This window comes from Streptomyces sp. NPDC054842, assembly GCF_053611025.1.
The window spans coordinates 57,672-113,809 of sequence record NZ_JBSGZN010000007.1; the positions used below are offsets into that span (position 1 = coordinate 57,672).

Below are 56,138 nucleotides of genomic sequence, written 5' to 3' on the forward strand. Positions count from 1 at the left end.
CCGAACAGGTCGAGGTGGTCGTCGCGCATCTGCCCGCCGATTCCCACCAGCCGGGCGTAACGACGCAGCTCCTCCTCGAAGGTGCCGGTCTGCTCGCCTGCGGCGAGCAGACCCAGCTGCATCGGGGCCAGCACTGAATAGCGAGCGGTCTTGTAGTCGGCCACACAGTGCAGCGCTTCCTCGTCCGTGGTCGTTGAGAAGTCGCGCTCGAGGTCGATGATCTGTCCCACGAAGGTGTCTGACGCTGCCCTCGTCTGCACTTCGACCATGGCCTGCCGGATCGCGAGGGATGCCGTGGACTTCAGAAGGACGCGCAGGGACAGGGCCAGCGCGAGGTCGCCCGCAAGGATGGCAAGTCCGAGAGCGGCCTGCGGATGGTCGGGGAACTTGTGCCGGTAGGCGTAGTAGGTGGAGGGGCCGTTTCGGCGGGTGGGGCTGTCGTCGATGATGTCGTCGTGGATCAGCCCGTGCGTCTGGAGCAGCTCGACGCTCAGCGCGGCGTCATCCAATGCCGCGACCGGCTCGGCGGTCACCAGGCGGGCGGCTTCATGGACCAGCGCCACGCGTATCCGCTTCCCTCCGCGCAACGACAGGTCCCGGAGCAGGTGCAGGCACTCGGGCGTGAACCTGCTGAACCCCGGCACCTCAAGATCAGTCCCGAGAGTGTGAAAGTACTCCTCGAACAGCGTGCTGAAGCGGCTCTCGTATGCGGCCAGACGTGCGTGGAGCCGGCTGGTCAGGACAGCGGCGTCGGTCACGGGGAAGACCTCCTGATCGAAGGGACTGGGTACAGGCGCGGACCGGTCGCCAACGGCACGGAGCGAAGCGCCGGTGCGCTGCGCTGCCTGACCAGTGGACCGGCTGTCGAGACGGGGAAGGCCCAGGGAGCTCAGGAGCTGTAGGAGACGGCGGCAACGGCCAGCCCGTGCAACGCACGGTGGGCAGCGGGCGGGAACGCAGCCGTCTCAAGCACCCGCACGACGTGATCGTAGCGGTCAGTGATCATGGCCTCTGTTCGTTCTCGCGCTCCCGTCGACTCCAGGATGGTCCTCACTTCGCCCGCCCCACGCTCGTCCAGGTCGGACCGGCCCACCAGGTCACCAAGACGCCGCCGCTGCACAGGGCTGGCCATTTGCATGCCCACAGCCAGCAACACTGTGCGCTTCCCCTCCCGCAGATCACCCAGCCCCGGAGCACACGCGCCGTCCGTGCTGCCGAACACGTCCAGCAGATCGTCCCGAAGCTGGAAAGCCTCACCCAGTGCCAGCCCGAGGTCCGTGAACCGGTCAAGGACCTCCACCCCGGCCCCGGCGACGGCAGCGCCCAACTGCAAGGGCCGCTCGACTGTCGCCGTAGCGGTCTTGTAACGGACGATCCGCAACGCCGCCTCGACATCATCCGCGCCCCGGCCGGTGCCCATCACGTCCAGGTACTGGCCGTACATCACCTCTTCCAGCATCGCGTCGTACAACGCGTGCACCGCTTGCCGCGTTTCACAGGACAGGTGAGCGGTGTGCAGTAACTCCTGTGCCCAGATCAGAGCAAGGTTGCCCACCAGCAGGGCGCCGCCCGCACCGAGCCGCTCCGCGCGCTGCGACGGAACCAGGCGGGTGCGCAGGGCCCGGTGCACGGCAGGGCGGCCACGGCGGCTGGCCGAGTCGTCCATGATGTCGTCGTGGATGAGAGCGAAGGCCACGAACAGCTCCAGTGACGCGGCCACCCGCACGGCGGACTCCGTGTCGACATGGCCGCCGGCGGCATGCCAGCCCACCACACACAGCAGGGCACGGATGCGTTTGCCGCCGGCAGTCAGGAAGGACCGCAAGGTGTCCACCACCTCCGGTGGAAGGTCCCGTCGGCCCGCCGAGCGGATCTTGTCGTCCAAGAAGTCCTGCAGCACCGCATCGACTTGCTCGCGTACCGCCGGCAGGTCGATCTCTTCCTGGATCACGGTGGCGGCCGATGTCACAGACCCGCCCCCACAGCCCGGGCCACAAAACCGGCCTGGCTCGCCAACAACGGAATGCGGCAGCTCGTCGCGGCCGCTACGCCCGGCTTTCGCAACAGCCAGCGGCTCCGGCAGCCCCACCTCACGCATTTGATCTGCATGCATCGTCAACGACGGGAGCGGCCCTGGATCACGCCCGCTCCCCAGCGGACCGGCGCTCCTGAACCAGCAGACGCAGACACGCCACCGGCTGCTCCCGCAAGGGACCGCGCGCCACACCGGCACCCCGCGAAGCGATGGTCCGAAGCCGCTGATGGTGCAGACGCAATACACAGCGCACCAGCGGACGGTGAGGCTCTGAGACTTCGTCGACGATCCGGCCGGCCTCTTCGAGCGTGGCGTGCGCGGTGTCGGCGGTCGCTGAGATCAATGCGCGGACACCAGGGGTGTCCCGGCCTTGCTCGAGATCGCCGCGCGTCACACCGTGCCGCTGAAGGTCATCCGTAGGCAGGTAGAGGTTCCCGCCCCGCAGATCCTCCGCCAGGTCGGCCAGGAAATCAGTGCGCTGGCACCCGTCGGCGAGCAACCGGCAGGAACGTGCGAACTGCTCGTCCCCACCACCTGGCTGCACCAGGCCGGTGGTGAGCATGGCGAACGGCCAGGTGACCTGATCGACGTATGCCTGGTAGTCGGATTCGTTGACGAAACCGGGGAAGCCCAGATCGATCCGCGTACCCTCCAGGTAGGACTCAACCCAGCGCCGTGGCAGGCCACACGCTGCGGAAGTGTGCAGGAAGGCCCGGAGCAGCGGGTGCTCCACCCGGCCGGTGTCCAACCCGGTCCGCACCAGACCCACCCACCGGTCGAAGCGTCGCCGGCGCTCATCAAGGGCGCCCGCATCACACACATCGTCGGTGAAGGAAGCGAACGCGAAACCGGCGAGCAGATGCGGCTGGGACGCCGTCGGCGCCAGAACCCGAGCAGCCGCGTACGCCGCCGGATCACTACGCATGAGGAACCGCGCTACGTGACCGTAGTCGGCTCGCAGTCGCCGCCCATCCACTCCTGCTGCAACCAGACAGCGCCGCCAAGAACGCATGGGCTTCCCTCACTCACATGTAGGGGTGTGCGGGCAGGGATTCGTACGCACCGACGTCGACCCCTCAGACCAACGAACGGAGGACGTCTTCCGTCACGCCGTTCTTGCCCCACTCTTCGCCCTACGGCGAACCACGTGCCGGTCTTGCGATGGCGGGCGCTCTCCTGGAATGACGGGCCCAGCGGTGACCGGATGGCAATCTTCAGCTGAGGCAGGCCAGGTCGCGTGCGCGTCGTTCAGCGGTGCGTGCGCAATCCGTCGAGGATGAGCGTGTGCATGGGGGGTGCCCGGTCCTCGGGGCTGGACGCGGCACGCGCCACAGGGCGCCGGTGAGTTGGAGGAAGTCGCCTGATCTTGATCAGCTGAGGGCGGCCTTCAGTTCCTCGGTGGTCAAGGGCGGCCCGCTCAGTTGTGGTTTGAGGGGCCCGACGGCGGCGGCTATGAGCACGCTGGGGGAGAGGAGCGCGTGAGCGCCCTTCTCGAGTGAGGTGACGTCGGTGACCTTGCGGGCGATGCGTCCGTTGCCGGTTGCCGTGTAGAGCAGGCGGCGGACGTAGGCGGCCCCCAGCCGGTCCTTGAGGCCGGGCGGCGTGTCCACGGCCCCGGGACAGAAGACGTCCTGCCCGATGGCCAGGTCCCACGCGGCGTTCACGGGGCGCGCCACGGCTTTCTGGATGGCGCGCGCGAGTCCGTCGGCGGCCCGGCCACGGGCTCGGATGACGTCGCGCAGGGCGACGGCGCTCTGCGCGGCGACGGACAGGCCATGACCATAGGCCGGGTTGAAGGCGGCCAGGGCGTCGCCGATGACCGTGAAACCGTCGGGCCACCTCGGTGCCTTCTCGTAGTACCGCCGGCGGTTGGCCGTGGTGCGGGTGTGGACGATGTCGGTCAGGGCTTCGGCGTGCTCCAGGAGCTCACCGATGACCGGGTGGCGCAGCTCTTCGAGGGCGAAGCGCCGGAAGTCGTCGTTGTCCGTGGGCGGCTCGCCGCCGCGGGTGCTGTAGAGGGTGACGAGCCACCGGCCGCCTTCGATGGGGAGCAGCACGCCGGCCTTGCCAGGGCCGCCGTCCCTTGGGTCGGCCTGGACGTTGACCACGGGAAAGTGCTCGGCGGTGGTCCCTGGCGCGCGGAACGTCCGGCTGGCGTAGACCAGACCGGGGTCCACTTTGCGCTCGTCGGGTGCGGGCAGGCCGAGGGCGGCCAGCCATTCGCCTGCGCGGGAGCCGCGGCCCGTGGCGTCGACGACCAGGTCCGCGGCAAGGACGCGTTCGGTGCCGTCATGGGCACGGACACGTACGCCGGTGACGGCCGCCGCTGTCCCTTCCAGGCCGAGGGCCTCGGCCTGCGGGACGAGGCTGATCCGCTCGTCGGTGAGGACCTGCGCGCGGATCGTCGCGTCGAGGAGGTCGCGGCTGGAGAGCAGCAGGTGGTGCGACTCGCGCCAGCGCCGGAACCAGCCCTGCGGCGAGAGCGCGACCATGTGCGTCGGGACGGCGAGGCGACGGCCGCCGGCCTGCAGGAGCAGATCGGCGGTGTCGGGCAGCAGTTCGGTGATGGCCTGGGCGCCGCCGGACCAGAGGAGGTGCACGTGCTGGGCCTGCGGGAGGCCCTTGCGGGGGTGCGGGCCGTCGGGCAGCGCGTCCCGCTCGATGACGGTCACGGTGTCGGCGAACTCGGCGAGTGCGCGCGCTGCGAGCATTCCGGCGTGGGAGCCGCCGAGGACGACGGCGGATCGTATGGACGCCGCCGGGGCGGAGCTGTCGCTCATGTCACGCTTTCTTGCCGGGCCACACGGTGGCGGGTCTCGTCTACGGCTGCGGTGTTCTGGATGGCGAGGGAGACGGGAACCAGGTCGTCGAAGCTGTTGCGGCTGTCGTCGTCCTTGGCTCGGCCGGGTGCTGTGCTGCTGCCCGTGGCGTTTCTCATGAGGTCGATGGCGTTGAGGATGTCGACGGCTGCGCCGATGCCGGTCGCCTCGCGCTCCGTACGGCCGCAGGCGAGGGCGTCGCCGCGGGCACGGGCGCGGAGGTCGGAGTCCAGATAGGGGCTCAGCCTGAGGAGTTCGTCCCGGATGTCGGCCTCACGCTGCACGACGCGCAGCGCCGCGGAGGACAGGTAGCCGATGCGGACGCGGGCCGCGTCAGGGTTCAGGTCGCGCAGCATGCGCCACAGCGGGTGGAGCTGCCGGTAGGTGCGGCGCTCGTGCATGCGCTCCTGCGTGTACGGGCCGACGTGCGGAAGGATGAAGCCGATTGCGATCAGAAGTGCCGACGCCGCGGCGATGGGCGGGGCGGCGTCGGTGCTCAGCCAGTCCGCGTCGTGGCCGTTCCATCTGGCGACGACCGCGGCGCCCTTGGTCGCGTCATACACGAGGTTCAGCGGGTAGCCGATACCCAGCAGAAGCAGACCACCGCGGAGCCACCCGTGGACGGCGCTGATGTAGCGCCAGATCAGGACCGATGTCGCAAGCGATGCCACGAAGTGCGCTACGAGGTAGAGCATGATGTGTTCGCGCATGTACGGGGTGTTCGCGTAATACGTGTCGAGGTCGCGAACCCGCTCCACGGGAACGTCCGCCAGGGCGAAGGTGACCCACAAGGCCGCGATCACGGCGACGTAGAGGATGACGACGAGCCGGAGCGCGAGGGTACGCCGTCTCGACGGCGCGACGAGCCAGACGATGATCAGCGTCAGGCACGAGCCACAGAACGCCGATATCAGGGTGTAGCACACCGGGGCCGCGATGTTCGGCACGCCGATGATCTCGTTCGTCCGGTGGATGTTGACCGGGTCCGCGAAGACGAAGACCAGGCATGCCAGGAGGAGCAGGCCGCCCACGGCGCGCAGCAGGATGTCCCGCCACAGGCGCAGAACGCTGGGGGCCTTGAACAGGAAGGCCGCGGCCAGCAGCAGCGCCGGGAACCGGAACGGGATGTAGAGACCGTTCAGCCCGATGTCCATCAGAGCTGTCCTCGGTAGATGAGGGAGGCCGATATGCGGTCCTCGACGGTGCGGGTGCGCAGCGGGCCGCGGGCGTGGGGACCGTTCAGCCAGGGCCGGAACTTCGCGGCGAGAGCGAGCCCGAACCGCTCCGCCTCGCTTTCGGTGTGTTCGTCGAACGCGGTCCTGGCGGCAACGGCCGACAGCCGGGGCGCAAGGACCTCCCAGTCGGCCGTCGACGGGGACAGCAGGCGGGCGGCCATGGAGGAGCCGGCGGTTCCGTGCGTGCAGTGCCCCTTGCGCTGGTGCCACAGCTCGTGGCCGAGGATGACCAACTGGTGGTCGGGACTGGTGCGTTCCTCGATGACGACGACCAGGCCCCGCTCGCCGAGGTCCAGCAGGAGGCCGGAGCTGCTGTCATCGGGGAAGCGGGAGAGGCGCAGCGTGATCTTCCTGCCCTCCATCTCGCTCACGGCCGCGCACATGGCCTTGAACAGGTCGAGGGGGCTGGCGGGCGGCTCGACCCGGTCGGACAGGGCCGCCGTGATCTCCTTGAGGAACTTCCTCATCTCCCGGCCGGTCCCCATCACGCCTCGGCCTCCGCGTCACCCTCGCGCGGTGCGTCCGCCAGTAGACCGGCGAGGTCGCTCACGTCGAGCTCCTCGTCACGGCTGAGTCCCTGTGCTTGGAGGCGCTCATTCATACGGGCCGGCGTCTGCCTGAGCGGCGTTCGGGTCTGATTCACCAGAGTTCCTGCGGGAGTTGATGCGGGCGAGGCAGCGTCACGCGTGTGACAGTACGGGGCGAGCGGAAAGGAAACCAGGACTCACGAACGATCACTGGGCGTTCTCCAGCGGTCGTTGGCAGCCCGGCTTTGCACCTAGCAAGATCCGACCTCGTACCCCGAAGCGCTCTGGCAGCTCTCAGTGATCTACCCGTATCGCGCCCCGCGCGCACGTTCGCGCACGACCTCGTGGCGCCGGCCGACACAGGTCACACGTCGGCTATCGGCCTGAGAGTGTCCAGCCACACGTCGAAGACGAAGCGTGTGTCGTTGGGGCCGCCCGACAACCACCAGGTACTCACCGTGGCGACGTCGTCAGTGATCTCTTCGATCGTGCATTGGATGCTGGTCGCGCATGGGTAGGCCGAGGTCGACCGCAGATCTCCGTCGAAGTAGGCGGTTTTGCCGACCAGTTGGTGAGGGCGGTCGTACACGTCGGCGAATTCCACCAGGATGATGCCCGGTTGCGGATCGTCGGTGAGCCAGTAGACAGCGGTGGCGGGCAGTTCGCATCCATCGCCCTCGCGCAGATTCGGCTCCATGGCCGTACAGTACCCATCGGGTATCGCGCGGGAATACCGGTTGAGCGGCAACCACATCACCTGACGAAGTACTACTGGCTTGTCACTTCGGCAGAAGTACCGGCTTTTGTCGTGGTCTCCGACAGTCTTGGGCGGCCGGGCGTGGGTCGTCAGCGATGTAGCCAGATTTTGCCAGTGGTGTCTTCGTCGGAGGCGTCGCAGCAGACGCCCACGGCCAGAAGTTGGCGTGTGCTCGGGGCGACGGCAAGGCCGGTGATGGTGTGGTCGGAGGCGATGCGTTCGCTTGTCCAGCGCCGGCCGTCGTAGTGAAAGACTCGCGCGGTGGGTGTGGTGGTGAAGATTCCGCCGTGTCCGTCGGCGGTGGCATGGGTGAACGCTTCGTTGAGGGCGGAGTCGGTCACGTTCGCCCACGTGTGCCCGTTCCAGCGCACGGCGACAGGTCTGGTCACGCCTTGGGTTGGTTCTGTGCGGCCGACCGCCCAGAGTCGGGTCGGTGACTGTGCGGCCAGCGCGTCGAGTCTTCCGTTTGTTCCGGCGAGTGCGGGCGGCAGCGGCACGGTGCGCCAACTCCGGCCGTTCCAGTGCAGGGTTACCGGCTTGTCCCGGTTGTCGCCGACGGCCCACACTTCCCGGGGCGACAAGGCATGCAGGGCGCGTACGCACACCGTCGATGGCAGGGCAACGGTTGACCAGCCCGCGGCGGTGTAGTGCTGCAGAACCGAACGGCATGTGCCGTTACCGTCCCGCCGCCGGCCCGCCACCCACACGTCGTCCGGCCCTGCGGCGGTCGCCGCATCGACCATCAGGCTGGGCTCGTGCCAGGTGCGTGTCCACTCGCTGCCGTTCCATCGCGCCGCGCGGGCTCCCTGGGCCCAGCCGTCAGGGGTGGGCTGTGCGCGTCCGAAGACCCACACGTCGTCCGGCCCCGATGCTGTCACCACGCTCAGGCCTTCCAGGCCGAGCCGCTGGGGTACCTCGACCTTGGTCCACGCCTCGCCACCCCACCGCATGGCGACCGGTTCGGTCCCCTCGTCCCCCACGGCCCAGGCGTCGTTGTCCGCGGTGGCGACCACGCCCTTCAGGGTGCCGGGGTTGTCGGTGTGGCCGGCCTGTCGCCACGGTCTGGAGTCGGCCGTCGCGCGCGGAGGCGGGCTCTCGGGCGCCGCGTGCTTCTCGCCGCCGGGCGTCGCGCAACCGCCGAGGGCCAGCGCCAGGACCGTGCTGAGCACACCAGCCGCAAAACGGCGCACTGGCCACCCCCCTCTTCATCCCCATCAAAGGCTGGATCGTACGAGACAGGGGATGAGGCCCGCCAGGCCCGGCATCCCATCGACGGCGCCCCGGCGCCCATCGAGCTCAAGGTGGCGCTCACTGAGGGGCGGTGCCGGATGGTCGGAGCAGGCGCCGGCAAGTAACGTCGCCCCAGCCCCACAGCTGTTGATCCGGGAATTTCTGACCATCGTGGCATCCGCCCAGGGCGTAGGCGCGCCATGTGAGTTCATAGGCGAAGTCGGTCAGGGCGACTTCAGCTCTCATCGGCGGCGTTTCCGTCCCCTCGAGCAGTCGGCAGACTGCCATGCCCGCGCGACGCCGCTGAGTGTGACTCCGAATCCGCTGCCGTTGACCCGACCCGCAGTCGACGTCTGCGCCGGTCGTCGGGCTCAGACGGTGGTGCTCTGGTCGGGGAACCCCGTTTGTGTGCGGTGGGAGGCTGCGACCTCGCAGGCGGCGCGTACGAAGGCGGCGACGGCCAAGGAGCGGGCTTCGTGGGGCCACGCGACGGCCAGTGTGCAGTGCGGCAGGTCGCTGACCGGCCGGTAGGCGATGCCGGGGCGCGGGTTGCGCCGGGCGACCGAGACGGGCGCGAAGAACACGACGCTGCCCGTCTCGACCAGGCTGAAGATCTCCGACAAATTGGAGGCCGGCCTTGTCACCCCGGGCGAAGGTGGCGCCATTCGGCCGCTGTCGGCAGGCGCCCCGCCGGGGAGGCTCCGGCCGGCCAGGTCGGCCAGGCACAGCTCGGTACGGGCGGCCAGCGGGTCGGCGGCGGCCATGGCGACCAGGACCGGCTCGGTCAGCAGCGGCTCGCTGTCCAGCCCTCGGTCGTCCACCGGGCGGAGCACGAGTGCGACATCGGCGAGGCCGTCGCGCAGTGCCTGGGGCTGGTCGCCGAACCCTCCGAGGACCAATTCGGGTGGCAGGGCCGCGGGGTCGGTGCTGTAGGCGTCCAGGATCTGCGGCAGCAACCCGCCGTCGATGTCGGCCTTGAGGGCGATCCGCAACCGGGGCGAGGCGCTGCCCGCATGCCGAGCCCGATGGGCAGCGGCGGTGACCGCCTCCAGGGCGGTTCTGGCATCGCGCAGCAGGACCTCTCCGGCGCCAGTGAGCCTCACCTGCCGGGTGGTCCGCTCGAACAGCGTCACGCCGAGCTGTCGTTCAAGGTCCCGGATCGTGCGGGACAGAGGGGGCTGTGCCATACCCAGCCGGTCGGCGGCGCGCCCGAAATGCAGTTCCTCCGCGACCGCGACGAAGTACCGGAGCTGCCGCACCTCCAGATCATTCATACCCCCAGGGTATCAATGGCTGCCCAGATGGTCCTTCAGCTGCGCCCGTGCGCCGGGTTCACTCGAAGGCGACCGCCCGGCACGCCCCCTGTGGTGCGCCGTCGACCGCCACGCATGGAGGCACTCATGATCGTCATCACTACGCCGACCGGAGACATCGGCCGACAGGTCCTGCACCGAGTCCTGGACAGCGGTGAAGCCGTCCGGGTGATCGCCCGCGACTCCTCCCGCCTCCCGGAGCACGTGCACGCGCGGGCGGAGGTGGTGGAGGGCTCACACGCCGATGCGGACACGATCGCGAAGGCGCTCCAGGGCGCCGATCGCCTGTTCTGGCTCGTACCGCCGGCCGGCTTCCGGGACGCCGGCCCCGCCAAGAGCCACTACCTTGACTTCACCCGCGCCGCTGCCCATGAGGCCGCGAGCCAGGGTGTGCGGATGGTGCACGTCACCTCCCTGGGGCATGGTTACAACGGCGAGGCCGGACTTCTGTCGGCCGCCCTCCGCATGGACGAGCTGATCGAGAGCACCGGCGTGCCCCACCGGGCGCTGGCGCTGCCGTTCTTCATGGAGAACCTCCTGCACCAGGTCCGGCTGATCACCCAGCAGGGTGTGTTCTCCATGGCGAACAGCGCCGATCGGCCATTGCTGACCGTCGCCACCCAGGATGTGGCCGCCGCGGCGGCAGCCCTTCTGCTGGACACCACCTGGACCGGTCAGGCCCGCGTTCCCCTGGTCGGCCCCGACAGTCTGACCCCCGACGCCATGGCCGAGATCATCTCCGAGACCCTGGGCCGCACGGTCCACTACCGGCAGGTGCCGGTCGCGGACTTCCAGGCCCAGATGGTGCAGGGCGGCGCGAGCCCTTCGCTGGCCCAGGACATGGCCGACATGGTCGACGCGCAGAACAACGGCATCTACGACGCCGAACCGCGTGACCCGAACTCCGCCACCGCCACCGGGTTCCGCCAGTGGTGCCAGAACGTCCTGAAGCCGGCCGTCCAGCCCTGATCGGCACGCCTGCCAGGGCTCGGCGCGGCCGCCTCACCAAGGCGGCGGCCATACGGTGAACTGCTTGCCGTGCTGCCGCCTACCGGCTCGCCGCCCGCGTGAACACCCACTCCGCGCCTGAGGCTCGGCGTTCGGGTTCGGACCTGCGGGCACGCGGTCACTCGCCCGGCGGGTGGTCCGTCGAAGCGGCCAGGGCGTCCTGTGTGCGGAAGTCGGCCAGGCGCCGTTCCAGGGTGTCGATGGTGCTGCTCAGGGCCTGGGAGCCCAGGACGATGCGCAGGGGCGCGGGGCCCTGGCCGACGCTCTCGATGATCCGGGCCGCCATCCGGGCGGGGTCGCCGACGGCGAGACCGTTGGCCGGGTCGAGCATGGCGCAAAAGGCGTGCGCCGGGTTGCCCTCATAGGCCGGGAGCGAGTCGGCGACCTGCGCCGAGCCGTAACGGAACTCGGTGCGGGCGCCGCCGGGTTCGACGATCGTGACCCCGATCCCGAAGGGGGCGACCTCCTGGGCGACGGACTCGCAGAATCTCTCGATGCCCCACTTCGTGGCGTGCTACATGGAGTTGCCGGGAAAGGCGACCTGACCGCCGTAGCTGGACAACTGAATGATGCGGCCACGGCCGGCCTCGCGCATGTACGGCAGGGCGTTGCTCGACACCTCGGACGTCTACGGGGCGCACTGTGCGGACAGCTTTCAGTTGCCGCGAGACGCCGAACCGGTCGTTGACCCGGCCGAACTTGGCGTCGCCCAGCGGCATGAGCACGGCACCCTCTCGGCAAGGGCCGCGAAGAGGCGGTCCAACTCAGCTTCGGATGCGCACTGTACGGAGAGGGAGACCGCGGGGGGCGGAGCTGAAGTTGTGCTGCGCGAAACTGTCGATGCACATGAACCACTCGCCCGCGAGCGTGAAACGTCGCATGCTCCACGCTCCCGGTCTTGCCGGGACGTCGCCGGGATGCCGCCAGGCTGCGGCCGGTGTCGGTGAGAGCGGAGCGTCGCATACTGGCGGCTGGCCGTCTTACGTCCACTGCCACGTCGACAGCATGACGTCCAAGTTGTGTGTGGTGTCTGCGAAGTTGCTCTCATGGTCGGTGAGTTCGAGGCGCAGTTGCTCGCTTCCCCTCTCGATCAGGACGATGTGCAGATTCTTGTCCGGCACGTCCAACACCAGCGCCCGTGCTCCGGCGATCGTGGTGCGGTGTCCGCCCTCGGCCAGGACCGACGGGGCCACGTCGTCGATCGGCCAGCGCGTGGTGCGGCCGATCCATACCCTGGCTCGTTGACCGAAGCCCGGCTTGAGCAGCCCCATCTGCGCCTGCACCGTCTTCTGTCCGGTTGCCGGGTGTGCCGTGGTGCCGCTGAACTCGTACCAGCCGGGTGCCAGGTGCATACGGAAGTCCCCACCGTCGACCCACCCGTGGTCGCCGATGCTGACCCCGGTCAGATACGCGGGATCGACACGGCTGTGCTCGACGAGCGTGACTGCCCCCGCGGACAGGGCGGTGGCCGCCGTGACGACCAGCGCTGCGAGGCGCCGTCGAGGCGTCCGCGAACCGGCCTCGGGACGGTTACGGGCCGCACCGTCGCCGACCAAGGCGGCACGGGTGCGGAGGGCCCGCTCCCGCAGCGCCGCGCATGGCAGCAGCAGCACCGCGACGGCCACCGCGGTCCAGCCGAGGAGAACCTGGACGACAACCCACATGCCGGCCCCGACAGGCGGGGTGAGACATTCCCGGGCGGACACCGGCCCCTCGAGGACGTCCACGCAGTTGCCGAGGGTCAGCTGTGCGATGACGACCGCACTGGACGCCGCGACGGACACCGCCGCCGTCAGCAGCCCATGGGCGAGTGGCCGGTGCCGGGCCCGCGCAGTGGCCACCAGGGCGGTCGACACCACGGCGACGACAGCGGCCGCCATGTGCAGGAAGTAGAACCGCGCAAAGAATTCGGTGTGCCAGCGTTCCACCAGCGGTAGCCGGTGGCCCAGCGCCGAGGTCAGCGGCAGGAACACCATCAGCAGCGCCACACCGGTCAGCGCGGTGCGCAGTGATCTGCGGACCTCGCCGGCCCCGGTTGCCGTCGCTCCCGGCAGTGCCTCCGGCCGTGCCGGGAGCGACGGTGGGGTGCGCCACCTGCGCCACACCACGGCAGGGACCGACAGCACCGCCATCACCGCTGCCATGGCCAGCAGCAACGGCGCCAGCCCTGTCGTCACCACGATGGAGATCAGGGTGACCGGCGCGTTGTAGGACGCCGCGAGCCTGAGCATGTCGAGCGCCGGGTTGTCGTCGAGGCCGACCACGGACTGACCCACCAGGACGGCCTGCGTCAGGAAGGTGTAGCCCACGGCTGCGAGCACGACCGCGCACACGAGCGCGGCGGGCAGGTGCCGCCCCGAGTACGGCACCGCCCTGCTCGCTGTCATCCTGTGCCAGCAGGCCACGGCCTCGGCGGTCAGCCTGGGCGTGGGTACGGTCGCGAGGAGGACCAGGATGATCCATCCCGGGATCCAGACCAGGACATCATGCGGGTCCGTCCGGGCGATGAACGAGTCGGGGGAGGCAAGGGGACCCAGCACCGTGCCGGTGGCCAGCCCCAGACCGTAGGGCCACATGCGGCGGGGAGCGCCCTCGGGGTGGGCGGACTCGTACCGCCAGCGGCCCACCACGACGACCGCCGCCACCAAGACGCCGGGAACCGCGCTCATCCACAACGGTACGAAGACGACGTTGCCGAGGACGGACAGGCCTCGCAGTCCCAGGAGGGTCACGGTGGCCGTGAGCCCGGCGCCGACACCGCCCCAGTATCCGAGTCCGAACGGCAGGCTCCTGCCTGCGAATCGACGCGCCCGTTCGGCCGGTGTGGGGTGCAGTGTGCGCAGGCCTGCCACCACTCGGTGGCGCGGCGCGGGCATGTCCCGCAGCACGCGAGGCAAGGCGCTCGCGTCCCCTTCCCACTCGGCGACCCGCGCGTCCGCCTGGAACTCGCGCGAGCGCACCAGGGCGGCCAGGAGCAGCAGGGTGAGGACGCCCAGCAGCAGCGCCTGCGCCACGGGGCCGAGGACGAAGAGGCGCAGGGGACCGGAGCTGACGAGGCGGTTCACCGAGTCCGCCCCCAGCACCATGCCGAAGGACGCTGTCAGGGTGAGGGCGAGGTAGGTCGGCTCGATGTCCCGGTTGCGCAGGTGTGCCAGTTCGTGCAGGACGACCGCGCGGAAAGCGGGCGGGTCGGTCCGGTGGCGGACCACCAGACCTGTGCTGAGCGCCAGTGTGCGCCGCCGGGGCAGGCCGAAGACGAAGGCGCAGGGCACCGCGTTGAAGGGTTCGAGGCGGAAACGCAGACGGCCCAGGCCGGCCAGCCGTCGCAGCCGCTCCAGTTCCTCCAGCAGGTCGGCCGCGTCGTCGGCGGACAGGGGGCTCAGCCTTCGGCGGCGCTCGTGCCACGCGGGATGGATCAGATAGAGGAACAGACCTGTGCCGAAGACGGCGCCCAGACCGCCGAGTTGGTACGCGAGCAGACGATGTCGTACCGGGGCCATGCATTGCCCCCACTGCGCCACCCGTCGCGATTCACCCTGGTACGCATCGATGACCGTTTGCAGATCGAGTGGACCGGCCGGCGGCTTGGCCGCAACGCTTTCTCCCATCTGCTCCAGACACTGGGTGAGGACCCGTCCGTGCCGCAGTGCCTCCGGGGCGGGAGTGAGCAGCGTCGAGAGGAACACCGAACAGGAGAGCGTGATCATGATGAGGAGCAGGACGAAGAGGAACGTCGTCTCGACGGGCGGCCCGGACCCGCTTCGGCGGCGCACCGGTTTCTGTCCCGCGGCGGCGGTCGCGGGTGCACCGGGCGGAGCGCCGTCGCGGGCTGTCTCTGGTGCGGTCACGTGTGCTCGCCCCTCGGCTGCTCGGCAGCGGGTGACGCTGCCGGCCCTTCCGGGTCCGCGCCCGGCTGTTCAGCCGTGCCCGGAGCCGGCGGGGCGTCCTGCGCCGTAAGGGTGCCGGGCGTAACCGCATCGTCGTGAGGGCCCTGCAGGGCGCCGACGACGGCATCCGCCAAGAGCCGCCGCTGCTCCTCGGGCAGGCCCATGGCTCCCGTCTGCTGCAGGACCCGCCGGTGGACTTCCCGCAGATGTTCGGGGCTGAACGTCACCGTTGGCTCCTCACCGGCCTCCGCGCCGAATCGTGAGCGCAGACCGGAGAGGAGTTCCTCGGCCCTCGCGCGCCCTGCCCGCACGGTCGCCCCCGCGGCCTCCGCGCAGAGCGTGTCCCAAAGGCGTCGGCAGACCTCCAGTGCCAGTGGGCTCAGGAGCACCACCGCTGTTTCGACCCCGATGCCGAGAAGCGTGTCCCGGCCCCTGCGGTCCAACCGGATGCCCCGTCTGAAGTACTCATCGCGCATCACCCCGAAGGCCGGCACTTCGCCTGGCGCCCGGACCGCGACGACCTTCCGCGCGAGCGCCCCGACGACCCGCTGGCCGTTTTCCGGCAGCCGTGTCGACAACCTCCACCCCCCGAGCAGACAACTGATGTGGCAGACACGGTATGAAGTCGGGTGCGCTACTCAGGCGTTTTTACCTATAAGGGCCCATAGAAGGAGTGCTGGTGATATTGCCGGGATGTGACCCCACGGCCTGCTTGTCGACATGAGGGACACCTACCACCTCGTGGACAGTACGAGCGGGTGGACGCCAGCAGGTCTCCCGTACGGCTGATCACATGGGCGGGGTTGGGCCGCAGGGAGTCCAGGAGCAGCTTGGTGCCGAGTCGCACCCTGCGGCCGGGCGCGCGCGACGGCGTCGGCGCCGTGCCGGCGGCGCGGGCGGCCAGGCTGCGCGGATGCTCCAGCTCGGTGTCGCCCAGACGTGGCGCGGCGGCGAGGGCGTCGATCACGGACGGGCCGGGGCGGGTCTCCGCGCCGCGCTCCAGACGTGCGTAGTAGTCCACGCTGATACGGGCCAGGGTGGCCAGCTCCTCGAGGCGCAGCCCAGGGGTACGGCGCGGCCCGGCGCCGGTCGGCAGGCCCGCCTCCTCGGGGGACACCTGGCCCGCCTGGCACGCAGGTAACGCCCCAGCTCGGTGCCGCTCCCGCCGGTGTTGTGCTCACGATCCATGCTGTCGACTGTGGCCGGGCGCCAGCCCGCGACGGTAGGGGCGTGGGGTGCCCTGCCACGGCACTGAACACAGGTCCACGGCACGGCCCGGTCTGCCACATCGCGTGTGCACGCGGCAGTGTCGCTACCCGTAGCCGCCTGGCGGCCGCGCTTTCGACAGAGCCGAGCTACACCCCTTCGATAGTTCTCGGAGTCCGTCGCTCGACCGGTGGGTTCGCGTGGGCCTGTGCCGCCGTTCGCCACACCTCCGCCGCCAGGTCGATCATCTCCGCGTTCTGTGCCTGCTCCGCTAGCTCGGTGAGGTCCGTGATCGCCGAGGCGTCACCTTCCGCGATCCGGATCTTGGCCAGCAGCATGCGGTAGCGGATCTGATCGCGGTAGCCGAGCAGGAGCGGGTCCTGTTCGATGGTGTCGCACAGGCTCTGGGCTCCGGTGAAGTCGCCTCGCGCGTAGTGGAGTTGAGCAGCGAGAAACGTGTACTCCTGTTGGTTCGGCGGGGTGCCGACGAGATCGAGGGCGGGCCTGACCTTCGCCAGGTAGCGCTCGACGGCATCGAGGCGCGGGGGAGCGGCCTGGAGGGTGAGCGCGGCGGCCGCCAGGTGGAGGCGTACCCACAGGGAGAGGTCCTCGCGGCTGCTGACCGCGGAGAGTGCCTTGTCCAGGAGCAGGCCCGCGCGTTTGTGGTCGCCGATGCGGGTGGTGACGGTGGCCGCGGCCCACCAGGCCTCCGCGGCGAGTGAGCCGGTGCGGTCATCGAGGGAGGCGCAGATCTCGTCGCTCAGTCGCTTCGCCTCGGCGAGGTCGCCCAGTTCGGCCGCGGTGGAGACGAGCAGGATCCTGAGGCGGGTCCCGTCGTCGGTGCCGAGACCGACCTCCTGCGCGAGAGACAGGCCCTCGCGGGCGGTGGCGCGTGCGTCGTCGATGCGGCCCAGCGACCGCTGGCATCGAGCGAGGCGCAGGCGGGCGTGAACGAGGAGCACGGGATGGCCGAGCTCCTCGCTCACCCGCACGAGGCGCCGGAGAGTGTCGTACTCCTCCCGGCGGTGGCCCTCCTCGCTCAGGAGCTTGGCGAGTTGGGCGTATGCCTGCCACCGCAGGGAGGGGTCGGCGTCGGTGTCGGTCTCCAGCGCCTGTTCGAGCTGGCGCCGGAGTTCGTCCTTGGCGGCCGACTCCCACAGTGCCGCCGTGGTGACGAGGATGTCCGAGAGCCCGCTGGCTTCGACCTCGTCGAACGCGCTCACAGGAACGTTGAGTTTGGCGGCGAGGAGTACCACGCTCTGCGGTGTGGGCGGGCGGGAGCCCGCCTCCAGACGCGACACGTAGGCGGCCGACATGCGCGGACCGGTGAGGCTGGCCTGCGTGAGCCCCTGCTGCTGTCGGAGCTGGCGGAGGCGACGGCCGAATGCCGGCTGTTCAAGCATTGTTTTTCCTTACGAACAGCCCCGTCCTCGAATTGTCAACACATTAGCGATCCTTTACTCGAGCTGTCAAGGAACGGGTGTGGTGGGGTGCCCGGTCCTCGGCGGGGCGGGGCGCTCCGGTCATGGAGTCGGGGTGGGCCACTCGATCTCCAGCGGGACCGCGGGGCCGGGCGTGGGCCACTCGATCTCCAGTGGGGCCGCCGAGTCGCGCACGGGCCATTCGATCTCCCGGACCGCGTCGGTCGCGGCTAAGCGGTCGGGTGCCCCTTCCGCGTGGGCCGAAGTAAGGGTGAGCAGCGTGGTCGCCGCGAGCGTGGCCAGAACGGTGAGGCTGGGGGCGAGGCGCATGGCAGTTCTTTTCTCCTGAGTCGGGTGCGTTCGGGGGACCGGTCCCTGCGGGTCGGTCCGTACCGTCGTCGTCCTCTTCGGCGGCGCGTGGCCGCGCATCGAAGCTAGAGGTCCGTGGTGAAGGAAGTCAATCCTTGACAATACTTGACTAGCTTGCCTACTTTTCATGTTGAACTAGTTGGAGACTTTGGGGGCGGGGGTTCTGGAGTGGTCCGTGAGGGGGCGGACAAGGTATCCACGAGGCGTCCGGAACCCTCTCGGTGTGCCCGGACACCGGATCGCCGGCCGTGCACGGCCCGACCGGCCGACGCGCGAGCGAGCGGGACGGCCCCTTCCTCACCGCTACGGGCGCCGTGCGGCGCCGGAGGTTGCATCCCGTGGACATTCGAGCATTCACGTACTTCATCGCCGTGGCCGACGAACTGCACTTCGGCAGAGCTGCGAAGAGACTCCACATCTCGCAACCCGGCCTCTCCCAGGCGATCAAGGTGATGGAACGTGAGATCGGCGCCCCTCTCTTCCACCGCTCGCGCCAACTGGTGTCGCTGACCGCGATCGGCGAGGAGCTCCTGCCCAAGGCGAAGCGCCTGGTCGAACATGCCGAGGAGGTCACGGGCTTCGCCAGTGACATGGTCGACCGGCATCACACGACCCTGAGCCTCGCCCACACCGCCTCCGCGAGCCTGGGCCAAGCCCACGAGCTGACCTCGGCGTTCCGTGCGGTTCGTCCGCACATCAACGTGCGGACCTCGGCCGGGTACAGCTCGCTCAACGTGGAACGGGTGCGCGCCCGCCGCCTGGACGTGGGCTTCGTACGGCCGCCGGTGGACCTGGGACAGGATCTGGGGCTCCTCGGCGTGGGGCACGAGGAGGTTCTCCTCGCCCTCCCCGCGGCCCATCCGCTGGCCGGCCGGCCGACGGTCCGCTTCGCGGACGTGGCCGACGATCCGCTGGTCTACTTTCCCCGCGAGACCGGCGGCTTGTGGGAGTCGATCATCCGAGCCGTCTATCCCGCGGGCCGGACCCCGCGCATCGTCCGCGAGGAGCCCGACGAGGTCCATATGCTCATGGCCGTCGCCCAGGGACACGGCGTCACACTGGTCACCCGGGACGCCGTAGCCCTGCTCGACGTGCCCGGCGTCGTACTGCGCCCGTTGGAGGGCGCTCCCACCGTCCCGCTGGCCCTGGTGTGGCGCAAGGACAACACCAAGTCCGCTCTGCGGACCTTCCTGTCCTTCATGGCCTCGGCCACGGACCAGCGGCCGCGCCCCGCCCGGCGGGAGCAGCAGGCTCCCGCCGAGGCGGCCAAGCGCCGACGTCACACCACGCAGGCCGTAAGGGCGGGCGCCGCCGCCCGCTCCGAGGCCCCCGAGACGGCCGTGCGGATCTCCAGAGTGCAGCACTTGGCGCTGCCGCCGGCCTTGAGGAGTTCCGAGAGGTCGATGCCGATCGGGTTGTAACCGCGCCCGGCGAGCTGCTCCGCCAGTCGCGTGGCCGCCTGCGGCAGGACGACGTTGTACCCGTCGGAGACGGCGTTGAGGCCGAAGACCCCGGCGTCCTCGGGCGAGACCAGGAGGGCGTCGGGGAACAGCCGGCGCAGCACCGCCCTGCTGCCGGGGGAGAACGACTGCGGGCAGTACATGATCTCGTCGTCGCCCAGCACCGCCAGCGCGGTGTCCAGGTGGTAGAAGCGCGGGTCCACCAGGCGCAGACCGATGACGGGGCGGCCGAAGAAGTCCTGGGCTTCCTGGTGCGAGGCCGGGTCGGTACGGAAGCCGCAACCGGCCAGCAGCCAGCTCCTGGTGACGAGATAGTCGCCCTCGCCCTCGTTGACGAACTCGGGATCCCGTACCTCGGAGAATCCGTTCTCGCGGAACCACCGGGAATAGGCGGGCCCCTCGGCGGCGCGCTGCTCGTTCCGGAATTTGGCGCCGAGGACGCGCCCGTCCACCACGGTGGCGCCGTTCGCGGCGAACACCATGTCCGGCAGACCGGGTATCGGGTCGATCATTTCGACGGTGTGCCCGATTTCCAGGTAGACATCGCGGAGGCGCTCCCACTGAAGGACGGCCAATTCGCGGTCGACCGGCTTCTCGGGATGCATCCACGGATTGATGGAATACGTCACGTCGAAGTGTGTGGGCCGGCACATGAGATAGCGGCGCGGAACTGCGGTTCGGTTACTGCGCTCAGCCATGGCAACTCTTCTCTCGGGTCGGGCCGGTCGGGCCCCGGGGCGGATGTCCTCGGCGCGCGGGAGGGGAGGAGACGGGTGGTCGTTGTGGGCGGTCAGGTCAGGGGGCTGTCCTTGACTACCAGCGGCGTCTTGTTCGACCGCTCGTTGACGGTGAAACGCTCGACCGCCCGCACCGCGAACGCGTGAGGCGCCTCGGTCTCCACCTCGTAGCCGAGCCGGTAGACCTGGGTGAGGACCGTGCGGTGCACCTCCGCCTCGACCTCGGCCGGGTCGGCGTCCTGGGCGGTCTTGATCCGCAACTCCATCCGCTCCGCGGGGGAGCCGTGGTCGAACAGCGCGATCTGCACGTCCCGCACCGCCGGGTGCAGCCGGGTCGCCTCGACGATCTCCTGAGGGGTGACCAGGATGCTCAGGAACTTCATCTGCGGGTCGTCGCGGCCCACGACCCGCAGTGCGGTGTCCTCCCGGCCACATGGGCAGCGCACGAACTCGCCCAGGTCGCCGAGCCGGTAGCGCACCACCGGGTTGACGCACTCGGGGTGCAGATTGGTGACGAGGATCGCCCCGTCCACCAGCTCGACGTGCTGGTAGGGCATCACATGGAAGGTGTCCAGGGCGCAGGCGGGGCCGTTGTGCCCGATCACCCAGGTTTCCGTCGACCCGTACACACCGTGCAGCTCCGCGTCCGGAAGGACCCGGCGGACGATCTCCAGCGCCCGGTCGCCGAACGGCTCGCCCGTCCACAGCAGCTTCCTGAAGGCCGGGGGAGTGCGGTCCGTGCGCTCGTAGAACTCCAGCAGGTTCCCTATCTGGCTCTGCGTGGCGTTCAGGGCGGTCGCGTCGAGCAGCCCCACGAAGTCCAGCCACTCGCCGAGCTGGGCCTCGTCCACCGCGCCCAGCGGGATCGTCACCGCGCCGGCCTGGTGGGCCACCGCGTTGAAGAAGTTGTGCGACGAGGACAGTCGGCCCGGGGTGTCGTAGTTCACCAGGACGTCCCGGTGGTCCAGCGGGCTCCACTCGGCGGCGATCGCCTCGATCAGCTGGCCGCTGGCGATGAAGCTCAGCTTCGGGGTCGAGGTGGTGCCGCCGCTGCCCAGGACGATGGAACCGTGCCGCCGCGAGCGTGCGACGCGCAGGACATCGGCGAGAGCGCCACGGAAATCGTCTTTCGTGAGGATCGGCAGATCGTGCAGTTCCGGCTGCGCGAGGGTCCGCGCGTCGTCGTACCGCTCACTGAGGGACGGAATCTCCGCCATGCGTTCCAGCAGCGCGGGAACCGAAAGCGCCGTTTCGTTTCTCGTCATGCCAACAAGTAGGCCCGGCTGCGTGATCGGCTGTCCAAGCGGATTTCCCACTCACGTGATCAGTGCCGCTTATCGCGGGTTGATTCGAGATGGTTATTGGACGTGCCGCAGCGGCTGTGGCTGAATTCTGGAAGCACGCTTCGATGAGTTGCCCACATGCCACAGCGAGTTGGGAAGAAAGCATGTTGATCCGTGATGAGGCGGGACTGAGACTGCTGCGACAGGCGCAGGAGGAAGCCCTGCGGGCGCGCCGGCACCCACCCACGAGAGACTTCCACACTCGCAAGCTGTCCGCGGTATGGGCGCGAGCCGCCAAGTCGCAGGCGTTCCGGGACGTCGGGGCGTTCTCCTGGGACCGCTTCGAGCGGCTCCCGGTCACCCCTAAGGACCGCCTGAAGCGGGACCCGTGGAGCTTCGCGGTGGGGGAGCTGGCCGAGGCGGCCAAGTACTACGAGACCACGGGCACCTCCGGCCGGGTCACCCCCACCCCGCGCCATCTGGAGGACATCGTCTGGAACACGGTCTCCGTAGCCGAGGCATGGCGCCCCGTCCTGAGCGCCGACGACCGGGTCGCGATCCTGCTGCCCTCCGACATCGTGCCCGTCGCCGACCTCATCGTCGGCGTCTGCGAGTACCTCGGACTCCCGCACACCCGGATGTACCCGTTCGCCACCGGCATCTCCGACTGGGACCGCCTGACCGGCCTCTGGTCCACCCTTCGGCCCACCGCGGTCTTCGCGGCCCCCGGTGTACTGATGCAGCTCACCCGCCTGCTCAGCCAGCGCGGCACACTTGCCGAACTCCGAGTGGTCGGTAAGTTGATGCTCCTCGGCGAGGTCAGCACCCCGGCCCTGCGCAGCCGGCTGGGTGCCTGGTGGGACGCCGTCGCCTACGACGTGAGCTACGGCAGCACCGAGACCGGCACCCTCGCCGCGACCTGCCCGGCCGGGAAGCTCCATCTGCTCACCCACGCCCACTACTTCGAGCTCACGGACGGGGAGCGCACGACGCCCCTGCCCGCCGAGGGCACCGGACGCCTCGTCGTCACCCCCCTCAACCTGCACGCCCGGCCGCTGCTGCGCCTGGACACCGGAGACGAGGTGGAGGTCAGCAGCGACCGGTGCGACTGCGGCACCCCCGCCCGCACCATCGTCGTCCGCGGCCGGTCCAGCGACGGGCTGCACGTGCGGGGCGTCGACCTGGCGATCCACGACGTGGAGGAGATCGTCTACGGGCTGACGACGGCCACCGGCTACCTCGTCGAGCTCGACGAGGCCGGCACACAGGCCCGGCTGCTTCTGGAACGGGCGCCAGGAGCCGATCGCGCCGCCGAGGCCGCGGATGCCGACGCCGTACAGCGGGCCTGCCAGGACCGGCTGGGTCTCGCGTGGGACCGCGTCGCCTTCCTCAACGCGCTGCCCTCCACCACCAAGAGCGGCGGGTCGCAGAAGAGCTGGAAGCGCACCAACGTACGCGTCGTGGAGAGCACCCGATGACCGCCCCCGCCCAAGCTCCCGTGCCCCTCCGGCCCGCCCCGGACCTGTCCCGCCCGGCCGGCGGCGCCGTCCTGGGCGAGCCCGACCTGTGGTGCACCTACGCCGCGACCCGCACCCTCGCCTGGCTCGGCCGGACATCCGACGCCACCGACCCCGAGGCCACCGCCCGCTATCTGGCCGGCCGCCGCAACGCCGACGGCGGTTACGCCTGGTCCGTCGGGATGCCCTCCGACGCCTGGGCCACCTTCTACTGCACCCAGGCGCTCACCGACCTCGGCCGTCCCGTCCCCGAGTCGGAGGCGACCGCCGCGTGGCTGGCCACCACCTGGACCGGCGACGCGTACGCCATGACACCCGGCCAGGACGCCGAGGTGTGGGCCACCCACTTCTCCACCCGCACCACCCTGGGCCCGGCCCGCTCCGCCGTACCCGACCGGGAACGCCTGCTGGCGTGGCTCCGCGGTCTGCAGACCGCGGACGGCGGCCTCTCCTGGAGCCCTGGCCACACCACCCCCGACGTGCGGGCCTGCCACTACGGCGCCGCCGCCTGGGCCGCGCTGAACGCGCAGGAACCCGTACGCCCCCCGTGGGACCTGCCGCGCCTGATCGGCTGGATCCAGGAACAGCAGGCCCCCGCCGGCGGCTTCCGCTTCTCACCGGACGCGGACACGCCGTGCATGTGGGCCACCTACCGGTCCGTCGCCGCCCTGCGCATCCTGGGCGCACTGCCCGCCCACGACATCGAACCGTGGATCCGCTCGCTGCGCGGCCCCGGGCGGGCGTTCGTGCGGTGGGAGGGCTATCCGGTGGAGGACGTGTGGGCCTCCTTCTGCGCCGTGGGCGCGCTCGTCGGTGTCGGCGCGGACCTCACCTACATCGCCGACGACGTGGTGCGCAGGATCGCGGAACTCGCCTGCCCCGACGGCGGCTACACCTACCGCGAACCATCCCTCGCCGCCGACGCGCTGACCACCGCCGCCGCCGTCCTCGCGCACCCGGACGATCCCGCCGCACCGGCCCACCGGGACTGGCTGGAAGGGTGCCGACTGCCCAACGAGGCGGGCCTGATGTACATGCCCGGCCGTGGCAGCGAGATCCGCTGCACCCTCTGGGGCCTTTCCGCCGGGGCCTTCGCCGACCCCGCCCGCCATGCCCGGCAGCGTGCCGACCTCCTCGACTGGCTCCGCTCCCTGCAGAACCCCGACGGCGGCTTCGGGTTCTGGGAGGGCAGAGGCTCCGACCACCTGTCGACAGCCGCCGCTGTCGCCGTGATCCGCCTGCTGGACGCCGAGGCGGGTGACGTCCTCGACACCGACGCCCTGGAAGGCTTCGTCACCCGCGGTCCCGGCGAGGGGGCACGCGCACGCCTGCGCGCCCTGCGGGTCCGCCACGCCCTCGGCCACCAGGACGACGCTCCCGTGCGCGCCGTCCTCGATGCCCACCGGGTGCGCGGCGGAGGCTGGGCCGACACCGGCTCGCGCATGCCCGACCTGCTGTCGACGTACGAAGCGGTGGCGACGGCGGACCTCTTCGGCATCGCCATCGACCCCGAACACCTGCGCCGATTCGTCGACCGCGTCCACACCGCCGACGGCACCGCCTGGACCCCGCTGGCACCCGCCACCGGCGGTCCGCTGGCCGACTGCCTGGGCACGCTGCTGCGGCGCCGGGTCGAGCAGGGCCCCACGGGCTCCCTGCCGGACCTGGTCTTGTCCTAGCAACTGCCCCTCACAGCACCCCGGCCGACCTCACGGCGTCCCCGAGGCCCCCACAGAAGGCACTCATGCCCACCATCGACATCCTCGCCCCCGATCTGACCGTGCCCGCGCGACGAGCCGTGGCCATCCGGCTCACCCGGTACCTCACCGCACGTGGTGTCCCCGCCGGCCATGTCGTCGTGCACTTCGCCACCGCCCGGCCCAACTCCCTCTTCACCGGGGGGATGCCCGCAGAAGCGCTGCCGGCCGTCGACACCGGACTGCACCACGCACGTGTGAGCGTGTGCGTGGGCCCCGACCGCGACGCCGCCTTCCGCGCCGACCTGGCGCGGGAGATCGCGGCGGCGCTCGGCATGACGGAGCGAACCCCCTTCCTCTACATCGAGTTCCGCCCCACCGACCCCGCGCTCGTGCATCTCGCCGACGGCGGACGCCTCCGGCTCGCCGCGCCCTCGCCCGTTCCCTGAGCCGTCGAGAGGCCTCCCGCATGCCCCCCGTCCCCCGAGCCCTCGGCCGTGCGAGCGCACCAGCGACCGGAGCAACCGCCCCTGAAAGGCAGGACCCCTCATGACCACGACCGTCCCCGCCCTCGACGAACTCACCATTCAGGTAAGGGCCGCGCTCACCCCCGTCCTGGGAGACGCCCTCGCGGCGGTCGCGGACGACGCCGAACTCGCCCGGGCCCTCGGCGACCGCTACGACAGCCTCACCGCACTGGAGTGCGTCTCGCGCGTGGAGGCCGCCTTCGACGTGGAGGTCGACTTCGTCGCCCACGACGTCCGGCACGTCTTCGCCACGGTGGGTCGCATCGCCGCCTTCGTACGCGACCTGATCGAGGACCGCACAGCCCTGGAAGCCTCGTGACGCCCCTGCTCAGCCCCGTCGCCGACCACGCGGTGGACGAGGTCCCCTTCGAGACCTCCGGCCACAGCGGCGATCCGGCGCGCTGGTGGCGCACCCCAGGCCAACTGCGCGACGAGGCACTGCTGGTGGCGCGGACGGCGCTGGGCGCCGTCGAGCAGGTCGTCTGCTTCGCACCACCCCGCCACCTCTTCGGACGCCTCTTCGGCGTCGTCCTGCCCGAGCTCCTGGACATCCCCGTCGTGCCGGCCTGGGACGACCCCGTGAGCGTGCCCGCCCCGCGCCCCGGACGGCGCACCCTCTACGTCTGCCTGCCGTCCAGCTGGCTCGTGCTGCGCTCCCTGGTGCCTTCCACGGCCGACCACGCGGGAGCGGTCGCCCTCCACGGCACGGGGCCCGCCACGGCCACGGCGCGCAACCTCGTGCGGGACCGGCAGGGCACCCCCTTCACGGCCGTCGAGGTCTTCGGCTCCACCGAGACCGGCGCCGTCGCCCTGCGCCACCTGGCCGCCGATGCCGCGGCCGAGCTGCCCTGGCAGCTCCTGGACGACGTCGTCGCCCACGTGGAGGACGACGGGCGGCTCACCGTGCGCGGCCCCCGCCTGGCCCGGCCCGACTCCCGCGACCGGCCCCTCACCGCGTGGACCATGGACGACACGGTGACCCTGGCCGGACCCCGCTCCTTCCACTGGCGTGGACGGACCTCCCGGATGATCAAAGTCAACGGCGTCCGCTGCGACCTCGCCGTCGTCGAGGCCGCGATCACCTCCGCCTTCCCTGGCACCGAAGTGGTCTGTACGGCCACCGGCGACTCCGTACGCGGCGAGCGCTACGACCTGTTCCACACCCGGGGACCCGACCGCATCGACCACCGGGCCGTCCGCACCGCCCTGGCGTCGGCCCTCCCGGGCTGCCCGCCTCCCCGCGCCGTCCACCGCGTCGACCGGATCGCCCGCTCCGCCACCGGCAAGCCCCTGCTCAACCGGCTCACCGCCACCTCCACCTCCACGACTGTCTCCCCGACGACGACGACGAGTCCGGCATGACGACAACCCCCGCCCTCGCGCCCCCCGTCCAGCCCCCCACCGCCACCACGGTCTCGGACTTCCTCCAGGCCTCGGGACCGGACCGGGTACTCGCCCTGCGCCCCGGGGACCGCGCCCGCCTCCGGGCGAGCCGCGCCTCGCTGGCCCGGATCGCCGCCCGCCGCCCGGTCTACGGCCTGACGAAGGGCTTCGGCCCCCTGGTCACCTACGACGCCGACCACGACCCACACGTCCAGGGAACCGGGCTCCTGGACCACCTCACCACCGGTCAGGGCCCTGCCCTGTCACCCGAGGTCACCCGGACCATGGTCTGGCTCAGACTGCGCAGCATGTCCCTGGGCCGGTCCGCCGTCGCCGTCGACGTCTGGGACGCGCTCGCCGCCCAGTGGAACCGGGGCTTCACCCCGGTCGTGCCCCAGGACGGCAGCCTCAGCGCCAGCGGTGACCTCGTCCCCCTCGCGCACGCCGCACAGGCGGCGGCCGGCAACGGCCACGCCTGGCGGCGCGACCCGGACGGCGACTGGCACCAGGAACCCGCCGACCAGGTGCTGCGGGCCCTGGGCGCCGACCCGGTCCACTGGGACGCCCGGAGCGCTCTCGCGTTCGCCAACGGGACCAGCGCCTCCCTCGCCCAAGCCCTGCACAACCACGTACGACTCCACGCCCTGGCCCTCGCCGTGGCCGCCGGCACCGGACACCTGGCGGGGCTCCTCGGCAGCAGTCCCGAACCCTACGACGACCGGCTCTCCGCCGCCCGCGGCCACCACGGGCAGCGCCGGGCCGCCGCCCTGATCCGGGCGGCACGCGCCGCCGTCGTCCGCACCGAGGACGCCGCGCGCCGGCTCCAGGAACCGTACTCACTGCGCTGCGCCCCGCAGGCCGTCGGCGCGGTACTGGACCAACTCGACTTCCAAGGACAGGTGTTGATCACCGAGGGGGAGGGCACCACCGACAACCCCGTCTTCGTCGACGACGACGTCCTGCACGGCGGCAACTTCCACGCCGCGCCCGTGGCCCTGGCCAGCGAGCAGCACTTGCTGTGCCTGCACCAACTCGCCTACCTGGCCGAACGCCAGCTCCACCTCGCCCTCGACCCGCAGCACAACGGCGGCCTCCCGCCCATGCTGACCCCCACCCCCGGACGCCAGAGCGGACTCGCCGGTGTGCAGATCGCCGCCGGTTCGCATCTGAGCGCGATCCGCCAGCACGGCTACCCTGCCTCGTTCACCCCGGTCCCCACCAATCTCGGCAATCAGGACCACGTGCCACTGGCCCTCAACAGCGCCAACGCGGTGTCCGGTGCCCTGGACCGCGCCTGGTGGATCGTCGCCTCACTCGCCCTCGCCCTCAACCAGCTCGCCCACCTGAGCGGGACCACCCCCGCGCCCGGCATCTGGCGCCAACTCGCCGCGGACTGGACCCCTCTGGACCGCGACCGCCCCCTGGCCGCCGAGGTCGCCGCAACCGCCCGACGGATCGAACGCCACTTCACACCTCCCCAGGGACCGCGCCGATGACGACAGCGACACACCGGATCCGCCTGCCCGCCGCCCAGCAACCCCCCTGGGACAGCGAAGAGCTCGTCGAAACCGTCCGCGCCGACCTCGCCACGCTGCCACCCCTGGTCGACGCCGGCGCCGTGCACCGGCTGCGCACCGAGCTCGCCCGCGCCGCCCGGGGCAGCGCCTTCGTCCTCCAGGGCGGCGACTGCGCCGAACCCTTCCTCGACTCCGCACCCCCGAGAATCACCGCCAAGGCCACACAACTGAGCCAGCTGGCCGATCTGTTGGCCGCCGGCACGGCCCTGCCGGTCACCCGGATCGGCCGGTTCGCCGGGCAGTACGCCAAGCCCCGCTCCCGGGCCGTCGAGACCCTCGCCGACGGCACCGTACTGCCCGTCTACCGCGGCGACGCCGTGAACCGGCCCGCCGCCGACCCCGCCGCGCGCCGCCCCGACCCGGCACGGCTGCGCGCCGCGTACGACCACGCCGCCTCCTGCCTGGACACCCTCCTGCTCCAAGGCCACCTGACTCACGACACCGCCGGCTCCGTGTACACCAGCCACGAAGCGCTGCTCGTCGACCTGGAGGCGCCCCTCGTACGCGAGGACACCGAAGCCGCAGGCCACTACAGCTCCTCCGCGCACATGCTCTGGATCGGCGAGCGCACCCGGCAACTCGACGGCTGGCACATCGGATTCGCCGAAACGGTGAACAATCCCGTCGGCGTCAAACTGGGCCCGCACGCCTCGCCCGACGACGTGCGCGAACTGTGCGAACGGCTCACCCGGGGCCACGGCGCCGGACGCCTGTCGCTCATCACCCGCCTCGGGGCCACCGAGACCGCCCGCCGGCTCCCCGCGCTCGTCGAAGCGGCGGCCGACTTCACCGGCCGCGTGGTCTGGCTGTGCGACCCCATGCACGGCAACACCGTCCGCCACCCCTCGGGACGCAAGACCCGCCTGCTGACGGACATGCTCCGCGAGATCACCGACTTCTTCGCCGTGCTGCGCGCCCACGACACACCCCCCGGCGGCCTGCACCTGGAGATGACGCCCGACGACGTGACCGAGTGCGTCGAGGACCCGGCCGGCCTCGCCACCGACACGCTGCCCCGCTTCCGGTCCACCTGCGACCCGCGCCTCGGCCCCGACCAGGCCCGCAGCCTGCTCAAGGCGACAGCCGACCTGCTCGCGCGAAAGGACACCCCGTGACCACCGCCACCCCCCGCCTCCACGTCGTCGTCATCACCCGATGGCAGGAGCGCTACGCCGAATACGGCCGCTACCTCGACCACGGCGACCACACGGTCACCTACGTCGCCACCGAGGTGGCCCTCCCGGCGATACCCTCCGCCGCCGCCGACATCGTCACGGTGAACAGGACCGACGACCTCGACGAGGTCCGCGCCGCCGTCGGCCTCCTGGCCGGGCGCCACGGCCGCCCCGACCGGATCGTCGCCCTCAAGGAGGACGACCTTCTGATCGGCGCTGCGCTGCGCGTGGAATGGGACTGCCCCGGCGACCGCCCGGCCGACCTGCTGCGGTTCCGCGACAAGCACCTGATGGTCCAGGCCGTGGCGGCCGCCGGAGTCCCCACGCCCGCGAGCGCCGCCGTGACCGGCACCGCCGACGTCACCGCCTTCGCCGCCGCACACGGCTGGCCCGTGGTGCTCAAGCCCCGCATCGGCAGCTCCAGCGCGGGCGTCGTCCTAGTCCGCGGCCCCGAGGACCTCGACGCGTCGCACTGGGCCGAGCCGATGCTCGTCCAGGAGTTCCTGCCCGACGCGATCTACCACGTGGACGGGATCTTCGACGGCACCGACCTGATGTGCTGGCGGGCCTCCCGCTACGTCAACACCTGCCTGGGCTTCCGCGAAGGCACCTTCCTGGGGTCCACCGAGGAGGACGATCCCGCGGTACTGGCCCCGATAGGCGAGCACACCCGTGCCGCCCTGGCCGCGCTGACGGACCGGCCCACCCCCTTCCACCTGGAGGTGTTCGTCGACCCCGCCGACAGCACCTGCCGCTTCCTGGAGGTCGGGGCCCGCGTCGGCGGCGCCGAAATCCCCTTCATCTGGCGGGAACTGCACGGCTACGACCTGATGGAGGCCGCCTTCCGGCTCCAACTCGGCCTGCCGGCGCACCCCGTGGGACCGCTGCCCGCGGCACGCGTCGGCGGCTGGCTGCTCATCCCGGCACCCGAGGCCAGGCCGTGCCGCGTCACCGAGGTCACTCCCATGACGGGCAGGGAACCGGGGCCGTACGCGGAAGTGCTCCTCAAACCCGGCGAGGTGCTCCCCGCGGCCGACGCCTACTACGAACACGTCGGCGGACGCTTCCGGTTCCAGGCGGCCGACTCCACCACCGTCGAGCACGCGCTGATCACGACGGCCGCCGCCTTCCGGGTGAGCGCCGAACCCCTCGCGCTCACCACCGAACACTGACCCCCGCACCCCCAGGGAGGGCACCTCCATGTCCGTCAAGGGCCACGTCGTCATCGTCGACGCCTACCACCCCACCCGCCGTCTCGCCCCGGAGTTCATCAAGGCCGGATACGCCTGCGTGCGCGTGCAGAGCACCCCCGAAGTGCCCATGGTGTACCGGTCCACCTTCAGCCTCGACAACTACGCCGCCAACATCGTGCACCAGGGCGACCTGGCCGAGACCGTGCGCGCCGTGTCCGCGTACGCACCCGTCGCGGTGGTACCCGGCGGCGAGTTCGGCGTGGAGTTCGCCGACGTCCTCAGCGAAGCCATGTCCCTGCCGACCAACGGCACGGCCCTGAGCCCCGCGCGCCGTGACAAGTACACGATGGTGGAGACCATCAAGAAGGCCGGCGTCCACGGCGCCGAGCAGATCCTCGTCACCGACGAGGAGGAACTGCGCGACTGGCACGCCAAACTGGGACGCCGCGTCGTGGTCAAGCCGATCCGGTCCACGGGCGGCGACGGCATCCACTTCTGCGACACCCCCGAGCAGTCGGTCGACGCCTTCCGGGCCCTGGCCCGCGCCCAGAACTTCTTCTCCGTCGACAACGAGGGCGTCGTCGCCCAGGAGTACCTCGTGGGCGGCGAGTACGTGGTCAACACCGTCAGCCGCGACGGCCACCACCACGTGACCGACATCTGGAAGACCACCCGGATCACCGCCAACGGTGTCCTCGACCTCTGCGACTCCGTCCACCTGCTCGCCCGCCGCTCGCCCGAGGGCACCGTGCTCGGCCGGTACGCCGAGGAGGTCCTGGACGCCCTCGGCATCCAGCACGGTCCCGGCCACCTGGAGGTCAAACTGACCCCGGACGGCCCCTGCCTGGTGGAGGCCGGCGCCAGGATCGCCGGCGGTGACATCCCCTACTACGCGAGCCTCGGCACCGGCTCCTCACAGATCGACTGGACGGTGGACGCCTACGTGGCACCGGAGCGCTTCCACGAGCGCCGCCGGAGCGACTACGTCGTCGAGCAGCACTTCGCCTCCGTCGCCATGATCTCGCCCAAGTCCGGCACCCTGAAGCGGATCCGGCACATGGACACCATCGAGAAGCTGGAGAGCCTGCACGAGATCCGCCCGCTGGTGGCGCCCGGCGGCGAGATCCGGCCGACGGTCGACGACCTGACCTACCCCATGATCGTCAATCTGCGGCACGAGGTCGCCGAGGTCGTCCTGCGCGACTACGGAACCCTGCGGTTCCTCGACGGCGAAGGGCTCTACGAACTGTCATGAGCATCCAAGCCGACACCCACCCGGCCCGCAGGGAGGCGGCCACACCGGCCACCGTCCACGCCGTCCACGACTTCCTGTCCACCACCACGACCGCCGTGGGCCCCCTGCCCGAGCTGCTCGCCCTGCCGCTGGCGGAGCGCCACCGCCTCCTGACCACGGGAGAGATCGACGCCGAGGAGTTCCGCAATCGGGCCGCACACTGGGCGGCCCATGCCGACAGCCACTACCGGGCCTGCGCCGAGCTGCGCGAACCGACCGGCGGACTGCGGCTCGGAGTCAAGGACACCGTGGACGTCCAGGGCTTCGCCACCCGGCTCGGGCTGCGCCGCTACCGCCACCACCCGCGCGCCACAGCCGCCGTACTGCACGGTCTCACCCACGCCGACGTCGTCGCCAAGGTGGTCACCACCGAGCTGAACATCGGTGTCGGCTCGGGCTGCGTGAACCCCTGGTTCCCGCACATCGACCCCGCCGGCTCCAGCACCGGTTCCGGCGTCGCCGTCGCCGCGAACATCTGCGACGTCTCGCTCGGCACGGACGTCCTGGGGTCCGTGCGCTGGCCCGCAGGGCGCTGCGGCGTCGTCGGGCTCCGCGTCACCCACCACCCGCGGAACCTGCCGGGCGTCTTCCCGCTCTCGCCCGCCATGGACGCGCCCGGCTGGGTCGCACGCACGGCCGCCGACCTGGCCTTCGCCTGGCAGCACCTGGGACTGGGCGAACCCGTGCCCGCCGGCAACCGGCTGCGCGTCGCCATCCCCCGCGAACTCGGCCGCACGGGCGTACTGGACGCGGAGATCTCCCACGCCCTCACCCGCACCGCCGGACTCCTGCGCACCGCAGGACACGACGTGGTCGAGGCGGACCTCGGCGAACTGTGGGACTGCCGCGCCGATGCCTGGCAACTGTGCGCCCGCGACGCCTGGGACGGCTTCCAGCACTGGCGCGCCCGCATCGACGACGACCTCCTCGACTCGACGCACGCCGCACTGCGCGCCGGCGCCGACGTGGGCGACGAGGAGTACGCCGCCATCCGGGACCGGATGACGCGGCTGCGCGGCTCGCTGCACGCTCACTTCGCCGACCGGGGCATCGACGCCTGGCTGCTGCCGCTCGACCCCGCGCTGCCCCGGCCGCGCGGGACGGCGCCCCCCGCCGCCTCCACGATCCCTGTACCGGGCGACCCCCGCTACGACCGGGAGATCGGCTTCACCCCGGTGGCCAGCTTCGCCGGGCTGCCCGCGATCACCTTCCCGACCGGTGTCGACGCCGCGTCCGACGCGCCCCTGGCCATGCAGCTCCTGGCGGGCCCGCACCAGGAGGGGGCGCTCATCGCGGCGGCCCGCGACGTGTCCGACGCGCTCGGCGACCTCGGCCTGCGTCCTCGCGACGCCTCCGGTCCGTGGGGCGGCGCCGGACCGCGTCCCGCAGGCATCGACGCTCCACCCGTACGCGGCACCGCGAAGGAATGACCATGGCGACAACCCGTCAGAAAGCCGGAGGCCTCGGCCTCCTCCACCTCGCCGTCTTCGGAGGCTACGCGGGCCAGCAGATCCTGACCCCGATCCTGCCTCCGCTGGCGCGGGAACTGTCCATCAGCGAGTTCCAGTACGGCATGGTGATGAGTGCCTCCGCCGCCGTGGTGGCGCTCGTCAGCCCCCTGTGGGGCCGTCGCGCCGACGCGTGGGGCCGCAAACCTCTCATGGTCGTGGCCCTGTTCGGCGCGGCCCTCGGTCTCGCGGCCTTCGCCGTCTTCGCCCACCTGGGGCTGCGCGGGGTACTGGGCGCCACGACCGTCTTCGCGCTGCTCCTCCTGGCACGCGGCATCCTCTTCGGTGGATCCCTCGCGGCCCTGCCGGTCGCGGCGCAGGCCTACGTCGCCGACACCACCGTGGAGGAGGGGGAACGCGTCAAGGGAATCGCTCGCGTCGGTGCCGCCATCGGCCTCGCGCTCGTCCTCGGACCGGGGCTCGGCGGACTCCTGGGCGACCTGGGCATGCTCCCGGCCCTCTACACCGCGCCCGCGCTGATCGCTCTCGTCGGCGTCGTGGTCTGGGTATGGCTGCCGGCAGAGGAACGGCGCACCGACCGCAAGGCGGCACCGGGGCGCCTGAGCCCCCTGGACTCGCGCATCCGCCGGTTCCTGCTGTCCGGTGCGGTCATCTACCTCTCCACCAGCCTGCTCCAGTCCAGCATCGGGTTCCTGCTGATGGACCGGCTCGACCTCACCGCCGCGCGGACGGTGGAGCTGTCCGGCTTCGTGCTCCTGGCCGGCGGCCTGCCGATGCTCCTCGTCCAGGGCGTGGTCATCCCCAAGCTCGCGTGGCGTCCGCAGCGCCTCCTGCGCGTGGGCGTGCCGCTGACCGCGGCCGCCTTCGTCGCCATCTGCCTCGCCGACTCGCTGGCCGTCTTCCTGGCCGCCGTCACCCTGTCCGGGCTCGGCCACAGCCTCGCCATCCCCGGCTACAACTCGGCGATGAGCCTCGGTGTCGGACCCGACGAACAGGGCAGCGCGGCCGGACTCAGCGCGTCCGTCAACGCCCTCACCCTGGTGCTCGGCCCGCTCGCGGCGACCAGCCTCTACCAAGTCGATCCCGCGCTGCCGTTCGCGGTCGGGGCGATCGTGCTGGCCGCCCTGCTCGTGCTCCTCGCCCGCCGGACGGCCGTGTCCGGCGCGGTTCCGCACGAAGAGGAACCGGCCCCCGCCTCCAGTACCCCGCACTGACGGCGCGGGGGCCGCCCGCCCGTCCCCGCCCTGCCTGCGCGTACGCACCCGGCATCCACCCGGCGCGTACGCCCGATTCGCCACGCCCGCAGCGTGCGCGGTCCGTACGTGGGCCCGCAGCCGCAACCGTCTTCGTACGAGGTCCGCGGCTGGAGCCGACGAGCGCATGAGCCGCGGCCGCGGTCCTCCGCGAGCAGGGGCCCCGCACCTGTCCGAGCACGCCCTTGCGGGGACCCTGACGGGCCCCGCCCGCCCCGAAACCCGCGACGCCCCAAGAGGCCACCCCACCGGAGACACACATGTCCGCACCGCCCGTACCCCCCGTCCTGCGTGAGCACGCACCGCACCCCACCCTGCCCGAGGAAGGACTCCGCCGTGAACTCGGCCGGTGGAGCCTGACCGCCATCGCCTTCGGCGGCATGATCGGGTCGGGCTGGCTCTTCAGCGCCTACTACGCGGCGCAGACGGCGGGCCCCGCCGCGCTCCTGTCCTGGCCCCTCGCGGGCGCCGCGATGATGCTCGTCGGCCTCGTCCTCGTGCAGCTCGGCGCGACCCGCCCCCGGGCCGGAGGCATGGTCCGCTGGCCCCTGGAGGCCAACGGCGCCCTGGTCGGGACGTCCATAGGCTGGGCCGTCCTCCTCTCCGTCGCCAGCGCCCTCGCCGCCGAGGCGTCGGCCATCGCTCAGTACGCCGGTCATTACGTCCCCGGCCTGTACCGGGACGGACGGCTCACGCCGCGCGGCATCGGCGCGGCCGTCGCGCTCCTGGCGGCGCTCGCCCTCCTCAACTGGTTCGGCGTCCGGCTGTTCGCCCGGGTCACCACGGCCCTCACCGTCTTCAAGTTCGGCGTCCCGCTGATCACCATCGCCGTCCTGGTCGCCGCGGGCTTCGACTCGGACACCATCGAGGCGGGCGGCGGCTTCGCCCCGTACGGCTGGTCGGCGCCGCTCGCCGCCGTCGCCGGCGCGGGCATCATCTACACGTTCAACGGCTTCGCGGCACCCATCGAGCTGTCCGCCGAGGCCCGCGACCCGCGCCGCGACCTGCCCCGTGCCGTCGTCACGGCCATCGTCCTGGCGATCGTGCTCTACACCGTCCTCCAACTGGTCTTCCTGGTCACGGTCCCGTCCGACTGGCTGGCGGGCGGCTGGCACGGACTGAACTTCGACTCGCCCTTCGGCCAGCTCGCGCTGGCCCTCAACATCGGCTGGCTCGCGACCCTGATCTACGCGGACGCCGTCCTCTCGCCGACCGGTGCCGCCGGAATCTTCGTCGCTTCCGGCAGCCGCGAGACGTACGCGGCCGCACGCAACGGCGTCCTGCCGTCCTTCTTCGCCTCCGTGCACCCCGCATCCGGCGTCCCCAGGCGGACCCTGCTCGCCAACTTCGTCCTCGCCACGGTCTTCCTCGTCCCCTTCCGCGGCTGGCAGGAGATCATCGGCGTCGTCGGGGTGCTCTCCCTGCTGACCTACGCAGCCTGCTCCGTGGCCGTCAGCACCTTCCGCGCGACGGACCACCAGGCGCGCACCTGGCGGATGCGGGGCATGGGCTGGATCGCGCCCGCCGGGTTCGTCGTGTCCACGGAGCTGGTCCACTGGGCGGGCTGGCACCACCTGCGTGCGGCGATCCCCCTGATGCTGGCCGCCCTGGTCCTCTTCGCCGTCCGGTACCGACAGGATCGTGACGAGCTGATCGCCGAACTCCGTTCCGGAGCCTGGTTCCTGGGCTACCTGCTGTTGCTCTTCGTCGCAGCGGCCGTGGGGTCCACCGGCGGCTCCGGGCAGGTGCCCGCTCCCTGGGACTCCGTCGCGGTGGGCGCCGCGGCACTGCTCGTCCACCGATGGGGCGTCCGCTCCGGCGCCCGCCGTGCCCTGGCCTGACCGGCCCGACCAACCCGACTCGGAGGCTTTCCATGACACGCACCGTGGTAGTGAGCGGCGGCGGCACCGGCATCGGCCGCGCGGTGTGTGCGGCGTTCGCCGCCGAGGGCGCCCGGATCATCGCCGTCGGACGACGGGAGGACGTGCTGACCCGTACGGCGAAGGAGCTCACCGAACGGCACACGGCCCAGGGCGGGCAGGTACGGGCGCTGCCCGCCGACCTCACGATCCCAGAGGAGGCCGACCGCGTACGGGATGAACTGCGCGCCACGTACGGGACGGTGGACGTCCTGGTGAACGCGGCCGGCGGCAACGTCCTGATCGGCGCCCCGGACGGAGCCGACGAGGGCACGGCGGGAGCGGCCTGGCACTGGTCGGAGAACTTCCGCGTCAACGTCCTGACCGCCGTCCTGCTCACCGAGGCACTCCGACCGGTGATCGCCTCTCCCGGCGGCAGGATCGTGATGATCAGCTCGATCGCCGCGTACCGCGGCTCGGGCGCCGGCTCGTACGCGGGTGCCAAGGCGGCGTTGCATCCCTACGTCTACGACCTGGCCGCCGCGCTCGGACCGCGGGGCGTGACCGTGAACGCGGTGGCGCCCGGCTACATCGCGGAGACGGAGTTCTTCGGCGCCCAGGGCCACGCCGGCGCCCGCCACGACCTGCTGGTGAGCCAGACACACACCGGCCGGGCGGGCGTCCCCGCGGACGTCGCGAGCACGGTGCAGTGGCTCTGCTCCCCGTCCGCGTCCCAGGTCACGGCACAGATCGTCCAGGTCAACGGCGGCGCCGAACGAGGCCGTTGACCCACCTCGCGCATCTCCCGGGCGCCATCCGGCCGGAAGCGCGGCGATCGGTTCGCTCGTGGGCTCCACTGTCGTGGTCTCTCGGCGGTGTCACGCCATGGCGGCCTGGAACGCCTTCATGCAGGGAAAACAGTGCTTGTCCGTCGGCTCATGTCCGCTGGGCTCCTCCGGCTTCTCCAGACCGCACAGTGTGGAGGTCTCGCCAGTCGCCAAGACGTGCCACACCGGTTTACCTGAGGGGTCGGGCCCCCACCACATTTCGTGCATCGTCAGCTCCCCGGTCGGCGTGCAGGACGCTTCCATACGAGCACGGCCGAGGCAGGCAAGCCCCCTGTGACGACCAAGCGGGTGACACCGGCGGCCGGCATCACGCGACCGCACGAAGCGGACCCGGCGGCCTGAACCAGGCGGTGACGCCCCGGCGGCCGGTGTGGGCCGTCGGGGCGTCGGGGGCCCTGAAGGAAGCGTTCTCGCGGCCTGGTCGCCGCTGAGGGTGCGGCTCAGCCGCCGAAGGTGACGACCAGGCGACCGTCCGAGGCGTACGACCAGTGCAGGGCTCCGGCGTACGAGGAGCAGCGGGAGCCGTTCGTGCCGGACCAGAACTGGTTGGTGCCGTCGGCGGTGCCGATGATCCGGTCGTTGGTGCCACTGCCGCTGCGGCAGGAGGTGTTGTTGGTGAACACCGAGGTGCCGGCGTCGAAGTTGAAGTTGCGCTGGGCGTTGTCGATGCTGATGTTGTCCGACACCTTCATGGAGCCGGGGTTGCTGTTGTAGGTGAAGCCGTGCTTGCCGTTGTGGTAGGCGATGCTGCGCCGGACGATGTGGTTGACCGCGATGTCCTCGCCGCCGAGCTTGTAACCGTTTCGGTCACCGTTCCCGGCCTGGGAGCCGTCGCTGAGGGTGCCGTTGTCGTAGGCGAGCGAGTCCTCGATGGTCACCGGGCCGATCGGGCCGGTGTCCGTCTTGGTGTAGAGGTCCCAGCCGTCGTCGATGTTGTTGTGGGAGACGGCGTACCGGAAGACGTTTCCGGGGCCGGTGGTGAGCTTGGCGGCGAAGCCGTCGGCGTCCTCACCGTCGGAGTCGGCGTTGTCGTGCGACTCCGCGCTCAGGATGAGGTTGTTCGACGGCCACTGGCTGCTGGGGGTGGTGGACAGCATGCGCGAGAGCTGGAGGCCGGTGTCGCGGTTGAAGCGCGTCACCGTGCGCTCGAAGATGTTGTTGCTGCCGCCGACGAAGATCCCGTTGTCCCCGGCGCGCTCGACGACGACTCCCTTGACGTGCCAGTACGACCCGTTGACGGCGAGGCCGCGGTTGGCGGGGTCCTCGGCCTGGGCCGAGAAGTTCAGGACCGGTGTCTCGCCGGGGTAGGCGAACAGTTCGGTGCGGTCGGCGGCGGTGCCGTTGTTGCCCGCCGGGATGGTGACCGTCTGCGCGTGGTTGTACGTCCCGCCGCGCAGGTAGATGGTGCCGCCGGAGGTGATGCGGCTGATCGCGGAGGTGAGCGTGGTGGGCGCCGCCTGGGTGCCGGCCGCGCCGTCGGTGCCGTTCGGTGCCACGTAGAGGGCGGTCGCCGAGGGCGGCGGGGTGGTGGTGCCGCCCACTTCCGCGTCGAGATAGTCGATGTTGGGCAGTCCGGCGGCGGCGGTGGGGCTGAGCCGGACGGTGTTGCTGCCCGAACTGACCGGCACGGACAGCGTCTTCGTCGACCAGGTGCCCCAGGCGCCGGTGCTCTCGAACGACACGGAGGTGGCCGAGGCGCCGTTCACCGTGAGGGTCGCGGGGCGGGCCGCGGTGCTCCCGTTGGCGAAGCGGATGCTCAGTGTCGCCGTCCCGGCGGTGGAGGCGTTCACGGTGAGCTGGGCGTAGGCGCCCACCGCGTTGGTGGCGTTGCAGAATCCGCTGCCGGAGTAGCCGGCCCAGTCGGAGTCGATGGTGCCGGTGCAGACGGCCGGGGAACTCTCGGCCTCGTAGCGGGTGGACGCTGCCTGCGCCGTGTTGCCGGACAACGCGACGAGTGTGCCGGCCAGCAGGCCGACGCACGCGATGACGGGGCTCCGTTGCATCGTTCTCTCTCCAGGTGGTTGCGGCTCGTCCGACGGGGGGTTGCTGACCCCTTTTCTCTGCGGCGGGCCCAATGCGACCATACGGCTGGTTCGACAACGTGAACATGGCTGACAATCGGGCGGTGCGCGCAGAGGACCAAAGCGCTCTGTCTGTCTGGAAGGTAAGCGCTTGCCATGGCCGCGTCAACGGTCGTGCATGTGATTGGTGTTCAGCGACATGAACGCGAAAGGATGGCTACGACAGGTGCTGGCGGTGCTCGGCAGCCATGCCGTGGTGGTCACCAGCGGCCTCCACGTCTACCGCACGGCTCGCCCGCCGCGTCGGCGTGCCCGTGCACGTTGTGGGCGCGCCGACCTCGCCCCCTCCTGGCCGGCCGCGACACGCAGTTTCTCGGCGGCCACGAGCCGCCTGGGGCAAAGGAGTTGTTGTTGTACCCCGCCAGGGTGTCCTGTCCTGTCCGCACTCGGTCAGGTTGCCGCCGTAGAGCGGGTCGATGACCCGCAGATGTGCGAAGAACGGGCGTCGGCCTGCCCCGCGAACGTCTTGCCCATGCCCTGGAGCGGACTGCCTGGTTTCGCCGCGCGCGGTGGTTCGGCAAGGAGGCCGGGCCCACACGCGAAGGCGCCACCCTCACACCGGGCTTGAGGAACTGGCTCCTGCCGTTCGTGGTGAGGGTGAGGTCGTGGACCTGGCGGAGTTCAAGTCCGGGTCGGTCGGCGATGTGACGGTCCCCTGGTTCGACCGCGACCGCGACCGGGGGCCGCGGCGGTGGCGACGTGCCCCGCGGCATGGCCTCGGGTCATGCCGGCCCGGGCTCCGCCGCCTTGGTGAGGGTCTCGTAGGCGAAGGCGGCGATTCCCGCCTGTAAGCGGGACTCCACCTCGAGTTTCGCCAGGATCTGCGCGACATGGGCCTTGGCGGTGCGCTCGGTGATGGCGAGCTGCGTCGAGATGGTCCGGTTCGACGCTCCTTTCGCCAGCAGGTGGAACACGTCCAGTTCACGCTCGGACAGCAGTGGGACACGGCGCACCACCGTGTCCCACGTGTGGTCGCGGTGCAGGACCAGGCGCTCCGTGGGTATGTGGGGCTTCCGGGCGGAAGAGCTGAGAGTGTCGGTGATGCGCATCGTGCTCGGGTACTCCTGCTTCAAGTACGGGGGCGGAGCGAGACGACGGCGGTCGGCCGGTCGCGGCTTGGCGGAATGCGCGGAAAAAGTCTCTCAGTTCACCCCCGGAAACCGGCAGCTTCTTTTGGCCGCTCTGTTCGACCGAATATCAGCCGACCCGGCAGGAGATTGGGTGAGGCGAAATTCGGAATACGCTTACCTGAACCATTGCGCGGGGTGAATCCCGGCGGGCAGCGTACTAGGGGCCGATATCGGCGGGCAATCCATGCTTCACTATGTGAGATGCATGGCCTTGGCGGGCCGCAAAGGTCTGCGAAAAGACGTTTGTCGCGTTGTGTGTGCGGTACGAAATATTCCGGCTGTGCAGGCGCCTTCCGTCATTTTCCGGCCGCTGTTTTCCGGTCAGTGCATCCCGGCGAGACGGAGCAGGGCGGCCGTGCCGGCGGCGGCGAGCACGACGAGGAGGAAAGGTGCCCCGCGCCAGGCGAGTACGCCGCCCACCGCCACACCGATCGGGCGGGCCAGGCCCGCGAACCCGTGTCCCTCGGTGAGTGCGGCCGTGGCCGTCAGGGCCGCGAGCAGAACGACGGCGGAGGCCTCCAGCAGTTTCTCCGCCCGCTGGGGGAAGGTGATCCGGGCCCGCAGGGCCGGGCCGGCGAGCCGGAGCAGGAACGTGCCCCCCGCGAGCGCCAGCATCGCGAGGAGCGCTGGAACGGTGTTCTTCATCGGTCGGCTCCTTGGTCGGCTGCTTTCGTCGCCGCGCTGACGGTGAACAGCGGCAGGGCGGCCAGGGCGACCAGGACCGGGAGCCCGGCCGGCAGGAAGGCGGTGGACGCCAGCGCCAGGGCCACGCCGGCCAGGGAGGTCCGCCGCAACTCGCGTTGTTTCAGGGCAGGCAGGATCAGTGCCAGGATCACTGCGGGGAACATGGCGTCCAGGCCGAGGGCGTCGGTGTCGGGGACGACGCTTCCCAGTAGGGCGCCCAGCGCGGCCCCGGTCGGCCAGCAGATCAGGATGCCGAGCCCGCATGCCCAGTACGCGGCCCGTTTGCGCGGGAGTCCGTCCTGGGTGATGGCGAAGACGACCGTCTCGTCGTTCATCAGGTGTGTGCCGAACAGCCTCTTCCAGCCGCGGCCGAGGACGTCGGGAACGGCCAGGCCGAACGGCACGTGCCGGGCGTTGACCAGGAGACCGGCCAGCAGGGCGGCGACCGGACTGCCGCCGGCGGCGATGATTCCGACGAACAGGAACTCGGAGGATGCGGCGAGGACGAGTGCGCCCATGAGGACCGGGAACCACCAGGCGAAGCCCGAGGTGACCGCGATGGCGCCGTACGACACGCCGATGACACCCACCGCGAGGCAGACGAGCGAGATGTCACGCCATTGGGTACGGTCGAGGGTTCTCCATAACGAACGCATGATGTTTATAATGAACGTCCGCGACGGTGTTCGTCAAGGCGAACGATTGACCATTGGAGCGAACGACTCGTGTCCGAAGCCGACCTCGTGCTCAAGCCGCCCCTCGACGTGATCGCCGCCTCCCTGCGCGCGGAGCGCGTCCGGGCCGGACTCTCCCTCACGGAGGTGTCGCGCCGTGCCGGGCTCGCCAAGTCCACGCTCTCCCAGCTCGAATCGGGCGCGGGCAACCCCAGCCTGGAGACCCTCTGGGCGCTCTGCGTCGTCCTGGAGATCCCCTTCTCCCGGCTGCTGGGCGCCACCTCCCGGCCCCCGGTCCAAGTGATCCGGGCAGGCCAGGGCCCGGCCGTGATCTCGGCCGAGGCCCACTACCGGGCAACCCTGCTGGCCGCGTCCCCGCCCGGCGCCCGCCGGGACGTCTACCGCATCGCCGCCGAGCCCGGTCCGCAGCGTTCTTCCGCGCCGCACACGCCGGGCGTGGTGGAACACGTGGTGATCGGCACGGGCCGGGCGCTGGTCGGGACCGCGCAGGAACCGGTGGAACTCCTGCCGGGCGACTACATCAGCTACCCGGCCGACGTCCCGCACGTCTTCCAGGCGCTGGAGAGCGGCACCACCGCGGTACTGGTCTCCGAGCACCCGTGATCCGGGCCGCGGCGCGGGCGCGGGGCCGTACGGCGGGCTCAGTGCCCCATGCCGAGGCCGCCGTCGACCGGGATGACGGCCCCGGTGACGTAGCCGGCTTCCGCTGAGGCGAGGAAGCGCACGGCGGCGGCGACCTCCTCCGGCTCCGCGCTGCGCGCCAGCGGCACCCTGCCGAGGAACGCGGCGCGCTGCTTCTCGCTCAGCGCCCTGGTCATGTCCGTCTCCACGAAACCGGGCGCCACCAGATTGCATGTGATTCCGCGCGAGCCCAGTTCCCGGGCGATCGAGCGGGCGAAGCCGACCAGAGCGGCCTTGGACGCCGCGTAGTTGGCCTGCCCCGCCGCGCCGAGCAGGCCCACCACGGAGGAGATCAGGACGATGCGGCCCCGGCGGGCAGCCACCATGTCGGCGGCGGCGTGCCTGACGATCCGGAACGCCCCCATCACGTTGGTCTCCAGGACCGCGGCGAAGTCCTCTTCGGTCATCCGCAGGACCAACTGGTCCCGCGTGATGCCCGCGTTGGCCACGAGCACCTCGACCGGGCCGTGCGCCTCCTCCACCTCCAGGTAGGCCTTCTCGACCTGCGCGGAGTCGGTGACGTCGCACCGTACGGCGAGGCAGCCGAGCCGCAGCGCGGCCTCCGGCGGCTCACCGGAGCGGTAGGTCAGCGCGACCTTGTCGCCTGCTTCGGCGAACGCGAGGGCAACAGCGAGGCCGATGCCCCGGTTTCCTCCGGTGACCAGGACGGAACGGCTCATCGGTTCAGCGCACCTTTGTTCGGATCATCTCTGACGTGTCGGGTAAGCGGTCGGATCGGGCCGTGGTTCAGGCGATCTTGTGGACCCAGCCGAACGGGTCGGGCCGCTCACCGGACTGGATCCCGGACAGCTCCGCACGCAGCCGCACGGTGACCGGGCCGGGCTCGCCACCGCCGATCGTCCAACCGCCGTCCTTGCCCTTGACCTCGCCGACCGGGGTGATCATGGAGGAGGTGCCGCAGGAGAACACCTCGGTCAGCCGGCCCGACTCGGCGTCGGCACGCCAGTCCGCCACGCTGATGCGCCCCTCCTCGGCCGTGTAGCCCAGTTCGCCGGCCAGCGCGAGGACGGAGTCCCGAGTGACGCCGGACAGCAGCGAGCCGGACAGCTCCGGGGTGACCAGCCGGTCCCCGTAGACGAAGAACATGTTGCTGGTCCCCATCTCCTCGACCCGGCGGTGCTCGGCGGAGTCCAGCCAGACCACCTGGTCGCAGCCCATCTCGCGGGCCTGCGCCTGGGCGACCAGGGTTCCGGCGTAGTTGCCGCCGCACTTGGCCTCGCCGGTGCCGCCGGGGGCGGCGCGGGTGTAGTCCTCGCAGAGCCAGACCGTCAGCGGTCTGGCGCCGGCCTGGAAATACGCGGCGGCCGGAGAGGCGATCACCATGAAACGGTAGGCGCCGGACGGGCCGTAGAAACCGATCGTGGGCTGTGTGGCGATCATGAAGGGGCGCAGGTAGAGGCTGTGGCCCGGCTGCTCGGGCACCCATTCCCGGTCGGTGGTGACCAGGAGTTCCAGGGCTTCGACGAAGGTCGCCTCGGGCAGCGGCGGCATGGCCATGCGCGCGCAGGAGCGGTTCAGGCGTGCGGCGTTGGCGTACGGGCGGAAGGTGACCACCGATCCGTCGGGGCGCCGGTAGGCCTTGAGGCCCTCGAAGACCTCTTGGCCGTAGTGGAACACCTGGGCGGAGGGATCGAGGACGAGCGGTGCGTACGGCGTGAGCCGGGCGTCGTACCAGCCGCGCTCCACGTCCCAGTCGATGCTGATCATGTGGTCGCTGAACACGTCGCCGAACGCGGGTGCCTCCAGTACCCGGGCGCGCTCCGCGTCGGCGAGTCGCTCGGCCGGCTCGGTGGTGAAGGTGATGGTCATGAGAACGCTCCAGGGCGGTGGAAGTGGCCGGTCACAGGGGGGTGTTGGCGTGCTTGCGGGACGGCTGCTCGTACTGCTTGGTCCGCAGCATCCAGAAGGCACGGATGAGCGTCGCGCGGGTCCCGGCGGGGTCGATCACGTCGTCGACGAGGCCGCGTTCGGCCGCGTAGTAGGGGTGCATCAGCTCGGCCCTGTAGTCCTTGACCATCGCGGCCCGCGTTGCCTGCGGATCGTCGGCCTCGGCGATCTGCCGCCGGAAGATGACATTGGCGGCTCCCTCGGCGCCCATCACGGCGATCTCGTTGGTGGGCCAGGCGTAGGAGAGGTCGCAGCCGATGGACCGGGAGTCCATGACGATGTACGCGCCGCCGTAGGCCTTGCGCAGGATCACCTGCACGCGGGGGACGGTGGCCTCGCAGTAGGCATACAGCAGCTTGGCGCCGTGCCGGATGACCCCGCCGTGCTCCTGGCCCACGCCGGGCATGAAGCCGGGTACGTCGACCAGGGTCAGCAGGGGGATGCTGAAGGCGTCGCACATCCGGACGAAGCGGGCGGCCTTCTCGCTCGCGCGGATGTCCAGGACGCCGGCCAGGACGACGGGCTGGTTGGCGACGATGCCCACGACCTGCCCGCCGAGCCGGGCCAGCCCGCAAAGGATGTTGGGCGCCCAGCCCTCGTGGACCTCCATGAAGTCCCCGTGGTCGACGAGTTCCCCGATCACGCGACGCATGTCGTACGGGAGCTTGCCCTCGGTCGGCACGAGCGTCAGCAGGGCCTCGCTGCGCCGTTCCACCGGGTCCGACTGCGCGGCGCCAGGCGGTGGTTCGGCGTTGCTGGAGGGGAGCAGCGAGAGCAGGTAGCGCACCTCGGCCAGGCAGCTCGGTTCGTCGTCGTAGACGAAGTGGGCCACCCCGGACAGTTCCGCGTGCACGTCGGCGCCGCCGAGGCCGTTCTGGCTGACCTCTTCCCCGGTGACCGCCCTGACCACGTCCGGTCCCGTGATGAACATCTGGGAGGTGCCCCGGACCATGAACACGAAGTCGGTCAGGGCGGGGGAGTAGGCGGCGCCGCCCGCGCACGGGCCGAGCATCACCGAGATCTGCGGGATGACGCCCGAGGCCCGTACGTTGCGCTGGAAGATCCCGCCATACCCGGCCAGCGCAGAGACGCCCTCCTGGATACGGGCGCCCGCGCCGTCGTTCAGGGACACCAGGGGCGCCCCGGCCGAGATGGCCATGTCCATGATCTTGTGGATCTTGCCGGCGTGCGCCTCGCCGAGCGCCCCGCCGAAGATCCGGAAGTCGTGTGCGTAGACGAAGACGGTGCGGCCCTCCACCGTGCCCCAGCCGGTGATCACGCCGTCCGTGTGCGGCCTTCGGTCCTCCATGCCGAAGCCGACCGAGCGGTGCCGGCGCAACTGCTCGACCTCGTTGAACGAGCCGGGGTCCAGGAGCAGGTCGATCCGCTCCCGTGCGGTCAGCTTGCCCTTCGCGTGCTGGGCCGCGGTGGCCCGCTCGCCGGGCCCGCGACGGGCCAGCTCCTTGATGGCGTGCAGCTCGGCCAGTCGCCCGTGGGCGTCGGGGGCCGGAGCCGGCGTCTTCGCCTGGGCGGTCTTCTGCGGGGCGGGCATCTCTTGTCGTTCCCCTTCCAGAGCCGGTACGGCAATGTGTGCGGTGACGGGTCAGACCGCCGCTGACCCGCGGGCGACCGGTGGGCGCGGTACCGGCCGCCGGCGAACTCCCGGCGCGGGGCCGCACGGCGACGCCGCCCGGGCCGGGCGCGGGGTGAACGGCGGCCGGTTCTTGAAGGAGCCCCGGGCCGCGATCCGGCGGGCGAGGCCCCGGGTCACCCCGCCTCCCGGCGGCCGGCCGGCGCGGCGGGCCGGACGGCCGGGCGGCAGCGCTGGCGGTGCGCGCCCAGACCCGCGACCTCGGCCTCGACCAGATCGCCGGACCGCAGGTAGGGGTGGTCGGGACGGCCGAGCGCGACCCCGCCCGGGGAGCCGGTGAGGATGACGTCCCCGGGGTGGAGCACCATGAACTGGCTGAGGTACCAGACCAGGTGGGCCACGTCGAAGACCATGTCGGCGGTGGAGGCGTGCTGCATGACCCGGCCGTTGACCGTGCAGGTCAGCCGCAGGTCCTGCGGGTCGGGCACCTCGTCTGGTGTGACCAGGAAGGGGCCCAGCGGGCTGAAGGACTCGAAGGACTTGCCCTTGACCCACTGACCGCCGCGCTCCAGCAGCGCGCGCCGCTCGGACACGTCGTTGCCCGTGGCGAAGCCCGCGACGTGGGCCAAGGCGGCCGCCCGACCGGGAAGGTACTGGGCCCGCCGCCCGATGACCATCGCCAGCTCGACCTCCCAGTCGGTCTTCTCGCCACCCGGGGGCAGCAGGAGGGGGTCATTCGGACCGACCAACGTCATCGGGGCCTTGCTGGAGACGATCGGCTCGTCCGGCAGCTCGAGACCGGCCTCGGCGGCGTGCGCGCGGTAGTTGAGGCCGATCGACAGCAGGTGCCCGCCCGGCCGGACGGGCGGACCGACCCGCTCGGCAGCCGGGTCCGCCACCGGCAGCGTGCCGGCCTCCCGCACCAGCCGGGCGTCCAACTCGCGCAGTACGTCCGGGTCCAGGCTCTCGCCCGTCCAGTCCGCGACCCAGGACGACAGGTCGCGGACCACGCCACCGGGGCCGACCGCGCACGGCCGTTCCCCACCCTGCGGGCCGATCCGGAGCAGGCGCATGTCAGCGCACCGGCCCGGTCTCTTCGAGGTACTTCTCGAAGAAACCGGTCTCCGCGTCCGTGAGCCGACGGGGGCGGCCCGCCCGGTAGTCGAACGGGGCCATCGTGGTGGAGGCGGTGGCGTAGACGAGGTCGCCGTCCCGCACCGCGTAGTCCACGGTCACCGTCGCCGACTGGAGGTCCGAGACCCACATCTCGATGTCGACCGGCTCGTGTCGGTGGACGAGCTGACGCCGGTAGCGGATCTGGTGGGAGACGACCACCGAGCCGTCCCGGAAGAACGCGTCACCCTCGGTCGGGGCCATCCGGAAGATGAAGTCGACCCGCGCCTCCTCCAGATAGCGCACGAAGGAGACGTTGTTGACGATGCCGTAGATGTCCATGTCCGACCAGCGGATCGGGCAGGGATAGGTGTGCCGTGTCATGGTCATCGGTTCCCGGTGGTCGGCTGGGCGTCGGCGGGACCGAACGCTCCGGTCCGGTGCTGGAAGGCGGACACGTAGTCGTCGGCCGCGATCGGGGCGCGCAGCAGTTCGGGCGACAGGTTGAAACCGCCGATGAGCGTCTCCGCGTACGGCCGGATCAGGTCGCACAAGGCGTCCAGGGCCTGCGGCAGCTCCTCGACCTGGCCGGCCGTGAACACCCCGCGGGCGAGGTACCAGCCCGCGTCCCGCTGCACCTCGGTGAGCGCGTACAACGAGGAGAGCAGGCGGAGCGCGGTTCGTGCCTCCTCGTTCTCGGTGCCCTCGGCTGCTTCGGTGAAGCACTCCAGGGCCGTACGCACACCCCGCACCCGGGCCATGGCCAGCCCGGTGTTCATCGTGTCGTTCCAGGCCTCGAAATAGGTACGCTCACGGGCCTCGTCCGCCATGGCGGCACGGGCGGCCCCGAGCAGTTCCCGCTCCCGGTGGCGCAGCGCTGCCAGCAGGAACGCCGTATCGCGCAGGTCGCGCCCGGCGGGGTCGTCGGGTGTCTCGGGCGGCGCCGCGTCATCGGCCTGGCCCTGGGCGATGATCTGGCCGGCCGTGGTGGCGAGCAGGACCTGGTTGTCGCCCTCAGCGGTCACCAGGCCCTGAAGCAGTGAGCCGTAGTCCGCGATCCGGTTGACGCTGAAAATTCCCTGGGCCCCGCAGCGCTCCCGGCAGACCGCGATGACTTCGGTCATCTCCCAGGTGGAGAGGGCCTTGGTGATCGAGATCAGGTGGTTGAGCTCGGCCGGCACGGCAGCCGGAGCCGCCACGAACTCCCGCTTGGCGTGATTGAGCAGCAGGGTCATCGCGTAGACCTTGGAGAGAGCGGTGAAGAGCGCCAGCTGGTGGCTCCGGTACTCGATCACCGGAAGGTCGTTGCGGCCGGGGGCGTTCGTGAGGCGCTGCGCCGCGAAGCGCAGCGCGATGTACACGCCGGCCCGGCCCGCGCCCACCGCCGAGCTGGAGACGCACAGGCGCCCGGGCAGGATCCGGCTCATGGCGCGCAGGAACCGCTTGCGCTGGTTGCCCGGGGTGGGGCGGAAGGTGCCGTTCTCGTCGAAGCCGCCCATGTCGCCGTGGAGCAGGTTGCGGCGGGGGACACGGACGTGGTCGAACCAGGTGACGCCGTTGTCCAGGCCCTGGACGGGCTTCTCCGGGCAGGGAGCCGCGTGGACCCCCTCGTGCAGGCGGATGCCGTCGCTGATCGGGACGAGGAAGGGGTAGACGCCGTGGTCCTTGCCGTCCGCCTTCAGCCGCGCCATGACGACGGCGAGCTTGGGGACGTCCTGGAACCCGCTGTAGGACATGTGCTTCTGGGCCAGCGCGTCCGGGGTGTTCAGGACGAAGGTCTGGGAGGCGGCGTCGTAGACCGCCTCGGTGCGCATGGCGGCCACGTTGTTGCCGTAGCCCAGCTCGGTGGCCATGTACGGGCTGAACGAGTCCAGCCGGTCCAGTTCGTCGACGAGATCCTTCAGTTCGGGCCGGTCGCCGTGCTCGACGACCGTGCCGAAGCTGAGGTTGTAGTGGACCATCAGGAGCGAGAACGTGGACACGTCGACCAGCGACGGCCACTCGGCCAGGGCGAACAGCCGCCAAGGGTTTCGCAGGATCTCCGCGGGCCGCTCCAGCCCGGCGTGCACCACCCGGGAGCGTTCGTAGGCGAGCTTGCCGGCCTCGTTCATCGTGAGGCCCTCACGGGGATCGAAGACCGGGTCGAGCAACAGTTCGCTGATGTCCTTGTGCGCCTGCTCGTACCTGCCGTCGAAGAGCAGCCTGGCCAGGTCGGCGGTGGCGACCGGGTTCATCTGGGAGGTCCTTTCACGATGCTGGTGCGGTTCACGAGGAGATCAGCAGGGCGGCGTTCTGGCCCCCGAACCCGAAGGAGTTGCTCAGGGCGATGTCCACCGGGCCGAGCCGTGGCGCGCCGTGCACGACATCGACGTCCACCCGCGGGTCGACCTCGGTGAGCGAGGCCGTCGGAGGGATCACGCCGTGATGCACCGCGAGCGCCGCGTACGCCGCCTCGATGGAACCCGCCGCGCCGAGCGGGTGCCCGGTGACCCCCTTGGTGGAGCTGACCTTGGCGTCCGAGCCGATCACCCGGCGGATCACCCCGGCCTCGATCACGTCGTTGAGGGGGGTGGAGGTGCCGTGTGCGTTGACGTAGTCCACGTCGCGGCCGGTCAGGCCCGCGTCGGCGAGCGCCGCCCGGACCGCCAGCTCCGCGCCCCTGCCCTCCGGATGCGGGGACGTCACGTGGTGGGCGTCGGCCGAGGCGCCGTACCCGATCACGCGGGCCAGGGTCTGGGCGCCGCGGGCCCGGGCGTGCTCCTCGGACTCCATGACCACGATCCCCGCGCCCTCGCCCAGTACGAACCCGTCGCGGGTCGCGTCGAAGGGGCGGGAGGCCGTCCTCGGGTCGTCCAGGCGCCTGGAAAGTGCCCGCATCCGGGCGAAGGAGGACACGTAGAGCGGGGTGATCGGAGCCTCGGCGCCGCCCGCGATCACGATGTCGGCCAGCCCGGACCTGAGCAGCTCCCGGCCGAGGCCGATCGCGCTGGCTCCGGCCGCGCACGCGGTGCATGGCGCCAAGCAGGGGCCGTTGGCCCCGATGTCGATGGCGACCTGCCCGGCCGCCATGTTCAGCAGCCCCATCGGCAGGGTCATCGGGGAGACTTCGTCGGGTCCTTCCTCGATCAGGATCCGGTGCTGCTCCTCCAGCGTCGCGGTGCCGCCGGCACCCGAACCGACGATGACGGCCACCCGTGCGCTGTCCGCCCACTCCCCGGCCACGAGACCGGCCTGGGCGAGGGCCTCGCGCGTCGCGGCGATGGCGAACTGGGAGTAGCGGTCGAACTGCCAGGCGCTGCGCAGCCCGAGCCGCCGGGGCGCGAAGTCGGGCACCCGGCAGGCCATGGTCACCGGCAGGCCGGCGAGGTCGTCGTGGTGGGCGGCGGTCGGCCGTCCGTCGACCACGCGCTCCCAGTTCTCCTTCACCCCGATGCCCGCGGGGGTGATCAGCCCGATACCGGTGACGGGAGCCGTGAAGCCGCTCATCAGACGGCGGCGGGCTTCTGCTCGATGAGGGTGATGATGTCCGAGACGGTCTCCACCTCGGAGAGTTCGGCGTCGGTGATGACGACGCCGAGGCGCTTCTTCAGCGCGGTCGCCAGCTCGATCTGGGACAGGGAGTCGAGACCGAGGTCGTCGAAGGTCGCTTCCGGCACGACACTTTCGGCGTCGAGGTCGAAGCGGGAGACGAAGACCTCGACGACGGATTCCTGGACGCTGCTCATGGTGTGTCTCCTGGTTCGGAATATGTGGGTGAGGGCGGGTCGGTTCACGGGGTCGGTCAGTGCACGTGCTCGGCAGGGATGTCGGGCCAGACGAGGACCGTCGAGCCCCACGAGAGGCCGGCTCCGAACGCCGACAGCAGCACCCGGTCGCCGGCCTTGAGGCCGCCGGCGGCGGCGATGTCGTTCAGCAGCAGGGGGACCGAGGCCGACAGAGTGTTGCCGACCCGGTCGATGTTGACCGCGACGCGCTCCATGGGGACTTCGAGTTCCTCAGCGACCGCACGCACGATCCGGACATTGGCCTGGTGGCCGACGAACCAGTCGACGTCCGCCACGGACCAGTCGGTGCGCTTGAGCACCGCCTTGGCCGACTGCGTCATGCGCTCGACCGCCTGCGTGTAGAGGGGGCGGCCCTCCATGCGCAGATACCAGTCCCCGGTGGGCACCACCTCGTGGCCGAGGCCCGCGTCCGCGGACCGCTGACGCGAACCGCCGGCCGGGATGGCCAGGAGATCGGCGAGCGAGCCGTCACTGCCGAGGTCGAAGGGACCCAGCGCGCCGGGCTCGTCGTCCTCACCACGGCGCAGTACCACCGCGCCCGCTCCGTCGCCGAAGATCGGCGCCGTGCCGCGGTCCCGCTGGTCGACCAGCGTGGTGAACGCCTCCGAGCCGATGAACAGCACACTGTCTGCGGTCCCCGAGGCGATCAGCCCGGCGCACGTGGCCAGTCCGTAGAGGAACCCGCTGCACGCCGAAGTGAGGTCGAAGGCCGCGACCGTACCCATGCCGAGCCGGGATGCGACCTCCGGTGCCACCGCGGGGCAGAGCCGGTCGGGGGAGGTGGTCGCCACGACCACCAGGTCCACCCCGCTCACCCCGGCGGACCGCAGCGCCTTGGCACCGGCCTCCACGGCCAGCGAGCCGGTCGAAAAGCCGTCCGAGACGACCCTGCGTTCACGGATTCCGGTCCGCGTCCTGATCCATTCGTCATTCGTGTCGAGAGTCGCGGAAAGGTCGTTGTTCGTGACCACTCTTGGAGGGAGAAACCCCCCGATACCCGAGAGCACCACCGCCATGTGAAATTCCCCCCTGCCGGCCGCCACCGAATGTCTGACCTGGCGTCCGAACCACCCTCGCTCAGCCTTCTCAGGCACGGCAATTGGCCTTTCGTACACCTGCGGATCAGGCTGGACCAAAGGCCAATTGACCCCCCGGCGGGGCCAGTGACAGCGTCGCGAAGATGGGCACCGCGACTTCTTCGACCACCACAGCTCCTTCGGCCGCCGCGACCTCTTCCGAGCTGGCGCGGCTCCTCCCCACGGGACGAGTGATCGCCGACCGGGACACCCGCGCCTCCTTCGCCCACGACGAGGCGGCGGGGGCCCCCTTCGGCATGCCCGCCGCCGTCGTACGCCCCCACGACACCGCCGAGACCGCCGCCGTGGTCGCGTACTGCGCCGAGCGGGGAGTCCCGCTGGTCGCGCGCGGCGCCGGCACCGGGCTGTCCGGCGGGGCCAACGCCATCGAGGGCTGCGTGGTCGTCTCCTTCACCGAGATGGACGCGATCGTGCGCATAGACCCCGCCGAGCGGCTCGCCGTCGTACAGCCCGGAGTGGTCAACGACCATCTGCGCGCGGCCTGCGCCGAGAAGGGACTCTGGTATCCACCTGATCCGGCCAGCGCCCCGTGGTCCACGATCGGTGGGAACGTGGCCACCAACGCGGGAGGGCTGTGCTGCGTGAAATACGGGGTGACCCGGGACTACGTCCTCGGGCTTCAGGCGGTCACCGGACGCGGCGAGACCGTCCGGCTGGGGCGGCAGACCGCCAAGGGCACCGCGGGCTACGAACTGGCCGGGCTGATGGTCGGTTCGGAGGGCACCCTGGGCCTGGTCACCGAGATCACCTTGCGGCTGCGCGGCGCCCGAGCCAGGGAGCGGACCGTCGTCGCCTACTTCGACGACCTGCCCGCCGCGGGACGCGCGGTCGCCCGCGTGGTGGCCTCCGGAGTGGTGCCGAGCGCCCTCGAACTCGTCGACCGCTATTGCCTGCGCGCCGTGGACGACTGGAAGAACATGGGCCTCACCGACGCCGGGAACGTCTTGCTGCTGGCCCGCTGCGACGCTCCCGGAGCCGCCGGAGACCAGGAGGCCGACACCGTCCTGAGCTGTTTCGAGAGTGCGGGCGCGACCTGGAGCACCCGCTCGACCGACGCGGCCGAGGCGGATGCCCTCTTCGCCGCGCGCCGGCTGGTGTACCCGGCGCTGGAGCGGCTGGGCCTGGTGCTGAGCGAGGACATCTGCGTGCCGCGCATGCTCGTACCGCAGATGCTCGCCCACCTGGAGCGGATCGCCGCGGCGCACCAGGTGCACATCGCGAGCCTGGCCCACGCGGGGGACGGCAACCTGCACCCGATGATGGTCGTTCCCCGGGGGGACGAAGCCGCCCTGGCCCGGGGGCGCGGGGTGTTCGAGGAGGTCGTCGACCAGGCGATCGCGCTGGGCGGCACCGTCACCGGGGAGCACGGGGTGGGGCTGCTCAAGAGGCGCGGCCTGACCCGGGAACTGAGCCCCGCGGTGCTCGACCTGCACCGCGCGACCAAGAAGGTGTTCGACCCGGCCGGAATCTTCAACCCGGGGAAGGTCTTCGCCTCCTGATGACGCCGTCCTGCACGGGCCGGCGGCACCGTGCCCTCCACACTCCGGCTGTGTGACCGGGAGCCTCTTCCGGGACGGTGACGCGGATCCCGACCTCCATGCCTCGTGGCGCGAAGCGGTCTCGACCGACCTGTTCCGCCCCCGCACCGGCCTGTACGTCGAAGAGCGCTGGCAGCAGTCGTACGACCGGCTGCGCGCCCTGAACGAGGAAGCCCTGTGCGCGCAGGACCTCGTCCAGGACCCGCGCGCACGGGCCGCACCGCACGAGTGGACGTCCGTGGTGGACGGGGCCACGGCCGGCAGACCGCTCGGCGTGAGCGAGCGTCGAGCAGGGGCTTGAGTGCCAGGGAACTAACTCGAAGGCGCGACTTGGTCAGGAGCCCGTAGGCGTCAGGTCCTGCAAGCCCACCACCCGCAGCAACTGCAAGCGCTCGTACGAGTCCGTGCCCGGGCGGGCTGTGTGGATGACGAGCTGTTGGTTGTGCTCGGAGTTGACGAGGACCTCGCAGTCCAGTTCGAGGATGCCGATCGCAGGGTGCCGGAAGCGTTTCGTGGAGGCGCGGCGGACAGCGACCTCGTGTTCGTCCCAGAGGCGGGCGAACTCCTCGCTCGCGGCGCGGAGTTCGGCGACGAGAGCGGCCGGTTCGGGGTCCGTGGGGCGGGCCGAGGCCACCGCTCGCAGGCCGGCGACCTGCTCGCGGGCGCGCTCCGGGCGGTCCTCGGGCGGGAACAGCTCCTGCGCCGCCGGGTCCAGGAAGAAGCGGCGGATCATGTTGCGTCCTCGGGGCGGCCGGGCCAGGACGTCCCCGCTCAGCGCCCGCGAGAGCGCGTTCTGGGCCAGGACCTCGCCGCAGTCGGTCACCACCATCGCCGGGGTGTCGTGCAACCGGTCCAGCACCAGGAGCAGGCCCGGGCGCACGTGCGTGCTGGTCGCCTCCCGGCGGGGCGGCTCCTCGCCGGTGAGGTGGAAGAGGTGGTCGCGTTCGTCCTCCGTCAGGCGCAGGGCGCGGGCCAGGGCGGTGAGCATCTGGCGGGACGGGCGCGGGCCGCGGGACTGTTCCAGCCGCGTGTAGTAGTCCACGGACATGCCGGCCAGCTGGGCCACCTCCTCGCGGCGCAGCCCCGGCGTACGGCGCCGGGCGCCGGCCGTGAGGCCCACGTCGGAGGGGGCCAGGCGGGCGCGGGCGCGGCGCAGGAAGTCGGCGAGTTCGGCTCGGTTCACCTCTCCAGGGTGCGGGAGACCGGCCGGCTTATCCAGGGACTCCCGATCCCCTGATGAAGAAGTCTCTCCCCCTCGTCGCCGCATCCGCCGAGGCTGGTGACCAACGACAGGCGACACAGTACGTAAGGAGCACATCATGCTGACTTTGGTGACCGGTACGACCGGGCAGGTCGGACGCCGCTTCGTGCCGAGGCTGCTGGCCCAGCGGCAGCCGGGCGAGCAGGTGCGGGTGCTGGTGCGGGACGCGGCCCGCGGCGAGCACTTCGCGGAGCTGGGCGCCCAGGTCGCCGTAGGAGACATGCGAGAGGAGGAGACCCTCGGCAAGGCGCTCGCCGGCGTGGACGCCGTCGTGAACGTCGCCGCGTCCTTCCGCGGGGTGCCGGACGAGGAGGCGTGGGCCGTCAACCGGGACGCCGCGGTCGCCCTGGGCCGCGCCGCGCAGGCGGCAGGCGTGGAGCGGTTCGTACAGGTCAGCACGAACAATGTGTACGGCGTCGGACGGGGCCGCCCGCTGACCGAGGAGGACGAGAGCCGGCCGGGTGGCGAGATGTGGGGCGCCTACCCCGAGTCCAAAGCCGAGGCCGAGCGCGAACTGCTCGCGCTCGAGGGCCTGGACGTACGCATCGGACGGCTGCCCTTCGTCTACGGCGAGGGCGACCCGCACCTCGCCAACTCCTTGCACTGGGCCTCCCATTGGGCGCCGCACCAGCGCCTGCAGATGGCCCACCACGCGGACGTCGCCCAGGGCCTGATGCGCCTGCTCTACGCGCCGGGCATCGCCGGCCGGATCTACAACATCGCCGATGACGCCCCCGTCACGACGGTCGAGCTGTACCAGCTCAACGGCGTCGAGGTGCCGGCCGGACTCCACGAGCTCACGGACCCCGACCCGTGGTTCGGAATCACGTCCAACCAGCGGATCCGCCGGGAGCTCGGCTTCCGGCCGATCTACCCGAGCGTCTGGACGGCCCGGGACGCCGGAGCCCTCTGACGGTCACGGCGCCCGGCCGGCCCACCCCCGCCACGGCGATCGCTGCCACCGCCAGGCACAGCACTGGTGGCACCAGGCGGCTCACGATCGGCGCGGCAGCGGTGGGCGCCCGCTACCCGCGAGGAGCGGGTCCGCCACGTTGATCACACCCCGGTCTGGTGACACGTAGCCCGCCGCATCGGTGACCACCACCATGCCTCGCCCGACCGAAGCCGCAGTTCAGCGGATGTCGGTGGTCACCCTCATCTGTCCCGGCGGTAAAGGGGGCGCGGTGGGCTTCGTGTGCCTTTCGCGTCCCCGGCTCGGCTCAGCGCCGTGTCTCGTCCACTTCCGCGAAGCCCTCGGCAGGGTTCCAGCGCAGCAGCGTCGCCCATTCCGTCGACATCCTCTCGAAGCGCAGGTCCTTTGAGCCGCGTACGACGGACACCTTCTCCCACCCGTCGAAGTTCTTGGTGACCTTCGTGTCCCATCGGGACGGGCCATCGGTGCCGACGGCGGCCACCGACTCCGTGGGAGGCTCGCCGTCCGCGCAGTAGAGCCCCCAGTTCGCGATGACCGCGACGGTGGTGCCGAACGGCGTCA

50 protein-coding genes and 1 pseudogene (2 of these 51 cut by a window edge) are annotated in these 56,138 nt (G+C 71.1%); 19 read left to right on the forward strand and 32 right to left on the reverse strand.

Annotated features, from left to right (window positions below):
• The 9 genes from ACWGIS_RS07715 to ACWGIS_RS07755 all read right to left on the reverse strand — a co-directional run.
• On the reverse strand, positions 1–758 hold the 5' portion of the coding sequence (locus ACWGIS_RS07715) for a polyprenyl synthetase family protein (RefSeq protein WP_453361484.1). The gene continues 331 nt to the left of window position 1, outside the view; 758 of the gene's 1,089 nt are visible here — the first part of the coding sequence; it begins with the start codon at positions 756–758; the stop codon falls past the left edge of the window.
• 131 nt (positions 759–889) lie between these two features.
• Positions 890–1,951 (reverse strand): polyprenyl synthetase family protein, encoded by a 1,062-nt coding sequence (locus ACWGIS_RS07720; RefSeq protein ID WP_453361485.1) that lies wholly within the window; start codon positions 1,949–1,951, stop codon positions 890–892.
• A 187-nt stretch (positions 1,952–2,138) separates the two neighbouring features.
• The gene (locus tag ACWGIS_RS07725) at positions 2,139–2,960 is read right to left on the reverse strand and encodes a squalene/phytoene synthase family protein (protein ID WP_453361486.1); all 822 of its coding nucleotides are present in this window, start codon (positions 2,958–2,960) and stop codon (positions 2,139–2,141) included.
• A 445-nt stretch (positions 2,961–3,405) separates the two neighbouring features.
• Positions 3,406–4,815, reverse strand: a complete 1,410-nt coding sequence (locus tag ACWGIS_RS07730; protein ID WP_453361487.1) for an FAD-dependent oxidoreductase — start codon at positions 4,813–4,815, stop codon at positions 3,406–3,408.
• Positions 4,812–6,008 carry an MAB_1171c family putative transporter gene (locus ACWGIS_RS07735; protein ID WP_453361488.1) on the reverse strand — a complete coding sequence of 399 codons (1,197 nt, stop codon included), beginning with the start codon at positions 6,006–6,008 and terminating at the stop codon, positions 4,812–4,814. Before ACWGIS_RS07735 ends, ACWGIS_RS07730 begins: the two co-directional genes overlap by 4 nt.
• The gene (locus ACWGIS_RS07740) at positions 6,008–6,574 is read right to left on the reverse strand and encodes a toxin-antitoxin system, toxin component (RefSeq protein ID WP_453361605.1); all 567 of its coding nucleotides are present in this window, start codon (positions 6,572–6,574) and stop codon (positions 6,008–6,010) included. The genes ACWGIS_RS07735 and ACWGIS_RS07740 overlap by 1 nt, the downstream gene beginning before the upstream one ends.
• A gap of 406 nt (positions 6,575–6,980) precedes the next feature.
• Positions 6,981–7,313: a hypothetical protein gene (locus ACWGIS_RS07745; RefSeq protein WP_453361489.1), complete on the reverse strand. Its 333-nt coding sequence runs from the start codon at positions 7,311–7,313 to the stop codon at positions 6,981–6,983.
• A gap of 149 nt (positions 7,314–7,462) precedes the next feature.
• Positions 7,463–8,542 (reverse strand): hypothetical protein, encoded by a 1,080-nt coding sequence (locus ACWGIS_RS07750; RefSeq protein WP_453361490.1) that lies wholly within the window; start codon positions 8,540–8,542, stop codon positions 7,463–7,465.
• A gap of 432 nt (positions 8,543–8,974) precedes the next feature.
• The gene (locus ACWGIS_RS07755) at positions 8,975–9,877 is read right to left on the reverse strand and encodes a LysR family transcriptional regulator (protein WP_453361491.1); all 903 of its coding nucleotides are present in this window, start codon (positions 9,875–9,877) and stop codon (positions 8,975–8,977) included.
• Between the two features lie 126 nt (positions 9,878–10,003).
• Between ACWGIS_RS07755 and ACWGIS_RS07760 the strand changes: the two genes are divergently transcribed.
• Complete coding sequence (locus tag ACWGIS_RS07760) at positions 10,004–10,885, forward strand: NmrA family NAD(P)-binding protein (RefSeq protein ID WP_453361492.1); 882 nt, start codon at positions 10,004–10,006, stop codon at positions 10,883–10,885.
• Positions 10,886–11,042: 157 nt separating this feature from the next.
• Here the strand turns inward: ACWGIS_RS07760 and ACWGIS_RS07765 are convergent, their stop codons facing one another.
• The 6 genes from ACWGIS_RS07765 to ACWGIS_RS07790 all read right to left on the reverse strand — a co-directional run bounded on the left by ACWGIS_RS07765 (position 11,043) and on the right by ACWGIS_RS07790 (position 17,768).
• Positions 11,043–11,255 carry a hypothetical protein gene (locus ACWGIS_RS07765; RefSeq protein WP_453361493.1) on the reverse strand — a complete coding sequence of 71 codons (213 nt, stop codon included), beginning with the start codon at positions 11,253–11,255 and terminating at the stop codon, positions 11,043–11,045.
• A gap of 649 nt (positions 11,256–11,904) precedes the next feature.
• On the reverse strand, positions 11,905–14,772 hold the full coding sequence (locus ACWGIS_RS07770) for a M48 family metalloprotease (protein ID WP_453361494.1): 2,868 nt from the start codon (positions 14,770–14,772) through the stop codon (positions 11,905–11,907).
• Positions 14,769–15,389: a hypothetical protein gene (locus ACWGIS_RS07775; RefSeq protein WP_453361495.1), complete on the reverse strand. Its 621-nt coding sequence runs from the start codon at positions 15,387–15,389 to the stop codon at positions 14,769–14,771. The genes ACWGIS_RS07770 and ACWGIS_RS07775 overlap by 4 nt, the downstream gene beginning before the upstream one ends.
• A gap of 74 nt (positions 15,390–15,463) precedes the next feature.
• The gene (locus ACWGIS_RS07780) at positions 15,464–15,928 is read right to left on the reverse strand and encodes a helix-turn-helix domain-containing protein (protein ID WP_453361496.1); all 465 of its coding nucleotides are present in this window, start codon (positions 15,926–15,928) and stop codon (positions 15,464–15,466) included.
• A 238-nt stretch (positions 15,929–16,166) separates the two neighbouring features.
• Positions 16,167–17,420: a helix-turn-helix domain-containing protein gene (locus tag ACWGIS_RS07785; protein ID WP_453361497.1), complete on the reverse strand. Its 1,254-nt coding sequence runs from the start codon at positions 17,418–17,420 to the stop codon at positions 16,167–16,169.
• A gap of 120 nt (positions 17,421–17,540) precedes the next feature.
• The gene (locus ACWGIS_RS07790) at positions 17,541–17,768 is read right to left on the reverse strand and encodes a hypothetical protein (RefSeq protein ID WP_453361498.1); all 228 of its coding nucleotides are present in this window, start codon (positions 17,766–17,768) and stop codon (positions 17,541–17,543) included.
• A 377-nt stretch (positions 17,769–18,145) separates the two neighbouring features.
• On the opposite strand from ACWGIS_RS07790, the pseudogene ACWGIS_RS07795 reads away from it, so the two are divergent.
• Positions 18,146–19,003 (forward strand): annotated as a pseudogene (locus tag ACWGIS_RS07795) (LysR substrate-binding domain-containing protein); the annotation flags it as partial.
• Between the two features lie 83 nt (positions 19,004–19,086).
• Here the strand turns inward: ACWGIS_RS07795 and ddaH are convergent.
• Positions 19,087–19,965, reverse strand: a complete 879-nt coding sequence (ddaH, locus tag ACWGIS_RS07800) for a dimethylargininase (protein WP_453361499.1) — start codon at positions 19,963–19,965, stop codon at positions 19,087–19,089.
• 92 nt (positions 19,966–20,057) lie between these two features.
• On the reverse strand, positions 20,058–21,269 hold the full coding sequence (locus tag ACWGIS_RS07805; RefSeq protein WP_453361500.1) for an AMP-binding protein: 1,212 nt from the start codon (positions 21,267–21,269) through the stop codon (positions 20,058–20,060).
• Between the two features lie 182 nt (positions 21,270–21,451).
• Between ACWGIS_RS07805 and ACWGIS_RS07810 the strand changes: the two genes are divergently transcribed.
• From ACWGIS_RS07810 to ACWGIS_RS07870, 13 genes are all read left to right on the forward strand, one after another.
• The gene (locus ACWGIS_RS07810; protein WP_453361501.1) at positions 21,452–22,765 is read left to right on the forward strand and encodes a phenylacetate--CoA ligase family protein; all 1,314 of its coding nucleotides are present in this window, start codon (positions 21,452–21,454) and stop codon (positions 22,763–22,765) included.
• A complete protein-coding gene (locus ACWGIS_RS07815; RefSeq protein WP_453361502.1) occupies positions 22,762–24,483 on the forward strand; it encodes a prenyltransferase/squalene oxidase repeat-containing protein in 1,722 nt (573 codons plus the stop codon). The genes ACWGIS_RS07810 and ACWGIS_RS07815 overlap by 4 nt, the downstream gene beginning before the upstream one ends.
• Positions 24,484–24,548: 65 nt before the next feature.
• The gene (locus ACWGIS_RS07820; RefSeq protein ID WP_453361503.1) at positions 24,549–24,950 is read left to right on the forward strand and encodes a tautomerase family protein; all 402 of its coding nucleotides are present in this window, start codon (positions 24,549–24,551) and stop codon (positions 24,948–24,950) included.
• A 100-nt stretch (positions 24,951–25,050) separates the two neighbouring features.
• The gene (locus ACWGIS_RS07825; protein ID WP_453361504.1) at positions 25,051–25,347 is read left to right on the forward strand and encodes a phosphopantetheine-binding protein; all 297 of its coding nucleotides are present in this window, start codon (positions 25,051–25,053) and stop codon (positions 25,345–25,347) included.
• Positions 25,344–26,390 (forward strand): acyl-CoA synthetase, encoded by a 1,047-nt coding sequence (locus tag ACWGIS_RS07830; protein ID WP_453361505.1) that lies wholly within the window; start codon positions 25,344–25,346, stop codon positions 26,388–26,390. The genes ACWGIS_RS07825 and ACWGIS_RS07830 overlap by 4 nt, the downstream gene beginning before the upstream one ends.
• Complete coding sequence (locus ACWGIS_RS07835) at positions 26,387–27,907, forward strand: aromatic amino acid ammonia-lyase (RefSeq protein ID WP_453361506.1); 1,521 nt, start codon at positions 26,387–26,389, stop codon at positions 27,905–27,907. The genes ACWGIS_RS07830 and ACWGIS_RS07835 overlap by 4 nt, the downstream gene beginning before the upstream one ends.
• Entirely contained in the window at positions 27,904–29,103 is a 1,200-nt protein-coding gene (locus tag ACWGIS_RS07840) for a 3-deoxy-7-phosphoheptulonate synthase (RefSeq protein WP_453361507.1), read from the forward strand. Before ACWGIS_RS07835 ends, ACWGIS_RS07840 begins: the two co-directional genes overlap by 4 nt.
• Complete coding sequence (locus tag ACWGIS_RS07845) at positions 29,100–30,335, forward strand: ATP-grasp domain-containing protein (protein WP_453361508.1); 1,236 nt, start codon at positions 29,100–29,102, stop codon at positions 30,333–30,335. Before ACWGIS_RS07840 ends, ACWGIS_RS07845 begins: the two co-directional genes overlap by 4 nt.
• A gap of 28 nt (positions 30,336–30,363) precedes the next feature.
• Positions 30,364–31,611, forward strand: a complete 1,248-nt coding sequence (locus ACWGIS_RS07850; RefSeq protein ID WP_453361509.1) for an ATP-grasp domain-containing protein — start codon at positions 30,364–30,366, stop codon at positions 31,609–31,611.
• Complete coding sequence (locus ACWGIS_RS07855; RefSeq protein ID WP_453361510.1) at positions 31,608–33,080, forward strand: amidase family protein; 1,473 nt, start codon at positions 31,608–31,610, stop codon at positions 33,078–33,080. Before ACWGIS_RS07850 ends, ACWGIS_RS07855 begins: the two co-directional genes overlap by 4 nt.
• Positions 33,081–33,082: 2 nt before the next feature.
• Positions 33,083–34,333 (forward strand): MFS transporter, encoded by a 1,251-nt coding sequence (locus ACWGIS_RS07860; protein ID WP_453361511.1) that lies wholly within the window; start codon positions 33,083–33,085, stop codon positions 34,331–34,333.
• Positions 34,334–34,632: 299 nt separating this feature from the next.
• Positions 34,633–36,213 (forward strand): APC family permease, encoded by a 1,581-nt coding sequence (locus ACWGIS_RS07865; protein WP_453361512.1) that lies wholly within the window; start codon positions 34,633–34,635, stop codon positions 36,211–36,213.
• A 32-nt stretch (positions 36,214–36,245) separates the two neighbouring features.
• The gene (locus ACWGIS_RS07870) at positions 36,246–37,019 is read left to right on the forward strand and encodes an SDR family NAD(P)-dependent oxidoreductase (RefSeq protein WP_453361513.1); all 774 of its coding nucleotides are present in this window, start codon (positions 36,246–36,248) and stop codon (positions 37,017–37,019) included.
• 500 nt (positions 37,020–37,519) lie between these two features.
• Here ACWGIS_RS07870 and ACWGIS_RS07875 read toward each other — a convergent pair whose 3' ends face one another.
• From ACWGIS_RS07875 to ACWGIS_RS07890, 4 genes are all read right to left on the reverse strand, one after another.
• Positions 37,520–39,082 (reverse strand): carbohydrate-binding protein, encoded by a 1,563-nt coding sequence (locus ACWGIS_RS07875; RefSeq protein WP_453361514.1) that lies wholly within the window; start codon positions 39,080–39,082, stop codon positions 37,520–37,522.
• An 800-nt stretch (positions 39,083–39,882) separates the two neighbouring features.
• Entirely contained in the window at positions 39,883–40,209 is a 327-nt protein-coding gene (locus ACWGIS_RS07880; RefSeq protein WP_453361515.1) for a LuxR C-terminal-related transcriptional regulator, read from the reverse strand.
• A 402-nt stretch (positions 40,210–40,611) separates the two neighbouring features.
• Positions 40,612–40,935, reverse strand: coding sequence for an AzlD domain-containing protein (locus ACWGIS_RS07885; RefSeq protein WP_453361516.1), 324 nt, complete (start codon positions 40,933–40,935; stop codon positions 40,612–40,614).
• Positions 40,932–41,630, reverse strand: coding sequence for an AzlC family ABC transporter permease (locus ACWGIS_RS07890; protein WP_453361517.1), 699 nt, complete (start codon positions 41,628–41,630; stop codon positions 40,932–40,934). Before ACWGIS_RS07890 ends, ACWGIS_RS07885 begins: the two co-directional genes overlap by 4 nt.
• A 69-nt stretch (positions 41,631–41,699) precedes the next feature.
• On the opposite strand from ACWGIS_RS07890, the gene ACWGIS_RS07895 reads away from it, so the two are divergent.
• Complete coding sequence (locus ACWGIS_RS07895) at positions 41,700–42,272, forward strand: helix-turn-helix domain-containing protein (protein ID WP_453361518.1); 573 nt, start codon at positions 41,700–41,702, stop codon at positions 42,270–42,272.
• 38 nt (positions 42,273–42,310) lie between these two features.
• Here ACWGIS_RS07895 and fabG read toward each other — a convergent pair whose 3' ends face one another.
• The 9 genes from fabG to ACWGIS_RS07940 all read right to left on the reverse strand — a co-directional run bounded on the left by fabG (position 42,311) and on the right by ACWGIS_RS07940 (position 51,763).
• Complete coding sequence (fabG, locus tag ACWGIS_RS07900) at positions 42,311–43,030, reverse strand: 3-oxoacyl-ACP reductase FabG (protein WP_453361519.1); 720 nt, start codon at positions 43,028–43,030, stop codon at positions 42,311–42,313.
• Positions 43,031–43,097: 67 nt separating this feature from the next.
• Positions 43,098–44,180 (reverse strand): branched-chain amino acid aminotransferase, encoded by a 1,083-nt coding sequence (locus ACWGIS_RS07905; protein WP_453361520.1) that lies wholly within the window; start codon positions 44,178–44,180, stop codon positions 43,098–43,100.
• A 31-nt stretch (positions 44,181–44,211) separates the two neighbouring features.
• The gene (locus ACWGIS_RS07910; protein WP_453361521.1) at positions 44,212–45,810 is read right to left on the reverse strand and encodes an acyl-CoA carboxylase subunit beta; all 1,599 of its coding nucleotides are present in this window, start codon (positions 45,808–45,810) and stop codon (positions 44,212–44,214) included.
• Between the two features lie 215 nt (positions 45,811–46,025).
• Positions 46,026–46,922 carry a fumarylacetoacetate hydrolase family protein gene (locus ACWGIS_RS07915; RefSeq protein WP_453361522.1) on the reverse strand — a complete coding sequence of 299 codons (897 nt, stop codon included), beginning with the start codon at positions 46,920–46,922 and terminating at the stop codon, positions 46,026–46,028.
• Position 46,923: 1 nt separating this feature from the next.
• Complete coding sequence (locus ACWGIS_RS07920; protein WP_453361606.1) at positions 46,924–47,346, reverse strand: acyl-CoA thioesterase; 423 nt, start codon at positions 47,344–47,346, stop codon at positions 46,924–46,926.
• A 2-nt stretch (positions 47,347–47,348) separates the two neighbouring features.
• On the reverse strand, positions 47,349–49,196 hold the full coding sequence (locus ACWGIS_RS07925) for an acyl-CoA dehydrogenase family protein (RefSeq protein WP_453361523.1): 1,848 nt from the start codon (positions 49,194–49,196) through the stop codon (positions 47,349–47,351).
• Between the two features lie 31 nt (positions 49,197–49,227).
• The gene (locus ACWGIS_RS07930; protein ID WP_453361524.1) at positions 49,228–50,448 is read right to left on the reverse strand and encodes a beta-ketoacyl-[acyl-carrier-protein] synthase family protein; all 1,221 of its coding nucleotides are present in this window, start codon (positions 50,446–50,448) and stop codon (positions 49,228–49,230) included.
• The gene (locus ACWGIS_RS07935; RefSeq protein WP_453361525.1) at positions 50,448–50,687 is read right to left on the reverse strand and encodes an acyl carrier protein; all 240 of its coding nucleotides are present in this window, start codon (positions 50,685–50,687) and stop codon (positions 50,448–50,450) included. The genes ACWGIS_RS07930 and ACWGIS_RS07935 overlap by 1 nt, the downstream gene beginning before the upstream one ends.
• Before the next feature lie 56 nt (positions 50,688–50,743).
• A complete protein-coding gene (locus tag ACWGIS_RS07940; RefSeq protein WP_453361526.1) occupies positions 50,744–51,763 on the reverse strand; it encodes a beta-ketoacyl-ACP synthase III in 1,020 nt (339 codons plus the stop codon).
• 164 nt (positions 51,764–51,927) lie between these two features.
• On the opposite strand from ACWGIS_RS07940, the gene ACWGIS_RS07945 reads away from it, so the two are divergent.
• Together ACWGIS_RS07945 and ACWGIS_RS07950 are read left to right on the forward strand one after the other, a co-directional pair.
• Entirely contained in the window at positions 51,928–53,343 is a 1,416-nt protein-coding gene (locus tag ACWGIS_RS07945) for an FAD-binding oxidoreductase (protein ID WP_453361527.1), read from the forward strand.
• A 52-nt stretch (positions 53,344–53,395) separates the two neighbouring features.
• Positions 53,396–53,683 carry a hypothetical protein gene (locus ACWGIS_RS07950; RefSeq protein ID WP_453361528.1) on the forward strand — a complete coding sequence of 96 codons (288 nt, stop codon included), beginning with the start codon at positions 53,396–53,398 and terminating at the stop codon, positions 53,681–53,683.
• A 33-nt stretch (positions 53,684–53,716) separates the two neighbouring features.
• Here ACWGIS_RS07950 and ACWGIS_RS07955 read toward each other — a convergent pair whose 3' ends face one another.
• Positions 53,717–54,565, reverse strand: coding sequence for a helix-turn-helix transcriptional regulator (locus ACWGIS_RS07955; RefSeq protein ID WP_453361529.1), 849 nt, complete (start codon positions 54,563–54,565; stop codon positions 53,717–53,719).
• 136 nt (positions 54,566–54,701) lie between these two features.
• Here ACWGIS_RS07955 and ACWGIS_RS07960 point away from each other — a divergent pair, with 136 nt between their 5' ends.
• Positions 54,702–55,556 (forward strand): NAD-dependent epimerase/dehydratase family protein, encoded by an 855-nt coding sequence (locus ACWGIS_RS07960; RefSeq protein WP_453361530.1) that lies wholly within the window; start codon positions 54,702–54,704, stop codon positions 55,554–55,556.
• 307 nt (positions 55,557–55,863) lie between these two features.
• On the opposite strand, the gene ACWGIS_RS07965 is transcribed toward ACWGIS_RS07960, so the two are convergent.
• On the reverse strand, positions 55,864–56,138 hold the 3' end of the coding sequence (locus tag ACWGIS_RS07965; RefSeq protein ID WP_453361531.1) for a hypothetical protein. 283 nt of this gene lie beyond the right edge of the window; the window shows 275 of its 558 coding nt (coding positions 284–558); its start codon lies beyond the right edge, outside the window; its stop codon occupies positions 55,864–55,866.

Bases quoted from the DNA above. Each gene is read 5' to 3' on its own strand.
- ACWGIS_RS07870 (WP_453361513.1), top strand. From the start codon at position 36,246: ATGACACGCACCGTGGTAGTGAGCGGCGGCGGCACCGGCATCGGCCGC.
- ACWGIS_RS07820 (WP_453361503.1), top strand. From the start codon at position 24,549: ATGCCCACCATCGACATCCTCGCCCCCGATCTGACCGTGCCCGCGCGA.
- ACWGIS_RS07790 (WP_453361498.1), bottom strand. From the start codon at position 17,768: ATGCGCCTCGCCCCCAGCCTCACCGTTCTGGCCACGCTCGCGGCGACC.
- ACWGIS_RS07925 (WP_453361523.1), bottom strand. From the start codon at position 49,196: ATGAACCCGGTCGCCACCGCCGACCTGGCCAGGCTGCTCTTCGACGGC.
- ACWGIS_RS07940 (WP_453361526.1), bottom strand. From the start codon at position 51,763: ATGGCGGTGGTGCTCTCGGGTATCGGGGGGTTTCTCCCTCCAAGAGTG.
- ACWGIS_RS07745 (WP_453361489.1), bottom strand. From the start codon at position 7,313: ATGGAGCCGAATCTGCGCGAGGGCGATGGATGCGAACTGCCCGCCACC.
- ACWGIS_RS07735 (WP_453361488.1), bottom strand. From the start codon at position 6,008: ATGGACATCGGGCTGAACGGTCTCTACATCCCGTTCCGGTTCCCGGCG.
- ACWGIS_RS07920 (WP_453361606.1), bottom strand. From the start codon at position 47,346: ATGACACGGCACACCTATCCCTGCCCGATCCGCTGGTCGGACATGGAC.
- ACWGIS_RS07765 (WP_453361493.1), bottom strand. From the start codon at position 11,255: ATGCTCGACCCGGCCAACGGTCTCGCCGTCGGCGACCCCGCCCGGATG.
- ACWGIS_RS07860 (WP_453361511.1), top strand. From the start codon at position 33,083: ATGGCGACAACCCGTCAGAAAGCCGGAGGCCTCGGCCTCCTCCACCTC.
- ACWGIS_RS07785 (WP_453361497.1), bottom strand. From the start codon at position 17,420: ATGCTTGAACAGCCGGCATTCGGCCGTCGCCTCCGCCAGCTCCGACAG.
- ACWGIS_RS07725 (WP_453361486.1), bottom strand. From the start codon at position 2,960: ATGCGTAGTGATCCGGCGGCGTACGCGGCTGCTCGGGTTCTGGCGCCG.
- ACWGIS_RS07875 (WP_453361514.1), bottom strand. From the start codon at position 39,082: ATGCAACGGAGCCCCGTCATCGCGTGCGTCGGCCTGCTGGCCGGCACA.
- ACWGIS_RS07755 (WP_453361491.1), bottom strand. From the start codon at position 9,877: ATGAATGATCTGGAGGTGCGGCAGCTCCGGTACTTCGTCGCGGTCGCG.
- ACWGIS_RS07760 (WP_453361492.1), top strand. From the start codon at position 10,004: ATGATCGTCATCACTACGCCGACCGGAGACATCGGCCGACAGGTCCTG.
- ACWGIS_RS07865 (WP_453361512.1), top strand. From the start codon at position 34,633: ATGTCCGCACCGCCCGTACCCCCCGTCCTGCGTGAGCACGCACCGCAC.
- ACWGIS_RS07885 (WP_453361516.1), bottom strand. From the start codon at position 40,935: ATGAAGAACACCGTTCCAGCGCTCCTCGCGATGCTGGCGCTCGCGGGG.
- ACWGIS_RS07835 (WP_453361506.1), top strand. From the start codon at position 26,387: ATGACGACAACCCCCGCCCTCGCGCCCCCCGTCCAGCCCCCCACCGCC.
- ACWGIS_RS07935 (WP_453361525.1), bottom strand. From the start codon at position 50,687: ATGAGCAGCGTCCAGGAATCCGTCGTCGAGGTCTTCGTCTCCCGCTTC.
- ACWGIS_RS07815 (WP_453361502.1), top strand. From the start codon at position 22,762: ATGACCGCCCCCGCCCAAGCTCCCGTGCCCCTCCGGCCCGCCCCGGAC.
- ACWGIS_RS07910 (WP_453361521.1), bottom strand. From the start codon at position 45,810: ATGCCCGCCCCGCAGAAGACCGCCCAGGCGAAGACGCCGGCTCCGGCC.
- fabG (WP_453361519.1), bottom strand. From the start codon at position 43,030: ATGAGCCGTTCCGTCCTGGTCACCGGAGGAAACCGGGGCATCGGCCTC.
- ACWGIS_RS07855 (WP_453361510.1), top strand. From the start codon at position 31,608: ATGAGCATCCAAGCCGACACCCACCCGGCCCGCAGGGAGGCGGCCACA.
- ACWGIS_RS07850 (WP_453361509.1), top strand. From the start codon at position 30,364: ATGTCCGTCAAGGGCCACGTCGTCATCGTCGACGCCTACCACCCCACC.
- ACWGIS_RS07730 (WP_453361487.1), bottom strand. From the start codon at position 4,815: ATGAGCGACAGCTCCGCCCCGGCGGCGTCCATACGATCCGCCGTCGTC.
- ACWGIS_RS07905 (WP_453361520.1), bottom strand. From the start codon at position 44,180: ATGACCATCACCTTCACCACCGAGCCGGCCGAGCGACTCGCCGACGCG.
- ACWGIS_RS07740 (WP_453361605.1), bottom strand. From the start codon at position 6,574: ATGGGGACCGGCCGGGAGATGAGGAAGTTCCTCAAGGAGATCACGGCG.
- ACWGIS_RS07825 (WP_453361504.1), top strand. From the start codon at position 25,051: ATGACCACGACCGTCCCCGCCCTCGACGAACTCACCATTCAGGTAAGG.
- ACWGIS_RS07810 (WP_453361501.1), top strand. From the start codon at position 21,452: ATGTTGATCCGTGATGAGGCGGGACTGAGACTGCTGCGACAGGCGCAG.
- ACWGIS_RS07890 (WP_453361517.1), bottom strand. From the start codon at position 41,630: ATGCGTTCGTTATGGAGAACCCTCGACCGTACCCAATGGCGTGACATC.
- ACWGIS_RS07880 (WP_453361515.1), bottom strand. From the start codon at position 40,209: ATGCGCATCACCGACACTCTCAGCTCTTCCGCCCGGAAGCCCCACATA.
- ACWGIS_RS07805 (WP_453361500.1), bottom strand. From the start codon at position 21,269: ATGACGAGAAACGAAACGGCGCTTTCGGTTCCCGCGCTGCTGGAACGC.
- ACWGIS_RS07915 (WP_453361522.1), bottom strand. From the start codon at position 46,922: ATGCGCCTGCTCCGGATCGGCCCGCAGGGTGGGGAACGGCCGTGCGCG.
- ACWGIS_RS07930 (WP_453361524.1), bottom strand. From the start codon at position 50,448: ATGAGCGGCTTCACGGCTCCCGTCACCGGTATCGGGCTGATCACCCCC.
- ACWGIS_RS07840 (WP_453361507.1), top strand. From the start codon at position 27,904: ATGACGACAGCGACACACCGGATCCGCCTGCCCGCCGCCCAGCAACCC.
- ACWGIS_RS07960 (WP_453361530.1), top strand. From the start codon at position 54,702: ATGCTGACTTTGGTGACCGGTACGACCGGGCAGGTCGGACGCCGCTTC.
- ddaH (WP_453361499.1), bottom strand. From the start codon at position 19,965: ATGGCTGAGCGCAGTAACCGAACCGCAGTTCCGCGCCGCTATCTCATG.
- ACWGIS_RS07945 (WP_453361527.1), top strand. From the start codon at position 51,928: ATGGGCACCGCGACTTCTTCGACCACCACAGCTCCTTCGGCCGCCGCG.